This is a genomic window from Nocardia abscessus NBRC 100374 (assembly GCF_000308455.1).
Taxonomy (GTDB): Bacteria; Actinomycetota; Actinomycetes; order Mycobacteriales; family Mycobacteriaceae; genus Nocardia; species Nocardia abscessus.
The window spans coordinates 1-43,027 of record NZ_BAFP01000057.1 but is presented as its reverse complement, the minus strand read 5'-3'; the positions used below and the strand labels follow the sequence as shown (position 1 = coordinate 43,027).

The 43,027-nt window shown below is 69.0% G+C and carries 42 protein-coding genes and 1 pseudogene; 11 read left to right on the top strand and 32 right to left on the bottom strand.

What is annotated here, in order from left to right:
* From ON19_RS11325 to ON19_RS11305, 5 genes are all read right to left on the bottom strand, one after another.
* Window positions 1–1,482 (bottom strand): AMP-binding protein (locus ON19_RS11325; RefSeq protein WP_043689900.1); only part of this gene is annotated, 1,482 nt, incomplete at its 3' end.
* Between the two features lie 25 nt (window positions 1,483–1,507).
* Window positions 1,508–2,758 (bottom strand): hypothetical protein, encoded by a 1,251-nt coding sequence (locus ON19_RS11320; RefSeq protein ID WP_043689923.1) that lies wholly within the window; start codon window positions 2,756–2,758, stop codon window positions 1,508–1,510.
* 5 nt (window positions 2,759–2,763) lie between these two features.
* Window positions 2,764–3,315 (bottom strand): Cif family virulence factor, encoded by a 552-nt coding sequence (locus ON19_RS11315; RefSeq protein WP_043689897.1) that lies wholly within the window; start codon window positions 3,313–3,315, stop codon window positions 2,764–2,766.
* Complete coding sequence (locus ON19_RS11310) at window positions 3,315–3,542, bottom strand: ferredoxin (RefSeq protein ID WP_043689895.1); 228 nt, start codon at window positions 3,540–3,542, stop codon at window positions 3,315–3,317. Before ON19_RS11310 ends, ON19_RS11315 begins: the two co-directional genes overlap by 1 nt.
* A 61-nt stretch (window positions 3,543–3,603) precedes the next feature.
* Window positions 3,604–4,806, bottom strand: a complete 1,203-nt coding sequence (locus ON19_RS11305) for a cytochrome P450 (RefSeq protein WP_043689892.1) — start codon at window positions 4,804–4,806, stop codon at window positions 3,604–3,606.
* A 367-nt stretch (window positions 4,807–5,173) separates the two neighbouring features.
* On the opposite strand from ON19_RS11305, the gene ON19_RS11300 reads away from it, so the two are divergent.
* Together ON19_RS11300 and ON19_RS11295 are read left to right on the top strand one after the other, a co-directional pair.
* Entirely contained in the window at window positions 5,174–6,049 is an 876-nt protein-coding gene (locus tag ON19_RS11300) for an LLM class F420-dependent oxidoreductase (protein WP_043689890.1), read from the top strand.
* Between the two features lie 101 nt (window positions 6,050–6,150).
* Complete coding sequence (locus tag ON19_RS11295) at window positions 6,151–6,729, top strand: TetR/AcrR family transcriptional regulator (RefSeq protein ID WP_043689887.1); 579 nt, start codon at window positions 6,151–6,153, stop codon at window positions 6,727–6,729.
* A gap of 16 nt (window positions 6,730–6,745) precedes the next feature.
* On the opposite strand, the gene ON19_RS11290 is transcribed toward ON19_RS11295, so the two are convergent.
* Entirely contained in the window at window positions 6,746–7,612 is an 867-nt protein-coding gene (locus tag ON19_RS11290) for a mycofactocin-coupled SDR family oxidoreductase (RefSeq protein WP_043689884.1), read from the bottom strand.
* A 173-nt stretch (window positions 7,613–7,785) separates the two neighbouring features.
* On the opposite strand from ON19_RS11290, the gene ON19_RS11285 reads away from it, so the two are divergent.
* The 3 genes from ON19_RS11285 (at window position 7,786) to ON19_RS11275 (ending at window position 9,755) form a co-directional block, all read left to right on the top strand.
* On the top strand, window positions 7,786–8,271 hold the full coding sequence (locus ON19_RS11285) for a nitroreductase family deazaflavin-dependent oxidoreductase (protein WP_043689880.1): 486 nt from the start codon (window positions 7,786–7,788) through the stop codon (window positions 8,269–8,271).
* 136 nt (window positions 8,272–8,407) lie between these two features.
* Entirely contained in the window at window positions 8,408–8,794 is a 387-nt protein-coding gene (locus ON19_RS38830; RefSeq protein ID WP_157229657.1) for a helix-turn-helix domain-containing protein, read from the top strand.
* A 196-nt stretch (window positions 8,795–8,990) separates the two neighbouring features.
* Window positions 8,991–9,755 (top strand): DUF8020 domain-containing protein, encoded by a 765-nt coding sequence (locus ON19_RS11275; RefSeq protein ID WP_043689873.1) that lies wholly within the window; start codon window positions 8,991–8,993, stop codon window positions 9,753–9,755.
* A 51-nt stretch (window positions 9,756–9,806) separates the two neighbouring features.
* On the opposite strand, the gene ON19_RS11270 is transcribed toward ON19_RS11275, so the two are convergent.
* Window positions 9,807–10,319: a hypothetical protein gene (locus tag ON19_RS11270; RefSeq protein WP_043689870.1), complete on the bottom strand. Its 513-nt coding sequence runs from the start codon at window positions 10,317–10,319 to the stop codon at window positions 9,807–9,809.
* 339 nt (window positions 10,320–10,658) lie between these two features.
* Here ON19_RS11270 and ON19_RS11265 point away from each other — a divergent pair, with 339 nt between their 5' ends.
* Together ON19_RS11265 and ON19_RS11260 are read left to right on the top strand one after the other, a co-directional pair.
* Complete coding sequence (locus ON19_RS11265; RefSeq protein ID WP_157229656.1) at window positions 10,659–11,309, top strand: DUF6968 family protein; 651 nt, start codon at window positions 10,659–10,661, stop codon at window positions 11,307–11,309.
* Between the two features lie 181 nt (window positions 11,310–11,490).
* Window positions 11,491–12,855, top strand: coding sequence for a WS/DGAT/MGAT family O-acyltransferase (locus ON19_RS11260; protein WP_043689864.1), 1,365 nt, complete (start codon window positions 11,491–11,493; stop codon window positions 12,853–12,855).
* 66 nt (window positions 12,856–12,921) lie between these two features.
* Here the strand turns inward: ON19_RS11260 and ON19_RS11255 are convergent, their stop codons facing one another.
* On the bottom strand, window positions 12,922–15,033 hold the full coding sequence (locus ON19_RS11255) for an AMP-binding protein (protein WP_051168742.1): 2,112 nt from the start codon (window positions 15,031–15,033) through the stop codon (window positions 12,922–12,924).
* A gap of 293 nt (window positions 15,034–15,326) precedes the next feature.
* Here ON19_RS11255 and ON19_RS11250 point away from each other — a divergent pair, with 293 nt between their 5' ends.
* Window positions 15,327–15,560 carry a hypothetical protein gene (locus tag ON19_RS11250; RefSeq protein WP_043689863.1) on the top strand — a complete coding sequence of 78 codons (234 nt, stop codon included), beginning with the start codon at window positions 15,327–15,329 and terminating at the stop codon, window positions 15,558–15,560.
* A 6-nt stretch (window positions 15,561–15,566) separates the two neighbouring features.
* On the opposite strand, the gene ON19_RS11245 is transcribed toward ON19_RS11250, so the two are convergent.
* From ON19_RS11245 to ON19_RS11235, 3 genes are all read right to left on the bottom strand, one after another.
* Window positions 15,567–16,406 (bottom strand): RNA polymerase sigma factor SigF, encoded by an 840-nt coding sequence (locus tag ON19_RS11245; protein ID WP_043689861.1) that lies wholly within the window; start codon window positions 16,404–16,406, stop codon window positions 15,567–15,569.
* Entirely contained in the window at window positions 16,396–16,734 is a 339-nt protein-coding gene (locus tag ON19_RS11240; RefSeq protein WP_157229655.1) for an anti-sigma factor, read from the bottom strand. The genes ON19_RS11245 and ON19_RS11240 overlap by 11 nt, the downstream gene beginning before the upstream one ends.
* 101 nt (window positions 16,735–16,835) lie before the next feature.
* Entirely contained in the window at window positions 16,836–17,315 is a 480-nt protein-coding gene (locus tag ON19_RS11235; protein WP_043689858.1) for a Dps family protein, read from the bottom strand.
* A gap of 267 nt (window positions 17,316–17,582) precedes the next feature.
* Between ON19_RS11235 and ON19_RS11230 the strand changes: the two genes are divergently transcribed.
* Together ON19_RS11230 and ON19_RS11225 are read left to right on the top strand one after the other, a co-directional pair.
* Complete coding sequence (locus ON19_RS11230; RefSeq protein WP_043689856.1) at window positions 17,583–18,611, top strand: NAD(P)/FAD-dependent oxidoreductase; 1,029 nt, start codon at window positions 17,583–17,585, stop codon at window positions 18,609–18,611.
* A 63-nt stretch (window positions 18,612–18,674) separates the two neighbouring features.
* A complete protein-coding gene (locus tag ON19_RS11225) occupies window positions 18,675–20,162 on the top strand; it encodes a mannitol dehydrogenase family protein (RefSeq protein WP_083899288.1) in 1,488 nt (495 codons plus the stop codon).
* Here the strand turns inward: ON19_RS11225 and ON19_RS11220 are convergent.
* The 15 genes from ON19_RS11220 to ON19_RS11150 all read right to left on the bottom strand — a co-directional run bounded on the left by ON19_RS11220 (window position 20,159) and on the right by ON19_RS11150 (window position 34,770).
* A complete protein-coding gene (locus tag ON19_RS11220; protein WP_043689853.1) occupies window positions 20,159–20,917 on the bottom strand; it encodes an acyl-[acyl-carrier-protein] thioesterase in 759 nt (252 codons plus the stop codon). The genes ON19_RS11225 and ON19_RS11220 overlap by 4 nt on opposite strands.
* Before the next feature lie 206 nt (window positions 20,918–21,123).
* Window positions 21,124–22,542 (bottom strand): ribosome biogenesis GTPase Der, encoded by a 1,419-nt coding sequence (gene der / locus ON19_RS11215; protein ID WP_043689852.1) that lies wholly within the window; start codon window positions 22,540–22,542, stop codon window positions 21,124–21,126.
* Window positions 22,539–23,216 carry a (d)CMP kinase gene (gene cmk, locus ON19_RS11210; RefSeq protein ID WP_043689915.1) on the bottom strand — a complete coding sequence of 226 codons (678 nt, stop codon included), beginning with the start codon at window positions 23,214–23,216 and terminating at the stop codon, window positions 22,539–22,541. Before cmk ends, der begins: the two co-directional genes overlap by 4 nt.
* A 65-nt stretch (window positions 23,217–23,281) precedes the next feature.
* Window positions 23,282–24,361, bottom strand: a complete 1,080-nt coding sequence (locus ON19_RS11205; protein WP_083899287.1) for a pseudouridine synthase — start codon at window positions 24,359–24,361, stop codon at window positions 23,282–23,284.
* 9 nt (window positions 24,362–24,370) lie between these two features.
* Window positions 24,371–25,030, bottom strand: a complete 660-nt coding sequence (gene scpB, locus ON19_RS11200) for an SMC-Scp complex subunit ScpB (RefSeq protein WP_043689851.1) — start codon at window positions 25,028–25,030, stop codon at window positions 24,371–24,373.
* A gap of 76 nt (window positions 25,031–25,106) precedes the next feature.
* Complete coding sequence (locus ON19_RS11195; protein WP_051168741.1) at window positions 25,107–25,928, bottom strand: segregation and condensation protein A; 822 nt, start codon at window positions 25,926–25,928, stop codon at window positions 25,107–25,109.
* Window positions 25,904–26,182, bottom strand: coding sequence for a hypothetical protein (locus ON19_RS41760; protein ID WP_157229654.1), 279 nt, complete (start codon window positions 26,180–26,182; stop codon window positions 25,904–25,906). Before ON19_RS41760 ends, ON19_RS11195 begins: the two co-directional genes overlap by 25 nt.
* 438 nt (window positions 26,183–26,620) lie before the next feature.
* On the bottom strand, window positions 26,621–27,565 hold the full coding sequence (locus tag ON19_RS11185; protein WP_043689848.1) for a ParA family protein: 945 nt from the start codon (window positions 27,563–27,565) through the stop codon (window positions 26,621–26,623).
* Window positions 27,566–27,755: 190 nt separating this feature from the next.
* Window positions 27,756–28,220, bottom strand: coding sequence for a cupin domain-containing protein (locus ON19_RS11180; protein ID WP_043689845.1), 465 nt, complete (start codon window positions 28,218–28,220; stop codon window positions 27,756–27,758).
* A 137-nt stretch (window positions 28,221–28,357) separates the two neighbouring features.
* The gene (xerD, locus tag ON19_RS11175) at window positions 28,358–29,302 is read right to left on the bottom strand and encodes a site-specific tyrosine recombinase XerD (RefSeq protein ID WP_043689841.1); all 945 of its coding nucleotides are present in this window, start codon (window positions 29,300–29,302) and stop codon (window positions 28,358–28,360) included.
* Window positions 29,303–29,308: 6 nt separating this feature from the next.
* A complete protein-coding gene (locus tag ON19_RS11170) occupies window positions 29,309–29,968 on the bottom strand; it encodes an NUDIX domain-containing protein (RefSeq protein WP_043689838.1) in 660 nt (219 codons plus the stop codon).
* Between the two features lie 4 nt (window positions 29,969–29,972).
* Window positions 29,973–31,694, bottom strand: a complete 1,722-nt coding sequence (gene pyrG, locus ON19_RS11165; protein ID WP_043689835.1) for a CTP synthase — start codon at window positions 31,692–31,694, stop codon at window positions 29,973–29,975.
* Between the two features lie 224 nt (window positions 31,695–31,918).
* A complete protein-coding gene (locus tag ON19_RS11160) occupies window positions 31,919–32,863 on the bottom strand; it encodes a copper transporter (protein ID WP_043689833.1) in 945 nt (314 codons plus the stop codon).
* A 10-nt stretch (window positions 32,864–32,873) separates the two neighbouring features.
* Window positions 32,874–34,088, bottom strand: coding sequence for a putative cytokinetic ring protein SteA (gene steA / locus ON19_RS11155; protein ID WP_043689830.1), 1,215 nt, complete (start codon window positions 34,086–34,088; stop codon window positions 32,874–32,876).
* 337 nt (window positions 34,089–34,425) lie between these two features.
* Window positions 34,426–34,770 carry a hypothetical protein gene (locus tag ON19_RS11150; RefSeq protein ID WP_043689827.1) on the bottom strand — a complete coding sequence of 115 codons (345 nt, stop codon included), beginning with the start codon at window positions 34,768–34,770 and terminating at the stop codon, window positions 34,426–34,428.
* 525 nt (window positions 34,771–35,295) lie between these two features.
* On the opposite strand from ON19_RS11150, the gene ON19_RS11145 reads away from it, so the two are divergent.
* Window positions 35,296–35,715: an SRPBCC family protein gene (locus ON19_RS11145; RefSeq protein WP_043689825.1), complete on the top strand. Its 420-nt coding sequence runs from the start codon at window positions 35,296–35,298 to the stop codon at window positions 35,713–35,715.
* 9 nt (window positions 35,716–35,724) lie between these two features.
* Here ON19_RS11145 and recN read toward each other — a convergent pair whose 3' ends face one another.
* From recN to ON19_RS11115, 6 genes and pseudogenes are all read right to left on the bottom strand, one after another.
* Window positions 35,725–37,509 (bottom strand): DNA repair protein RecN, encoded by a 1,785-nt coding sequence (gene recN / locus ON19_RS11140; RefSeq protein ID WP_043689824.1) that lies wholly within the window; start codon window positions 37,507–37,509, stop codon window positions 35,725–35,727.
* Entirely contained in the window at window positions 37,487–38,446 is a 960-nt protein-coding gene (locus tag ON19_RS11135; protein ID WP_043689907.1) for an NAD kinase, read from the bottom strand. Before ON19_RS11135 ends, recN begins: the two co-directional genes overlap by 23 nt.
* Complete coding sequence (locus tag ON19_RS11130; protein WP_043689822.1) at window positions 38,443–39,264, bottom strand: TlyA family RNA methyltransferase; 822 nt, start codon at window positions 39,262–39,264, stop codon at window positions 38,443–38,445. Before ON19_RS11130 ends, ON19_RS11135 begins: the two co-directional genes overlap by 4 nt.
* Before the next feature lies 1 nt (window position 39,265).
* Complete coding sequence (locus tag ON19_RS11125; RefSeq protein WP_227954904.1) at window positions 39,266–39,574, bottom strand: hypothetical protein; 309 nt, start codon at window positions 39,572–39,574, stop codon at window positions 39,266–39,268.
* Window positions 39,575–39,587: 13 nt separating this feature from the next.
* A complete protein-coding gene (locus ON19_RS11120) occupies window positions 39,588–40,478 on the bottom strand; it encodes an HAD-IIA family hydrolase (RefSeq protein WP_051168738.1) in 891 nt (296 codons plus the stop codon).
* A gap of 701 nt (window positions 40,479–41,179) precedes the next feature.
* A pseudogene (locus tag ON19_RS11115) lies at window positions 41,180–42,172 on the bottom strand (tetratricopeptide repeat protein); the annotation flags it as partial.
* Between the last annotated feature and the right edge of the window lie 855 nt (window positions 42,173–43,027).

Sequence of the window (43,027 nt, the reverse complement as noted above, 5' to 3'; positions counted from 1 at the left end):
CAGGTACCGGCGAACGTGCGCGTGCAGGTCGGTGAACTCCACCGGCTCCGGCCCCGACAGCGACACCACCGCGGCGACCTGATGTCCCCAGCGTTCGTGCGGCACCCCGATCACCACCGCGTCGGCGATCGCGTCGTGCGCCTTCACGACGCTTTCGACCTCTTCGACGAACACCTTCTCGCCACCGGTGTTGATCACCATGTTGCCGCGGCCGATCAGGGTGATCGACCCGTCGGTCTCGGCGCGGGCGCGGTCGTCGGTGACGACCATGCGCAGGCCGTCCACGGTCTTGAACAGCTTCTCGGTCTTGCCGGGATCCTTGTAGTAGCCGATCGGCACGTTGCCGGTCTTGGCCAGCCAGCCCTCCGCACCGGGCGGAACCCGGCGGCCGTCGTCGTCCACCACGACCGCGCCGCGGCCGGTCTGCACCCGCGGTCCGCGCGCGGGATCGTCGTGCTTCTGCGCGAATCCGATACCGCCGAAACCGGTCTCCGACGATCCGATGGAGTCCGAGACGACCGCCCACGGAAACAGCTCCAGCAGCGTGTTCTTCACCGATTGCGACAGCAGCGCGGCGCCGGAGGCGATCGCCAGCAATGACGACGCGTCCACCGGGTCGCGCCGGTACGCCTCGATCAGCGGGCGGGCCATGGCGTCACCGGTGATCACCATGACCTGAGGTCGCTGCTGCGCGACGGTCCGCCAGATGCGTCCCGCGTCGAAACGGGACTCGAAGATCACGGTGTTTCCCGACCACAGCGCGGTGAAGGTGGGCATCATGGCGGCGGCGTGGATCAGCGGCGGCAGCACCAGCCACTGGCTCGGATCGGTCTGGGCGCCGGTGCGGGACTGCTGGAACTCGTCGGCGACCGGCTCGCCGGTGTAGAAGTCGATGCCGCCGCCGAGGACCCGCCACATGTCCTCTTGCCGCCACATCACGCCTTTCGGCATACCGGTGGTTCCCCCGGTGTACATCATGAACAGGTCATCGGGGCCGCGCCGGACCATCGGGCGGTCCGCCGGCCGGGCCGCAAGCGCCGACTCGTATGCCGCGTCCGCGAACTCCGCTGTGCCGGTGCCGAATTCGTCTTCGACGCAGATCGTGTGCCGCAACATCGGCGTTTGCGCCCGGGCTTCCCGGACGGCTTCGGAGTAACAGGAGTGATGCACGAGCACTTCCAGATCCGCGTTGGCGTAGACATAGGCCAGTTCGCCGACGCCGTACCGGTAATTGATGTTGATCGGGACGGCGGCGAGTTTGAAACACGCGATCAGTGTCTCCATCGTCTCGATGCCGTTGTGCATCTGGAACCCCACGTGGGTTCCCGGGCCGACGCCCACGGTCGCCAGATAATGCGCGAGCTGGTTGGCCCGGGCGTCGAGTTCACGGAAGGTCACCCGGCGTCCGGACTCGATCAGCGCCGCCCGCTCGGGCATGGCGTCCACGGAGTGCTCGAAGAGGTCGGCGAAATTGTTTGCCATGTCGTTCCATCTCTGGGTGGGGCTGTCACACGACGGTGAGCGGCAGGGGTATCCCCCGGTCGGTGAAGGTGAAGGCGGCGCCGGTGCTGAACCGCGTGATCGCGACCTCCGACGCCTCCCGGAACGGTTTGTCGCCGAGCGTGATGCCTGCGCACCATCCGTGCTCGCCCGCGGTGCGGACCTCGAGGGAAAAACGCGGATTCACGCCGCGGACCAGGGCGTTGAGGGGCTCCAGGTGCTCCGGTCCGAGCATCGACGGCCAGGTTCCGTCGGTGTGCGCGCCGCTCGCGGACGGAAATGTCACCGTGACCGTCTCGCCGGAGTCGTCGATCTCGATCCCGGTGTAGGGCAGCGGGTTAAGAGCGGGATGTAGCCGCAGCACCGTCGCGAGCGCGGCGGCGTCGTCACCGAGACCGAGGCAGTTGCGCAGGCGTTCACTGGTGATCCCGGCGATCCCGGCGAACTGTTTGCGCCCGATCTCCAGCGCCGCCGCGGCGTCCGTGCGGGCGCGCACCGCGATCATGAAACCCAGGGTGAGCAGATGCTGCTGCAAGCAGACTTCGTCGGCGATGCGCACCAGCGCGGAGCGGGAGAAGTCGGCGAAGCGTACGTCGCTGAGCAACGGTCCGGAGTAGTCGGGCCGCCCTTCGTCGTCGCGGTCGATCTCGCCCAGCTCCAGTACGGCCGCCGCCGACTCGGCGACCAGCTCGGCGTTGGGCGGCACCGACGGCGGCGTGTGAGCGGGATCGATGACCACCGTCCACGCGCACACCGGCGTCCGTCCGGCCGGATTGCGCGGTGGCCGGTGGATCGGCCGGACCTGGGCGTGCGGGTTGGTGGCCAGGGCGGTCGCGTCGAACGTCGGGTCCTCGATGTCGTGGCACATCGACACGACGAAGTCCTCGCCCATCGGTTCCACGTCGGCGAGCGCGCCGCAGTGGTCGAGCCAGAACTCGCCGTGGTGATGATCGTCGACCCGGAAGCGGAAGTCCATGAACTGCGGTGGCGCGCCGATTTCCAGTTGCATGCCTTTGAAGATGGTCTCCACGCCGTCGCCTGCGAAGCCGAGTGCGCGCTGCATGCGGCGGGTGTAGACCGGGCTGGCCACCTGCCACTCCTCGATGGCGATCTCGGTCATGCCCTCGCGGCCGAACGCGGTGATCGAGTGCGCCATGCCGGAGCGGTCGATGAGGTGCCCGCACAGCAGCAGTTCGGGCACCAGCGCGGCCAGGGTGTTCCGATCCAGGCCGGCGAATCGGCTGTGTGGTGCGGTCATGTCGGTCACCACAGCGCGACGGGGGATTCGCCGATGCGGTACCAGCCCGGCAGCGGCTTGCCGGAGACGGAGCGCTCGATGCGCTTCTGCATGCCCGGCGTGAGCGCGTTGTTCGTGATCATCTCGACGAACAGCGCCGAGACGTTGCCGAAGTCGAAGAAATCGCGCTGCCAGGACCACTGGAAGTCGCCCCCGTAGCGGAACCAGCTGCCGCCGATGCCCTCGGGCGAGTAGTTGCGCCCATCGGGACGCTTGGCCTCGCTGATCTGCTTCCACAATCCGATGACGTTGCCGCTGCGTTCGTCGACCACGAATTCCTGGTACGGGTAGGTCCAGCCCTCCAGCCCGGCCATCTCCTGGCCGAGGGCGATATCGCGGATCTCGTCGCGCCCGACGGCCATGAATTCCTGGGTGGGACCGTAATTCCAGCCATAGGTGGCGTCTTCGGTGTACATCTGTGCGAGCGGCTTCCAGTCGCCCTTCTCCTCGCAGCGCTGGTTCTCCACGATCCAGCGCTGGATCATCTCGTCGAGTTCGGCGCGGTCGAAACTTGCCATCAGTCGGTACCTTTCGGAGAGGAGTCGGTCGCGCCTTCGTCGGCGATCGACAGGGCTTGGGTGGGGCAGTATCGAATCGCGTTCGCCACGGCGGGCTCGAGCTCGCCGGTCGGTGCGTCGTCGAGGATCTCGACCCGGCCGCGTTTGGGCACCGTGAACACCTCCGGCGCCTCGGCCTGGCAGACCGCGTGTCCTTGGCACAGATCCAGGTCGGCCCGGATTCTCATGGCCGGCTCCTCGCGGCCCGGCGGAGCGATCCCGGCACACGTACCCGATGGGGACGACGGCTCATCGGGTCTCCACGGTGACGGGCAAGTGCGCGAAACCACGCACGTTGGACGAATGAACACGTGCGATCCCGGACTCGACGACGTCATAGGAACGCACTCGGGAAGCGAACTCCTGCAGCGCGACCGTCGCTTCCAGCCGCGCCAGGTGCGCCCCCAGGCAGAAGTGCACCCCCGCACCGAAACTGGCCAATCCCGACTTGTCGGCGCGATCGATCCGGAAGCTGTCACCGTCCTCGAACACCGCGGGATCACGATTGGCCGAACCGATCAGCAACAACACCTTCGCACCCGCCGGAATCACACCGCCGTGGTAATCGAGATCCTGCGTCGCCGTACGTGCGATCACCTGGCTGGAGGTGTCATACCGCAATGTCTCCTCCACCCACTGCGGCACCAACTCCGCATCGGCGACGACTTTCGCGTACTCCGCCGGATTCCGCGCGGCCCAATACAAGGCGTTGCCGAGTAGTTTCGTGGTGGTCTCGTTACCGGCCACCACCATCAGAAACAAGAAACCGATGATCTCCTCATCGGACAACCGGTCACCCTCGATCTCGGCATCCAGCAGCGCCGAGGTCAGATCGTCCTTCCGCGCGCGCCGGCGCTCGGCCACCATCTCGGTGTAATAGCCCAGCAGCGTCATCGACGCCTCCGCCGCGGCCATCGGGATGTCGAGCACACCGTCCTCCCGATGCACCACCAGATCCGCCAACCGGCGGATCTCCACCCGGTCCGCGGCCGGTACCCCCATGAGTTCGGAGATGACGTCCATCGGCAGCTTGCCCGCGACCTCATCGATCCAGTCGAAGGCCCCACCGGCCAACGCGGGCTCCAGATACGACAGCGTCAGCTCCAGGATCCGGTCTTCCATCTCCGCGACCCGCTTCGGGGTGAACCCCTTGAACACCAACCGCCGCATCCGCACATGTCGCGGATCGTCCATCGCCAGAAACGACATCACCCGATGTGCGTGCGGCCCCCACGCCGCCGGATCCAGCGACACCCCATTCGCACTCGACAACCGCACACTGTCGCGGAAGCCCCCGATCACATCCGCATGCCGCGACAGCGCCCAGAACCCCAGGGCCGGGTTGTGATACAGCGGCGCCTCCTCCCGCAGCCGCCGATACGTCGGGTACGGGTCCTCGTGGAACCCGTAGTCATACGGATCGAACACCAGCGGCTCCACCGCAGCCGTCATCGCCCACACTCCGAATCCGAGAACAAGTTCTCAACGGGAAGCAGCCAAGCCCCACCGTGGAGAGACACATAGCTGGACATGTGTCTGGACGCTACCACTCACACATTTGCAGGACAATCCCGAACCACCGATCTCTTCGAAACCGGGGCCCCAGCGGTCGCGATCTGCCGGACCGCGCCGCGAAACGAGAACGCGTTCTTGTCCGACTCGACATGTCGGACTATATTCCGAACAGCTGTCCAGACACTACGTGCGATCCATGGCCCTGCGCGCTGCACCGGTGTTGCGCACACCAGCAGCGCAACGGGAAACCCGGCGGCGGTAGACCGATCGCCATATCGAACGACTCGACAAGGCAGGGATTTCCATGCGATTCGGCATCGTGCTGTTCACCAGCGATCGCGGCATCACCCCGGCCGCGGCCGCCCGCGCGACGGAGCAGGCGGGATTCGACGCCTTCTACGTCCCCGAGCACACCCACATCCCGGTCGCGCGCAACGCGGCGCACCCCCAGACCGGCGACGCTTCCCTCCCCGACGATCGGTACCTGCGCACGCTGGATCCCTGGGTGGCGCTGTCCATGGCGGCCGCCGTCACCGAACGCATCGAGCTGGCCACCGCCGTCGCGCTCCCGGTCGAGCACGATCCGATCACCCTGGCCAAGACGATCGCCTCCCTCGACCATCTCAGCGGCGGACGGGTCGTCCTCGGTGCCGGATTCGGCTGGAACACCGACGAATTGGCCGATCACGGTGTGCCGCCGAACAAACGGCGCACCGTGCTGCGCGAGTACCTGACGGCGATGCGGGCGCTGTGGAGCCAGGACGAGGCGAGCCACGAGGGCGAGTACGTGCGCTTCGGCCCGAGCTGGGCGTGGCCGAAACCGGTGCGGCGCTCGGTACCGGTGCTGATCGGCGCGGCGGGTACCGAACGCACCTTCCGATGGATCACCGAGTCCGCCGACGGCTGGATCACCACACCGGGGGAGATGGACATCTCGGATCGACTGGCACAGCTCCACGAGATCTGGCGGCAGGCGGGGCGGGACGGACGTCCACGCGTGGTGGCCCTCGACTTCAAACCGGACGCCGCACGCCTGGACGAGTGGGACCGCGCCGGCGTCACCGATGTCGTGTACGGCCTACCGGACAAGGACGAACCGGCGGTGCTCGACTACCTCGCGCGCCTGTCCGACAAGTTGGCGCGGATCGGCCGCCCACTCGGCGCGGTGGACAAGCCGTAGCTTCACCCCAACACCCAGCAATTCCGCCGTGGCCGGAAACACAACGGTTCCGGCAGCGTGAATGTTGCTCGAACAGAATATCGACACTACCATCTAGACACATGTCCGAAAGCGATTCCAGAACCGTCGAGGCGACGCGGCGGCGCTTGTCCGGAAAGCAGGCCGATACGGTCGACAAGCTCACCCGGTCGGCGCTGGAAGTGCTTTCGCGGGAGGGGTTCGCGGGCATGACCGTCCGCATGGTCGCCGCCAACGCCAAAGTCGGCACCGCGACCGCGTACACCTATTTCTCCTCCAAGGAACACCTGGTCGCGGAAATCTTCTGGCGCAGACTGCGGGCGACGCCCTCGCCCGTGAGCGAGGACCCGGACCCCACCGTGCGCGTGATCGCCGAACTGCGCGGTATCGCGCTGCTGGTCGCCGACGAGCCGGAATTGTCCGGCGCGGTCACCAACGCGCTGCTCGGCCGTGATCCCGACGTCGAGCATTTGCGAGCGCGCATCGGACTGGACATTCGCGCTCGTCTCGCGCGCGCCCTGTCCGAAGAAGCCGACGCGGACATTCTGGAATCGCTCGAATTGCTCTACGCGGGCGCGCTGGTGCACGCGGGCATGGGCTACGAATCGTATTCCGATATCGCGGACCGCATCGAACGGTGCGCGTTGCTCATATTGAAGTAGCACACCGCGTTTCGCCTCACTGGCCGGCCAGGCCCAGTTTCAGCGACGCCCCGCCGTCGACGAACATCTGCAGGCCGGTCACGTACCGTGACTCGTCGGAGGCCAGGAACGTGACCGCGTTCGAGATGTCCGAGGACTCGACGTACGGAATCGGCATGGCTTGCATGAAGGGGAAGGTGACCTCCGCGTCCTCGCGCGTCGGGTTCTGCACGTCGGGACGGAAAATCTGATACATACCCGGGTTGTGCAGCATGTCGGTGTCGACGTTGGTCGGGTGCACCGCGTTGATGCGGATCGAACTCGGCCCGAGCGTCAGCGCCAAAGTCTGAGTGTAGGAACGAATCATCTTCTTCGACAGACCGTAGCCGTCGCCGCCGGGGCCCTGCAGCGCCTGCTGGCCGTTGAAACCGGTTTGCGGCACCAGCCCCGCGACCGAACCGGTCACGATGATCGAGGCGCCCGCACCCAGATGCGGCAGGGCGGCGTGCACCGTGTTCACCACGCCCACGAAGTTGACGTCGAAGACGTCGACGAATCCCTGCAGCGGCACATGATGGCCGAGCGGGCAGATTCCGGCGTTCGCCACCACCACGTCCAAGCGCCCGAGCTCGGCGACGCTCCCCGCGATCTCCGCTTGCAGCGCGGGGCGATCACGCACGTCGACCTTCTTCGCCACGACCCGGCGCCCGGTCGCGGCCACCAGTTCCTCGGTCTCGGCGAGGTCCGCTTCGGTCGCCAGCGCGTAGTCGTTGCTGCCGATGTCGGCGCAGATGTCGAAGGCGATGATGTCGGCGCCCTCCTCCGCCAGCGCGAGCGCGTGGCTGCGGCCCTGGCCTCGCCCCGCACCGGTCACCAGGACGACTTTGCCGCTGACCCGATCCATGTTTCCTCCACCGCGCTCGTCACCGATTCCGCTGTCCGTGCACCACCGGGCATATCTATGGAATAGTTACCGGACAACTGTCTGGACGATACTACGGACAAAGGTATGGATCAATCACTCGCTACGCCGCTCGACGTCACCCCGGCACCCCCGCTCCCCCGGGAGGTGCGCTGATGCCGAACCGACCGCGCAATCTCGATTCCCCGCTCGTCACGACGCTCATCAAGTACATGTCCAAAGCGCAGGTCTGGGTCTTTCGTCGGACCCGGGGGCGCATCGGCGGGCGATGGCGCATCGGCGCCGGTTTTCGGAAGCCGGTACCGACCTTGCTGCTCGAGCACCGGGGCCGGAAATCGGGCAAGCTGTTCACCGTTCCGCTGCTGTATCTGGTCGACGACGCCGACCTGGTGGTCGTCGCTTCACAGGGCGGGCTGCCGAGCCATCCCCAGTGGTACTTCAACCTCCTGGCGCATCCGGCTACCCGGGTGCAGATCGGCGCCGAGCACCGCCGCGTCCGTGCCCGCGTGGCCACGCGGGAGGAGAGAGACCGGTTGTGGCCCTTGCTCGTAGCCCTCTACGCGGACTTCGACGCCTACCAGTCCTGGACGGAGCGCGAGATTCCGGTGCTGCTCCTCCAGCCGGAGGACGGGTCGCACTGAGCCGGCGCCCGGCGCGTCGAGCGGAGTCCGCGCCCCCGCTCCCCCATGATGTTCAGCGTTCCCCGCGCGGTGGACGCCGCCCGCCGCCGGAGCAGTGCGACGCAATCGATCGACTCGACAGAGGATGGGAGAGCGTGTGGCGAAAATGGGTAGGCGGAAACGGTCCAGGCTGATCACCAACGGCTTGCTGCGGGAAAAACATCGGACGGACGAGCCCAGCGTTCCGGCGCTGCCTGCCGAGCCCGAGCCCGAACTCGCGGACGTGGCCGAGACGGCTCTCGATCTCGACGCGCTCGCCGCGCGCGTGCGTTCGCGGCGGCGGGAGATGAAGTGGACCCAGGCGGACGTGGCGGGCAACGGCGGCCCACCGGCCAAAGTGGTCAGCGAGATCGAGCGGTCTCGCAACCCGGAGCCCAGCGCCGAGGTGCTCGACCGGCTCGACGCGGGCCTCGACTGGCCACCCGGCACCAGCGCGACGATCCTGCGGGCCGAGCCGGCAAGCGAACTCGCGGTGGCGCGCTGAGGCGACGGATTCGGAAAACGGCCGGTCGGAGAAATTTCTGGACATCTCCGACCGGTCGAGCCGGAACGCTCATCGGTTGCTGCGGGCGCTGCTAGGCTGCTCAGCGACCTTGGACGACTGCTCTTGCGCCGCCGGAGTGCGCGGGTCCGGCCGTGCGGGACGCAGCTGCGAAACCTGATGAAGGAATGGACGAATCATGCAACTCCGCGGCATCACTGCGGCAGCGATACTCGCCATCGGCTCGTTGACCATCGGCGCAGGCGTCGCTCACGCCGAACCCGCTCCCGACATCACCTACTCGGCCAGGCTCGTCGACCACATGGTCGTCGCCGCGCTGCGGGGCGGAACCTTCGAATTGTCCAAAGCGCTGCGGGACAAGCCCGCGGGTGAGGAGAGCGCCCGACTAACCGAGCGGGACGGCGTGCTCGTCGACCGCACCGGCGCCCCCGCCGACGTCGCGCAGGTGATCGACGTGGTCGATGTCCGTGACCGCGACGGCCACGTCGCCATGACGTTGCCCCTCGACTTCCGGATCGCGGGCACCAGCATTCCGGTCCGTCCGGAGCTGAAGAAGGACAGCACGGTCCTGGAGCTTCGACCGACCAGGCCGGAGGGCATCGCGGTCAGCGAAACGCTCGTCGCGACACCGGTCGCATCGATGACCGAAAACCAGCGCGCCCGTGACGAATTCGCCAGCCAGTTCGGACTCGCCACCGCGATCGGCGGTTTCGTCGGCACCGCCATCGGCGCCACGATCGGCTGTCTGGTCACCATCGCCGTCGGCTGCGTGGCCGGTCTGCTGACCGGCGCGAGCCTCGGCGGCATCCTCGGCACCGTCGCGGTCGGCGGTCCCACGCTCGTCGTGGCCGGTGTCGACCTGCTCACCACGCTGCAGGCCGCCGAGGGCACCACCCGCTTCGCGGACAAGCCCGCGCAAATCGCACCGGCACAACCCAAGTGACATTCTCCCGGCGGCGGTGCCGCCGGGACGAAGCCGTGGACGACCGCGTCGCTACAGCGGCGCGGTCGTCGTGTTCGAGCGACCCACGCGCTCGTCGTTGATCAGGTGATAGGCCCGCCCCAGGTCGTCGAGTGCCCGCTCCCATCTGGTGTCCGCGTCCTGGCCGCGAGGGTTGCGGCTGAGCAGTAGCAGCACCTCGGCCGCGTCCGTCGACCGCGCGGCGGCGTCCAGCAGCACCGGCACCGGGTCCACGGTGGTGCCCGCGGCCAACGCGCCGATGCGATCGTGCAGCCAGTGCGCGTCGAAACGGGCCTGTTCCGTGGGATTCTCACCGTTCACCGGCAAGGTGCTCATCGCGGCGGCTCGTGCGGCCTCGGTGTCGTCCATCATCGTGGTGACCACCTGGCGCAGCTCACTGCTCGCAATCCGGTGTAGCAAACCGACCAGTAGGACACGCTCGGCGTCCGGACCACGCAGACCCGTGTCACCCAGCTGTGCGCCGACCTCGTCCGGGTCGACGCGCAGAATCGACAGAACCGCTCGCAACTGCGCGATCGTTACCACTTCGTCCGCCCCTCCTCATCGTCGCGGCCCCACCATCACACTTCGGCGACAGCCTGCCAAACCCGAGGCAGGTTAACCATCGGGTAGCCATTTTGCCGATCCGGCGTGTCTTCGTCGGACTCCGTATTCGGCGAGCAACTCGCCGCGCCCGACCGTCTGCGCACATCCCGTTCCCGGGTGCGGGAGACGCCCTGTCGAAGCCGTTCAGGTCTGCCTGCCGGGCGGCCGAACTCCGCCGTTCCGACCCATCCTGCGGTCATCGACCCGATTTGCCGCTGCGGTCCAGGTCACCTCGAACGGCAGGATAAACCGGGCCGCAACTTGGGTACTCCACACGCTATGAGAGCGATACCGGCGCGGGTCACTGGTGACACGACCACGCCCGCAGTGCGCGAGTCCGAACACGGCGGTGCGATCGCGAGCACGAAATGGCGGCGCATCAGAGAGGTGATCGCCACCCGCACCGTCTCCGACGCGATGCGGGAAGTGTCGATCGAGGTGGGAAAACCGCAGATGGCACCGGGTGACACCGGCGTGGTGTGCGGATTCCGCATCCAGGGCATCGGCGAGCGCTGGGCGCACGGCGCCGATTCCATCGCCGCGCTCTACCGCGCCTTCCAGGAGATCGCACTGGAGCTGCGGCAGGCCAACAGCCATGGCGCGCACTTCGCCGTGACCGAACCGTCCGACCTCTGCTTCCCCGCCGCCCCCACCCGGCCCTCGCGCGCCGCCACGACGGCCGAGCAGGAACCGCAGGCCCTCATCGCGGCCCGCACACTGCGCGACGCCGACAGCTCGCTGTCGATCATCATCGGCAGGCCGTATCTGGCGGCCGACCGGCGCGCGCACCTGTGCCGGTTCCACATCAGCGAGCAGGGCGCGTCGGTGGCCAGCGGCGTAGACGAGATCCAGGCGCTGCACACCGCGATCCACATGATCAGCGAACGCCTCGCGCTGCCGCACGATTGGCCGGTCAGCCGCCTCTCCTGAGCCGCGGACGCACAATTCCGCGGCGAACCGCCCAGCCGGTCCGGATTCGGCATCGAATCATCGGTTGTGGATTGTCGTTCGACCGGCGCAGATAACCCGCGCCATGAGCAGTCCGGCACGCCCGTCGCCGACCGTCCCCGTGTCCTGAACCAGACCGTGGCGTCGCCAGGAGGAACTGCTTATGGAATTCATCTCGCCGGTGGACGCCCTGTTCCTCGTCGCGGAATCACGCGAGCACCCGATGCATGTCGGCTCGCTGTCGGTCTTCGACCCCGTGGACGGCTCCGGACCCGAGTTCGCCCGCCGCGCGTACGCGACGCTGGCAGCCGACCAGAACTTCCATCCCATGTTCCGCAAGCGTCCGTCTCGCCTGTTCGGCACACCCCAGCTGGCCTGGACGGTGGACAGCACGGTCGAACTCGATTACCACATCCAGCGGTGGGCCCTTCCGGAACCGGGCGGACTGGAAGCCATGACCAAGGTGGCCGCCGGACTGCACAGCACCCTGCTCGACCGGCACAAACCGTTGTGGGAAGCACATCTGATCGAAGGGCTCGCCGGCGACCGGGTCGGCCTGTACGCGAAGATGCATCACGCGCTCATCGATGGCGTCGGCGCTCAGCGGCTGTTGCAGCGCACGCTCACCACCGCCCCCGAGTCCGGCGAAGCGCTGGTGCCCTGGGACCTCCCGCCCTCGACCGCGCAGCGCGCCAATCCGCCGCGCAGGCACACCCTCGGCACGCGGGCGCGGACGCTGCTCGCCGCGGCGGGCTCGGCCCCGTCGGTACTGCGCCTGGCTCGCATCGCTCTGCTCGAGCAGCAACTGACGCTGCCCTTCGCCGCGCCGCGCACCATGTTCAACGTCCCGATCGGTGGGGCACGCCGCTGCGCCGCCCGCTCCTGGCCGCTGGATCGCATCCGCCAGGTCAAGAAGATGACCGGCACCACGCTCAACGATGTGGTGCTCGCCATGTCGGCGGGCGCGCTGCGCACCTACCTGCTCGAACACCTCGCTCTGCCGGACAAACCGCTGATCGCCATGGTCCCGGTGTCGCTGCGTCCGGAGTCCGACGACGGCGAGAGCGGGGGCAATGCCGTGGCGGCGCTGCTGTGCAATCTCGCGACCGATCTGCCCGATCCGGCGGCGCGGCTGGCGGCGATCAGCTCCTCGATGCACCGCGGCAAAGAGATCTACCGCGCGCTGTCCCCCGTGCAGGCGGTCTCGCTCTCGGCGCTGACGCTCAGTCCGCTCGCGCTGTCGCTGCTCCTGCCCGCCACCACCGCGCTGACCAGCCCGCCGTTCAACATCGTCATCTCCAACATCCCCGGACCGCGCGAACCGCAGTACTGGAACGGCGCCCGCGTCGCCGCCAGCTATCCGCTGTCGATCCCGCTCGACGGCCAGGCGGTGAACATCACCCTCACCAGCAACGCCGACAGCCTCGACATCGGCATCGTCGCCTGCCGCCGCAGCGTGCCGGACGTGGCCAGGTTGCTCGACCACCTGGAGTCCGCGTTGACCGAACTGGAGGACACCGTCTACTGACCGGGCGCTACCGCGGCAACGGGCCGGCCGTGCGCACTCCTGGCACGACGGCCCGCTGCGCGGAACTCAGGACGAGCCGGCCGTTCCGAGCCCGTTGATCGACGGCGGCAGATCCGGTTTCGCCGCACCCGGCCCGGCGAGCAGACGCTTGAGAATCTTGCCGGTGTCGCCGCGCGGCAGCGCCGAGAGGAAGGTGACGTCGCGGGGAACCGAGAAGCGGCTCAGGCGGTTGCGGATGTAGGTGCGGACCATGTCCGAATCGAGCCCGGCCCCTTCGCGTTTCACCACGAACGCCACGAGCCGCTGACCGAATTCGTGATCCGGCACCCCGACCACCGCGACGTCGCTGACCTGCGGCAGGTGTGCGAGAGCCTCCTCCACCGGGCGCGGGAAGACGTTCTCGCCTCCGGAGATGATCATCTCGTCGTCTCGTCCGGCGATGAACAACCGGCCCGCGGCGTCGAGATAGCCGAGGTCGCCGGTGTCCAGCATGCCGTGCGCCTCGTCCGGTGGCGCCGAGTTGACGTACCCGTCGAACAACATGTGGTTGCCGACGAAGATGTGCCCGGTGGCGCCGATCGGCAACCGGCGATGGTCCGGCCCCAGCACGGCGACCTTGGTGCCCAGTGGCGGCCGGCCCGCCGTGGTGGGCGAGGTGTGCAGGTCTTCGGGCGTCGCGATCGTCGCCCACGAGACCTCGGTGGAGCCGTACACGTTGTAGAGGACGTCGCCGTAGGAGTCCATGAACCGCTCGACGGTCGCCCCCGCGAGCGGCGCACCGCAACTGATCATGTGCCGCAGGCTGGAGGTGTCGTAGCGCCCGCGCACGTGCGCGGGCAGATCGAGGATGCGCTGCACCATGGTCGGCACCACGATCACCGTGTTGACCTCGTGCTCGGCAATGCGACGCAGGCAGTCCTCCGCGTCGAACCGTTCGGCGAGCACCACGGTCGCGCGCAGCGCGGTACTCAACTGCAGCCCGGCCAGACCCCAGGTGTGGAACAGCGGCGCCGGGATCAGCATGGTCTCGTCCATCTGCATCGGGATGCGCGACAACAGCGCCGCGATGGACCCGAAGCCCTTCGGATGCGGCCTGCGCGCCCCCTTCGGCGTGCCGCTGGTCCCGGAGGTGAGCACGATGAGCCGCCCAGGCTGGGCGGGCGTGCGGAAATCGGTGTGCCCCTGTGCCACGAGTTGATTCACGGTCGTCCGGTCCGGGGCAGGCGGCCGTTCGTCGGTGTTGTAGCGCGGGATATCGGCGTGCAAATAGCACACCAACTCCTCCAGGTCACCGTCGACGAACAGCGCCGACAACCGATCGCGCTGCACGATCTCCTCGATGGTGCGCCCCGCCAGCCCGGAATTCAGCAGGGCCACGTCCACGCCGAGTTTGCCCGCGGCGACCATGCATTCGACCATGCCCGCGTGGTTGCGCGCGAGCAGTCCGATCGCGTCGCCCGGGCCCAGACCGTGCGCGGCCATCGCCGCGGCCAGCGCGGTGGTCCGCTCGTCCATGTCGGCGAAGGACCGGGTGCCGCGGTCGTCGATGATCGCGGTCCGCTCCGGTGCGTACGCCGCGCCCGCGGCGTAGCCACCCGCCAGGTTGAACCCCCACTTCGCCAGCGAGCGCAGCTGTTTGAAGCTGCGATCGAGCCGCACCGGCAGCACGACGCCGGTGGCGACCATCTGCCGTGCGACGCCCGCGTTGCGCAGAATCGGCGAATCCTCGCCGTTGACCACCAACGAGGTCCGTGCGCCCTTGGCGACATCGGCCACCCGCTTCAGCCCGCTCTTGGTCCACTCCGCGATCGCCACATTGGACAGCTCCGCGACGCGCGGGTGCACCCGGCTCGGCGCGAAATAGGTGACCCTGACCTTGGTGCGCTCCTCGTCTCCGTGCAGCCGCACCGAGGCGAAGCTGCCGAGTGCGGCGTACTGCATTTCGAAGCTCTCGTACCACCGGCCCACGCTCAGCCGGATCTGGTGGGTGCGGATGCCGGTCCCGTGGGTGCCGACACGCATCTGCCAGACCACGTTGCCGTCGGCGGATTGGATCTGCTCGCACGCGCCGATACCGGTGAACATGCGCGGATACGTCTGCGGTTCGAGCAGCAGATCCCAGATGGTCTTGCGGGCGATCGCGAATTCCGCGACCACATCGATGACATCGGTAACCAACTTGTGCACTTCTCGTCGGCCGGTTCGAAGAACTTCGGGTCGGCGGGTAGCTCCTTTGTAACGTCAGTCACAGATAAGGTCAAGTAGCCCCTGCCTCGCCGCCACTACCAGCGATACGCAGGAAATACGCTGCGATTGCCCAGCATTCACCTGAACCTGGGAACCGGCCCAATCCACCCGCGCGGCGCCTGTGAATCAACCCAACGATCAGCGAAAGCCCCGCCGGGCGCCGAGGGCCGATCCTAACGTCGCAGATGCCTGCTCGGCAGGACCGCACGCCGGCTGGAGAGGTTATGGACGACAAGCCCGCACGACGAATCGCACACTCCCGCACCGAGGAGATCCTCGATTTCTTCGGCAAATGCCGAGCGTGTGGCTATCCCGCTTACGCGGAGACCACCACGCTGCGTTACGACAACGGCGAGCGGGAGACCAAGGTCATCGCCGGCTGCGCCCTGCCGTGCGGCTGGACGGGCGAGGTCTCCGCGACACCGATGACCGAGTCGGCCGGTCGCGCACGCTCCTGAGCCAAGTCAGGCCGCGCGCGCGGCGAAATCGTCGGAGCCGAGCGCGCGCTCGCGCAGATCCTCGAGAATCCGGGCGAGGATGCGCGACACCTGCATCTGGGAGACGCCCAGGTATTCCGCGATCTGGGTCTGTGTCTTGGACTCGAAGAAGCGCATGATCAGCACCTGGCGATCGCGCGCGGGCAGTTCCGCGATCAGCGGACGCACCGCCATCGCCTGCTCCAGCAGGTTGTAGCACGGCTCCTCGGCGCCGAGGGTGTCGGCGAGCGGTTGCGGTGCGCCGTCGCCGTCCTCGCGGCCCCCCGCGTCCAGGGAGTTGGTCTGGTAGGCGTTACCCGCGATGAGCGCCTGGGTGACCTCGCCGACCTCGACGTCCAATTCGGCGGCGATCTCCCGTGCCGTGGGCATTCGCCCGAGCCGATGCGACAGCGTCTCGGTGGCGGGACCGATGCGCAACTGGATCTCCTTGAGCCGTCGCGGCACTCGCAGGGACCAGGTGTTGTCCCGGAAATGCCTGCGCACCTCGCCCATGATGGTGGGGACCGCGAACCCGAGGAAGGCGCTGCCCCGGGAGACGTCGAAACGGTCCACCGCGAGTACCAGCCCCACCCGGGCGATCTGCAGCAGGTCGTCGTAGGACTCGCCGCGGCCGGAGAACTTGCGGGCGATGTGTTCGGCGAGCGGGAGACAACGCCGCGTCACCTCCTCGCGCAGCGCGGCGCGATGGGGATCGTCCTCGTCCATCGCGGCCATCTTCTCGAACCACGGCTCGATGTTGTCGTAGCTGTCGCCGGCACGCCTGCGGCCCGTCGCGCCGTTTCCGTCGGTCGTGAACTCACGTGTCATGAAATGGCCCTCGTTCCCAACTGAACTCGATAACGGTCTGATACCCGCCAATCTTCGAATCAAAAGGGTCACGAGAAATCGATAGGGAAGTGGTGAGCATGCGGACCAGTTCCCAGCTCAACGGATCGCCCTCGATCTCGTCGCCGGACGCGCCGACCGTGTCGACGCGCACGCTCATCCGGTCGGCGCCGTAGGTGAACTCACAGCCCAGCGTCGAACCGGGTACGCAGCCCACCAGCAGCATCGTGGCCGCCTCGTTGATCGCCAGGCGAATGTCGGCGGCTGCGGCGAGGGGAACGTCGGCGACCAGGCAAACGGTGTCGGCCATCCCGCGGATCAGGGCCAGGTGTCGCGCGTCGGCGGGGATCCGCACCGCGACCGTGGTGGTCTCGGTGGCGGGCGCGCCGAACGCGCACGTGATCACCCGCATCAGACCGTGGCGAGCTGCGCTTGCCACATCCAGTGCAACTGCTCCAGTCGCGCCGCGATGGCCAGGAACAGATCCTGGGTCACCGGATCGGCCTTCTCGGTCGCCGCGATCCGCTCCCGCAGCCGCTTGATCACGGCGGCGAGGTTGCCGACGATCGCGTCGATGATGTCGGTGTCCTGCTGCCAGCCCTCGCCGATACCGATCGCGCCGGAATCCCTGGCCACGGTCACGGCGCGCCCGTCCGGGCTGACCCCGACAGCGGTGGCGCGTTCCGCGGCGGCGTCGGTGAACTCCCGTGCCGCGGTGACCAATTCATCCAGCGCCAAGTGCACCGACCGGAAGTTGGAGCCGACCACATTCCAGTGCGCCTGCTTCGCGATCAGCGACAGGTCGATCAGGTCGACCACCGTCGCCTGCAGCGTCTCTCCCGCGATGCGCTGCTGCTCCGAGTCCAGGGTGCTGGTGATGGGTTGGGACATCGCTTCGAGCCTTTCTGCCGTCGATCCGGGTCATCGACGGTCTACCCAGCCCTGCGGCGATAAACCAGGCGGCGGCTTGCCCCGCTGGGTGAAACCGGGTGGACGCCCCGGCCGGAGACGCCTGCGTCCGTCGGCCGTACATGGGGCGGATCTACGGGGCGAACGCGTCCGGCACAGCCGCGCCGGATCGAGCGAACACGCCCGCGTGTGGTTGCCAGAATGGCAACAATGTTTGCCGAAATCAACGCTTGCTCTGCATGGTGGGGTATGGCTGAGGAAAAGCAAGTGGATGTGGTGGTGATCGGCGGCGGAGCAGCCGGTTTGTCGGCGGCGCTGACCTTGGCGAGGGCGCGCCGCACGGTCGTCGTGGTCGACGCGCGCGAGCCGCGAAACGCCCCCGCCGCGGGTGTGCACGGATGGCTGACCCGCGACGGCATCCCACCGGCGGCGTTGGTGACGATCGGCGCACGGGAAGTGGAACAGTACGGCGGGCGGATCAGGTACGCGCGGGCCGTGGCGGCGCGGCGAACGCCGGACGGGTTCGTGGTGGACACCGACCGCGGCGAGCCGTTGCAGGCTCGCCGACTGCTCGTCGCGACCGGCTTGACCGACGAACTGCCACCGATCGACGGCCTGCGCGAACGGTGGGGCCGCGACGTGGTGCACTGCCCGTACTGCCACGGCTGGGAGATCCGTGACCGCCCGGTCGGCGTGCTCGGCTCGGTACACCACGCCCTGCTGTTCCGGCAGTGGAGCGCCTCGGTGACGCTGTTGCGGCACACCTCTCCCGCGCCGGACGCACAAGAGGCCGAGCAGCTCGCGGCTCGCGGCATCGCGGTGGTGGAGGGTGTGGTGAGCGCACTGGAGGTGGCGGACGACCGCCTCGCCGGAGCACGGCTGGAATCCGGCCGCGTCGTGCCGATCGCCGCGCTCGCGCTCGCGCCGCTACTGGTCGCCCGCGACGCGCTGCTGCTCGGCCTCGGCGCCGAAACCGCCCGGCACCCTTCGGGAGCGGGCACCCACGTGGTGGCCGACACCGGTGGCCGCACCTCGGTCCCCGGCGTCTGGGTGGCGGGCAACGTCACCGACGTGGTCGCCGGGGTGGTGCAGTCCGCCGCCGGTGGCGTCACGGCCGCCGCCGCGATCAACGCGGACCTCGTCGCGGAGGACACCCGCCTGGCCGTCGATCGGCGGCGCGCCGAGCGATTCTCCGCCGACCTCGAGCGAGTGAACGCCGAGCGGGTACTCGGCGCTCGGCGCCACGGATTGGATTCGCTGCTGTCACCGCCGAGCTGACCGCCCGGTGAGGGCCCCGCACTGCACTATGGTGTGATCCACACGACACGGGGAGGTGCGGGGATGTCAGAACGGACGGCCACACCCTTGCGGGCGGCGACGATGACCGAGTTCGCCGATCGCGTCTCGACACCTGGTTACGACCGCTCCCGAATCTCCCCGGGCATAGTGCATTTCGGCGTCGGCGGGTTCCATCGCGCGCACCAGGCGATGTACGTCGACCGATTGCTCGAACGCGGCCTCGGAGACGAGTGGGGCATCTGCGGAGTCGGCGTCCTGCCCGGTGATCGCCGCATGCGCGACGTGCTCCGGGCGCAGGACTGCCTGTACACGCTGTCGACCGTCGCCCCCGACGGCACGTGGACCACCCGCACCATCGGCTCCCTCGTCGAATACCGGTACGCGCCGGACGATCCGGAGGCCGTCGTGGCCAAGCTCGCCGACCCGGCCACCCGGATCGTCTCGCTCACCATCACCGAGGGCGGGTACCACATCGCGCCCGCCACCGGGGAGTTCGACGCCGACGATCCCGCGATTCGCGCCGATCTCGCCGGGGACGCGCCGCCCGCCACTGTCTTCGGGCTCGTCGTCGAAGCCCTGGCCCGGCGCAGGTCGCGCGGCATCGCGCCGTTCACCGTGCTGTCCTGCGACAACATCGAGGGCAACGGGAACGTCGCGCGCCGGATGTTCGGCGCGTTCGCCGCGCTGCACGATGCCGAGCTCGGATCCTGGGTGGCGGAGCAGGTGCGTTTTCCGAATTCGATGGTGGACCGGATCACTCCGGTCACTCCGCCCGGAGCCACCGGCGAGATCGAGCGGCGCTATGGGCTCATCGACCGTTGGCCGGTCGTCACGGAGCCGTTCGCGCAGTGGGTGCTGGAGGAGTCCTTCGGACTCGGCCGCCCACCCTTCGAGCAGGTCGGCGTGCAGCTCGTCGACGATGTCACCCCGTACGAGCTGATGAAGCTGCGACTGCTGAACGCGAGCCACCAGGCGCTGTGCTACTTCGGATATCTCAGCGGCTACCGGCTGGTCCACGACGCCGCACAGAACCCGGCCTTCCGGCGATTCCTGTTGCGATACATGGACGCCGAGGCGACACCGACGTTGCGCGCGGTACCCGGTGTCGATCTGGACGCCTACAAGCGGACCCTGCTCGACCGGTTCGCCAACCCCGCGATCGGTGACACCATCGCCCGGCTGTGCGCGGAATCCTCCGACCGGATTCCGAAGTGGCTGCTGCCGGTGGTCCGGGCGCAGCTCGCCACCGGCGGCGAGATCGACTGCGCGGCGGCCGTCGTCGCGAGCTGGGCACGCTATGCCGAGGGCGTCGACGAGCGAGGGGAGCCGATCGAAATCGTGGACCGGCTACGCGACCGGCTCGCACCACTCGCACGGCGTCAGCGCGAGCAGCCCACCGCGTTCCTCGAGGAGCGTTCCCTGTTCGGGGATCTGATCGAGCACCCGCGCTTCGTGTCCGCGTATTTGGCGGCCCTGGACTCATTGAGCACCAGGGGCGCGCGTGCCACCGTCGAGAATCTGGCTCGCTAGCGCGGAGTGATGCGGGCGACCGCTCGACATTCCGCGCCGACCGCGAACCACACGTCGAGGCTCGTGTCGGTGCGGCGGGACACGAGTTCGACGTCCTCACCGGAGCGCACCGGCTTCCCGTACTCGACCACCACGCGGTGCGGGCCGGATTTCAGTTCGGCGTGATCGGCGAGAACCTCCTCCAGCGCGGTGAGGTAGACCGCGTTGTTCATATGGTCGAGCAGATCGATATCGGTGACTCGCAACGGGAAATTCCGGGTCTCGACGCCGGGCTCGCCCGCCGCGGGCATCGGGTCGGTGAGTTCGGCTTTCCAGCGCAGCCGATGCTCGGTCGTGCAGGCCAGCATCGGCGCGAGGAACCGGTCGCTCATCCGGGCCGGCACGCCCGACTCGGTGCCGAAGTGGATCAGGAAGCTCTCGGTCTCCACCAGACCGCCTGCGCTGCCGCAGACCTGGACACGCATCGTGCACCACCGGGTGGACGTCGCCGAGGGCCAGCGCCGCAGCGTAGCCCAATCGCCGAACGAAAGCGGTTTCAGCGCGTCGAAGACCGTCCTGCGGATCACCCACAGTCGATGGATGTCGCCGTCCTGCAGAACGTCGAGATGGTCGTAACCGACGTCCTGCAGATAGCGTGCCACCCCGTCGAGTCGCAAGCGCTGATCGCGGTCGGTGTCGGCCAGACGCACCGGCCACCCCGTCTCGAAGGGAGTCAAGACGGCTGGGGGTTCCGGCAGCACGCTGGGAATGACCATGACCGGATGATGCCAGCCATTTGCCACAATGGCGATGCATACACGCAGATCGTCATCTTCCCGAGAATATTTCGGGCATCATCAGGAATTTTGCTCGAACACTTGTCGACAAGAGTGGATCGCTAAAAGTTAGCCGCTACGTTGCGTAGTGGCGCAAACCCCGGCGTCGGTGGTGTACCAGCGGCGCCGGGGCTTCGTCTTGGCTCCTACTTCTTGCGGTCCCGCTTCTCCCGCACCCGCACCGAGATGCGGACCGGCGAGCCGTCGAAACCGAACTCCTCCCGCAGCCTGCGTTCCAGGAAGCGCCGGTAGCCCGCCTCCAGGAAGCCCGTGCTGAACAGCACGAACGTCGGTGGCCGGGTGGTCGCCTGGGTGGCGAACAGCACGCGCGGCAACCTGCCGCCGCGCATCGGCGGCGGGGTCGCGGCGATCACTTCCTTCAGCCAGGTGTTGAGCCTGCCCGTCGAGATGCGCTTGTCCCAGGACTCGAGCGCGGTCTCCATGGCGGGCACCAGCTTCTGCACAGCGCGGCCGGTGTGTGCGGAGATGTTCACCCGCTGCGCCCACGGCACCCGGATCAGATCCCGGTCGATCTCGCGTTCCAATTGCAGACGCCGGTCCTCGTCGACCAGATCCCACTTGTTGAACGCCAGCACCAGCGCGCGCCCCGAATCGGCGACCAGGCTGATCACCCGCAGGTCCTGTTCGGTGATCGGCTGCGAAGCGTCGATCAGCATGATCGCCACTTCCGATGCCTCCAGCGCCGACTTGGTGCGCAGCGAGGCGTAGAACTCCGTGCCACTGGCATTGGCGACCTTGCGGCGCAACCCGGCGGTGTCGACGAATTTCCAGACCTTGCCGCCCAATTCGACCAGCGAGTCGACCGGGTCGACCGTGGTGCCCGCGACATCGTGCACCACCGAGCGCTCGTCACCGGCCAGCTTGTTCAGCAAGCTCGACTTGCCGACATTCGGCTTGCCCACCAGCGCCACGCGACGCGGACCGCCTGCGCCGCCGGTCCCCTCGCGGGGTGTCTCCGGGAGCACCCCGAGGACGTCGTCGAGCAGGTCGCCGGTGCCACGGCCGTGCGCGGCGCTGACCATGCGCGGCTCGCCGAGTCCGAGCGACCACAGCGCCGCCGCCTCCGCTTCCACCCGCTGGTCGTCGACCTTGTTGGCGACCAGGATCACCGGGACGGCGGAGCGGCGCAGCTTCTTCACCGCCGCCTCGTCGGTGGCGGTCGCGCCGACCACGGCGTCGACCACGAGCAGAATCGCGTCGGCGGTCTGCATGGCCAGTTCGGCCTGCCGGGCCACCGATTGCTGGAGTCCCTTCGCGTCGGGCTCCCACCCGCCGGTGTCCTGGACGAGGAACCGGCGACCCGCCCAGTTCGCCTCGTAGGACACTCGATCGCGGGTCACTCCCGGGATGTCCTCCACGACCGCCTCACGGCGGCCCAGGATCCGGTTCACCAGCGTCGACTTGCCCACGTTCGGGCGGCCGACCACCGCCACCGTCGGCATCGCGACGTGTGCGGCGTCCTCGAATTCGGCCTCGAGATCGGCCAGCTCCCAGTCGGCTTCGTCGGTCCAGACGCCGTCGCCGGCCAGCACATCCTCGTTCACCGGCCACCTCCGGCCCTGACCGCCGAGATCTGCTGGGCGACAACGCGATACAGCTCGTCGATGACCTCGTCCATGGACAGTTCGCTGGTGTCGACGCGCACCGCGTCCTCGGCCGGTCGCAGCGGGGACACCTTGCGGGTCGAGTCGAGGGTGTCGCGGCGCTGCACGTCGGCGAGCACGCCCGCGTAGTCGTCGCCCCGGCCCTCGGCGATGTTCTGCTGATTGCGCCGGTGCGCCCGCGCCTCCGCGGAAGCGGTCAGGTAGATCTTGGCGTCCGCGTGGGGCAGCACGACGGTGCCGATGTCACGACCCTCCACCACGATCCGCCCCGAGACCGCCGTGATGTCGCGCTGCATGGCGACGAGCAGGTCACGCACCTCGGGCACCGCGGAGACCGCCGAAACCGCCTTGGTGACGGCGTCGCCACGGATCTCCGAGCGCACGTCCTCGCCGTCGAGTTCGATCACCTCGCGGCTGGGATCGGTGCCGATGAACAGCGGCAGCTCCTTGACCGCGGCGGCGATGGCCGCGGTGTCGGTCAGTTCGATGCCCGCGCGCAGCACGCGCAGCGTCGCCACCCGGTACATGGCGCCGGTGTCGAGGTAGCGGGCGCCGAGCCGGGTGGCCAGGCGGCGCGACACGCTCGACTTCCCGGTGCCCGACGGCCCGTCCATGGCGACCACGAGCGGGCTCGTACCGGCCGTTCGCCCCGGCGTCTGCACCGGGATCTCCACACCGTTCACAACGACACCGCCTCGTAGAGTTTGCCGATTTCATCGCGGCCGAGCACGCGCAGTGTGCCGGGCCGTTGGTCGCCCAGCGCGACCGGGCCGATATGGGTGCGAACCAGCCGGACGACCGGGTGGCCCACCGCGTCGAGCAGCCGGCGCACGATGTGCTTGCGCCCTTCGTGCAACACCAGCTTCACCAAAGAACGTCCCTCCCCCAGCTCGAGCACCTGGAAACGGTCGACTTTGGCGGGACCGTCCTCCAGCTCGACGCCTTCCCTCAGCTGCTTGCTGATCGCACGGTTGTTCACCTCGCCTTGCACCGTGGCCAGGTAGGTCTTGGAGACCTCGAAGGACGGGTGCATGAGCCGGTGCGCCAGATCGCCGTCATTGGTCAGCAGCAGCAGGCCCTCGGTCTCGGCGTCCAGCCTTCCGACATGGAAGAGGCGCTGACCGGCGGCGATCCGCTCGGCCACGATGTCGCCGACACAGGGGCGTCCCAGATCGTCGGACATCGTGGACTGCCAGCCCTTGGGCTTGTTCAACGCGACGTGCACCAGTTCCTCGCGCACCATCACGCGGGTTCCGTCGACGCGCACCACGGCGCGCTGCGGGTCGATGCGCAGGCCCTGCTCGCGCACGATCATGCCGTCGACTTCGACGCGGCCCTGCGCGATCATCTCCTCGGCGGCCCGGCGCGACGCCACACCCGCCTTGGCGAGGACCTTCTGCAGCCGCTCCCCCTCGCCCCAGGGGAGTTTGGTGTGGCCGCCGGACTCGGCGGGCTCCACATTCTGGTGGCGCGCGGGCTTGGCGTTGCTCAGCAGCGGCGGCTGCGCGACCTGCCGCTGTGGTTTGGGCTTCTTCTTGCCGGCGGGAGCCGTGTGCCGCTGCGGGCTCGGCGCCTGGGCCGATCCGCGCTGGGCCGATCCACGGCCCGTGCCGCCCTGCTGGGCGCCTCGGGCGGTGCTCCCCCGTTGGGCCGCACGCGCGTCGCGTGAGCCCGAGGTGCGGCCCGTGCCACCCCGTTCGGGTGTAGCGCCGCGTTTTCTACGATCCGGTGTGCCATCTCGGCGAGCGGGCGTATTCATCGTTTCCTGTCACTCTTCGGTGCCGAGATCCAAATCGGCCTCGGCGGGTTTCTTCAACCTGGTGTACCGGGGATCGGTGTCCAGGCTCTCGTGGATCTCATCGATCAGGTCGACGCCCGGAAGCAGGGGCGCCAGCGGCGGCAGGTCGCTCAGCGACGCGAGCCCGATCCGTTCCAGGAACAGCTCCGTCGTGCAGTACAGCGTCCCGTTGGTCTCCGGGTCGACGCCTGCCTCGGCGATCAAGCCCCTGGCCAGCAGCGTGCGCATCACCCCGTCGACGTTCACGCCGCGCACCGCGCTGACCCTGGTCCTGGTCACCGGCTGACGGTATGCCACCACCGCCAGCGTTTCCAACGCCGCCCGGGTCAGTTTCGATCGGGAGCCGTCGAGCAGCATCCGCTCCACATACGGCGCGTACTCGCTGCGAGTATAGAAGCGCCAGCCGTCACCTACGAAACGCAGATCCATCCCGCTGGACCGGGCCGACAGTTCGGCGGACATCGCGCGCAGGGTCTGCTCGACCCGCAGCGGGCTGTCGCCGAGGGCGGCCGCGAGCTGGTCAACCGGGGCCGGAGAGTCGACGACCAGCAGCATGGCCTCCAGCGCGGAACGGAAATCGGCGTCCGCGAGCGGCTCCGGGGTGAGTTCCACCACTGTCTCGCTCGTCACGACTGCGCCTCGCCGGAGCCGCGCTGTGTCGTACGTGACCGCACGCTGCGCTCCCCTGTACGGCGACCGGTTCGCCTCACCCGTAGTCCTCCTCGATTGTCATGGTGTCCACCTGTTGCGCGGCTTCGTCGCCGATCCAGCTGACCGACAAGGGACCGAGCGGATCGGGCTGATCGAACTCGATCGTCTTGCCGCGATACAGCTCGAGCAGCGCCAGGAAGCGGGCGACGATCTGGACCGGGACCTCGCAGTCGGCGACCAGCTCGCCGAAGGAGGTCCACGCACCCGCACCACGCTGTTTGAGCCGCTCCAGCACCAGTGCCGCCTGCTCTGCCACCGATATCGCGTGCGTGTGCAAGTGGTCGAGCCCGACCTTGGGTACCGGACGGGGCCGGAAGGCCGCCGCGGCGATCGCGGCGAACTCCGCCGCCCCGACACCCAGCGTAACCTCGGGCAGCAGCTCGGCGTAGCGCTCCTCCAGGCCGACCGCGCGCGGATAGCGGCGCAGCGCGGCCGCCTCCAGCTCCGCGAGCAGTTCGGCGACCTGCTTGAACGCGCGGTACTGCAGCAGCCGGGCGAACAGCAGGTCGCGCGCCTCGAGCAGTTCGAGGTCCTCGGCGTCGGTCATCTCCCCGGACGGCAGCAGGCGCGCCGCCTTCAGATCCAGCAGCGTGGCGGCGACGACGAGGAATTCGGTGGTCTGGTCCAGGATCTTGTCCGAGCGCAACGTGTTCTGCTGTGCCATGTTCGCGGTCAGCGCCTTCGTGTAGGCGATGAACTCGTCGGTGACCTTGTGCAACGCCACCTCGGTGACGTCCAGCTTGCGCGAGCTGATCAGAGTGAGCAGCAGGTCGAAAGGACCCTCGAAATTGCTCAGGCGCAGCCGGAATCCGGGCATCTGCGGGTCCGCAGCCTGCGCAGCTTCACCCGGCGGCGCGTCCGGTGCACTGGTGGCGGAAGCGTCCGGTGCACTGACGGAAGCGTCCGGCACAGCGGCAGCAGCGTCCCGCACAGCGGCAGCAGCATCCGGCACAGCGGAAGCAGCATCCGGCACAGCGGAAGCAGCATCCGGCACAGTAGCGGGGGCGTCGGGCGCGGCGGCGGGAGTATCCGGTACAGCGGCAGAAGCGTCGGGTACAGGGCTGGAAGCATCGGGAGTGTCCGGCGCGGCGGCGGGGATATCCGGCGCGGCCGCAGAAGCGTGCGAAGCATCGGCGGGCGGATCGGTTCGCGTCCGGCGGACATCGCCCGCGGCCGGCTCCACGCGCGGTGCGGGTGACCTCGTCGATGGCTCGTCCGCGTTCTTCCGCGACGCCGGGGCGGCGGCACCCGGCTCCGGTCCGGTCGGCGCGGCAGCGTCACCGACAACGGCCGGGTTCGGCCGCTTGGGCGCCGCGTCGCGGCCCGCGGCGATGAACGCGGCCGCCGCGTTCCCGAGCGCGGGAGTCTCCGCAGCGGCGGCTTGCGATAGCTCGTCCGGCCCACCGGCGCCGGGCGCGCGGTGGTCGGACGTGGGAGTCGATCCGGCTGCGGAAGACCCCTGGCCGGACGGGTCGTGGTGGGACGCAGACGAGGGGCCGGAGCGGCCGGTCACCGGCCCGAGCGGTGGATGACTTCCCGGGCCATCGACCGATAAGCTTCGGCGCCACCGGATTTCGGCGCCCACGTGGTGATGGGTTCGCCCGCCACGCTGGCGTCCGGGAATCGGACGGTGCGCGCGATCGCGGTGTCGTAGACCAGGTCACCGAACACCTCGACGACTCGCGCCATGACCTGGCGGGAATGCAGCAGTCGAGCGTCGAACATGGTGACCACTATCCCGTACAGGCTCAACCGCGGGTTCAGCCGGTCCCGCACCTTCTCGACGGTGTCGTTGAGCAGCGCCAGCCCACGCAGCGAGAAATACTCGCATTCCATCGGGATGATCACGCCGTCCGAGCAGGCCAGGGCGTTGACCGTGAGCAGGCCGAGCGAAGGCTGGCAGTCGATGAGGATGTAGTCGTAGCGGTTGCGCACCGGCTCCAGCGCACGGCCCAGCGACTGTTCCCGGCCGACCTCGTTGACCAGCTGTATCTCCGCGGCGGAGAGGTCGATGTTGCTCGGCAGCAGGTCCATGTTCGGGACGCGCGTCTGCATCAGCACGTCCTCGATGGACACCTTGGAACCGATGAGCAGGTTGTGCACGGTCGAGTCGAGATCGTGGTGGGCGACGCCGAGACCGGCCGACAGCGCGCCCTGCGGGTCCAGGTCCACGAGCAGCACGCGACGGCCGTATTCGGCCAGTGCCGCACCGAGATTGATGGTGGAGGTGGTCTTGCCGACCCCGCCTTTCTGGTTGCACATGGCCACGATCAGCGCGTCACCGTGCTGGCCGACCGGCGGCGGATCCGGCACCAGCCGCAGCGGCCGTCCGGTCGGGCCGAGCGTCGCGTCCTCCGGGACCGGCTCTACCCCGTGGCCCCACAGCGTTTCCGCCGCGGCGTCCGAGTACGGACCCGGTCGCGAGCCCGTAAGCGGCTCCGCCCCAGCACCCATCGGCGGCTCTGCCGCTCCGGCTGTCGTCACGATCCGCTGCTCCTTATACGTTCCTGCCCGTTGCCTCGCCGAGCGTAGCGAGGCCGATCAGGGCCGACCTCGCTTTCGTGCGGTCCAGCTCTCGTTAGACGCTACCGCTTGACGGCACTCGAGTGCCGCGCCTGCGCGCGGCGTGTTCGGCACGCGCTGGTCAGCGCCATCGCGGTCCGCCATCGAAATGAACGTCGAACCGGTCGTGCAACTCGTTCATGCTGTCCCAGTCCGCCTCCCCGCGCGCGATCCGGCCGAGTTGCCGGAAGTACTCGAAGCGGACGATACCGGGTGTGAGCACAGCCAGGAACTCCGCGGGCCCGTCCGCGGCGGCCCCGAAGGCGTGCACCGTGCCCGGCGCGACCACCACCAGGCCACCTTCGCCCACCGTGCTGCGGGCGCCGTCGACGAGAAACTCCATCGTGCCCCCCAGCACGTAGAAGATCTCGGTCGATTTCGTGTGATGGTGCGGCCGGGTGCCGTCCGCCCCCGCGGCGAGGGTCAGCCGATTCGCGCCGAACAGCCCTCCGGAGTTCTCGCTGTCCTCGAGCAGCCGGAAGGACCCCCCGCCGGGCAGCGGAACCGCCTCGACATCGGCCTCGTGAACGATGAAAGACTCTGTCATACACCTCACCTCGCGTCGTGTTCCCGAGTCGGGCGATCACAGCGCATACGCCCGGCGAATCAACACAACCGGACCTTAGTCCACTTTGTTCCGGCACAGCGCGACCTACCCTTGCGAAATCGCCCGTCGCGGAACGTCTATCGGGCTCGGGGGTGGGCGGTGGCCCAGACTTCGCGCAAGGTGTTGACCGTGACCAGGGTGTAGATCTGGGTCGTGGTCACCGACGCGTGGCCGAGCAACTCCTGCACCACCCTGACGTCCGCGCCGCCATCGAGCAAGTGGGTGGCGAACGAGTGGCGCAGCGTGTGCGGCGACACCGCCGCCGCGATACCCGCGCGTTCGGCCGCGGTGTGCAGGACCCGCCAGGCACTCTGCCGGGACAGGCGGGTGCCGCGAGCATTCAGGAACAGGGCTCCCCCGGTGCCCTTACCCCGCGCGGCGAACACCGGGCGTCCACGGACCAGATAGGCGTCCACGGCGGTGAGGGCCGGGCGTCCGATCGGCACCAGGCGCTGTTTCCCGCCCTTGCCGCGCAGCACGACCGCCCGCTCCTCGACATCGAGATCATCGAGGTCCAACCCGACCGTCTCCGAGATCCGGGCGCCGGTGGAATACAGCAATTCCAGCAGAGCACGGTCGCGCAGGCCGCGCGGTCCGCCGTCCGCGCCCGCCGCGGCGTCGGCGGGCCCACCCCCTGCCGCCTCCAGCACGCGCAGCACCTGGTCGTAGGGCAGCGCCTTGGGCAACCTGCGCCCCGGCGCCGGCGGCTTCACCGCGTGCGCCACGTCGGTGTCGGTCAGGCCCTCCGCCGCGGCGAAGCGATGCCAGCCGCGCACCGCGATCAGCGCGCGGGCCACCGAACTCGCCGCCAGCGCGGAGTGCCCGTCACCGCCCGAGCGCAGCGCCATGGTGAACTCCGCGACGTCGGATTCGGCGACCCGCTCCAGCGAGCCGATGCCGCGCCCGGCCAGGAAGTCCAGGTAACGACCGAGGTCGCGCCGATAGGCGCCCAGGGTGTTGGGCGCGACGCCGCGCTCGACGGCGAGATGGTCGAGATAGGCGTCGAGTTCGCGACCGAGCACCTCCGGTCAGTCTTCGGACTTCTGGGCCGCCTTGCGGCGGAGGAAGGCCGTCGGCTGCCCCTCCCACGGAGCGTCCGGCGGCCGCGGCTCGATGCCGCCCGCCCGCGCGGCCGCCAGTGCGAGCACGCCCGCGACAGCGGTCGCGTTGACGATCTCCCCGGCCAGCGCCGCGCGGACCGCCGCCTCGACCGGCATGCGGACCACTTCGAGATCCGCCTCTTCCAGTTCCGGCTCCGGGCGCTCGGTCTCGTACAGATCCCGGGCCAGGTAGATCCGCAGCGCTTCGTCGGTGAAACCGGGCGAGAGCGCCACGTCCACCAGAACCGCCCACTCCCGCGCGGCCAGCCCGGTCTCCTCGGCCAGCTCACGCCGGGCCGCGAGCAGCGGGTCCTCGCCGGGCAGGTCGAGCAGCCCAGCGGGCAGTTCGAGCAGCCGCCTGCCGATCGGGTGGCGGTACTGGTGGATCAGCACCACATTGTCGTCGTCGTCGATCGCGGCGACGGCGACGGCGCCGTGGTGCTCGATCACCTCGCGCTCGACGACCCGCCCGCCCGGCATTCGCACCTGGTCGAGCCGCAACGCCAGGATGGCGCCGCTGTAGACGGTGTCGCCGGAAACGATCTCGAAATCGTGGCTGCCCGGTTCGGCAGCGCCACCGTTGGTCATGCCGTTACGCCTGTTCCGTCGCGCTCGCGAGTTCCTCGCCCGGAATGTCCACCGGCAGCCGCTCGGCCGCCTTGTATTTCAGCGCCGCCGAGATGAGCGCCGCGAACAGCGGATGCGGGCGGGTCGGGCGGCTCTTCAACTCCGGATGCGCCTGGGTGGCGACGAAGAACGGATGCACATCGGCGGGCAACTCGACGAACTCGACCAGGTGCCCGTCCGGCGAGGTGCCGCTGAACTTCAGTCCGCTCTCGGCGATCTTGTCGCGGTAGGCGTTGTTGACCTCGTAGCGGTGGCGATGACGCTCGGAGACCTGCTCGCTGCCGTAGGCATGGGCGACCACCGAGCCCTTCTCCAGCATGGCCGGGTAGGCGCCGAGGCGCATGGTGCCGCCGAGATCGGCCTCACCGGCCACGGCCTGCTCCTGGTCGGCCATGGTGGAGATGACGGGATGCGGTGTGTCCGGCTCGAATTCGGCCGAGTTCGCCTCCGCCAGTCCCACCCTGCGAGCCGCCTCGATCACGACGCACTGCAGGCCGAGGCACAGGCCCAGCAGCGGGATGCCGCGGGTGCGCGCGTAGTGGATCGCGCCGACCTTGCCCTCGATGCCGCGGATACCGAATCCGCCGGGAATCAGCACGGCGTCCACGTCGCGCAGCGCGTGCTGCGCCCCGGAGGCGGTCTCGCACTCGTCGGAGGGCACCCAGCGGATGTTCACCTTGGCGCGCGAGGCGAACCCGCCCGCCCGCAGCGCCTCGGTGACCGAGAGGTAGGCATCGGGCAGGTCGACGTACTTGCCGACCAGCGCGACCTCCACCGTCTCGCGCGGGGAGTGCACCCGGTCGAGCAGATCGCCCCACACGGTCCAGTCCACGTCGCGGAACGGCAGGCCCAGCCTGCGCACCACGTAGGCGTCCAGCCCCTCCCGGTGCAGCACGCGGGGGATGTCGTAGATCGACGGCGCGTCCGGGGTGGAGATGCAGGCGTCCACCTCGACGTCGCACATCAGCGCGATCTTGCTCTTCAGCGCCTGCGGGACCTCGCGGTCGCAACGCAGGATCAGCGCGTCGGGCTGGATGCCGATATTGCGCAGCGCGGCCACCGAGTGCTGGGTCGGCTTGGTCTTCAGTTCACCCGAGGGCGCGAGGTAGGGCACCAGCGACACGTGCAGGAAGAAGACGTTGTCGCGTCCGACGTCGTGGCGGATCTGGCGGGCGGCCTCCAGGAACGGCTGCGACTCGATGTCGCCGACGGTGCCGCCGATCTCGGTGATCACCACGTCCGGGGTGTGACCCTGCAGATCCGGGCCGCGCATGGCGAGGATCCGGTTCTTGATCTCGTCGGTGATGTGCGGGATCACCTGCACCGTGTCACCGAGATACTCGCCGCGGCGTTCCTTGGCGATCACCGACGAATAGATTTGCCCGGTGGTCACATTCGCGTCCCGGGACAGGTCCCGGTCGAGGAAGCGCTCGTAGTGGCCGACGTCCAGGTCGGTTTCCGCGCCGTCCTCCGTCACGAACACCTCGCCGTGCTGGAAGGGGTTCATCGTGCCGGGATCGACGTTCAAGTACGGGTCGAGTTTCTGCATCGTGACGCGCAGCCCACGCGCCGTCAGCAGCTGACCGAGGCTGGAGGCGGTAAGACCTTTACCCAATGAGGAGGCGACACCACCGCTGACGAAGATGTGCTTCGTGGCCGTTCGCGCCTGAATCCGTGTTTGACCCACGGGTCTTCACGGTAACACGGATCCGCCCGTCCGTTCGAATGCCACGCTCGTTTGCCGGTCGATCGCCAGGCGCCGGTCAGAGCATCCGCGGCCCGACTGTGAGGTGGGTCGCGTCCCGGGCGGCAGCCGTCGCCGGGAACCGGTGCCGCGAAGACCGCGCAGGCGGCGGGCCGACGCCCGACCCGGCCCAATACGAGCTGCGGGTACCCGGCGATTTCGGCAGGTCAGCCCGGGAGCGCGGCCAAGGTGAGCGACGCGGCTTTGGCACCGGTGCCATAGCGGCCCGCACCACCGTTGAGCTGTTCGCCGAGCGCGAGCACCGTGGTGACGCGGCCGAGTTCTCGTTCGAGATTGTCGACGGTGCTCACCTGCGCCGCGAGCGCGGCGTCGGTGCGGACCACGGCGATCGGCCCTTGCGCGTCCGCGGCTCCCGTGCGGCCCGCGAGCACCACCCCCGCCCCACGACCGCGCAGGGCTCCGGCGAAGCGGGCGGTGTTCGAGCCGGCACCGTCCCGGGCGGCATCGACGCCGTTGCCGGTGACAACGACCGCGAGCTGCGCGGGGTGCACCGGCGTGTCGCCATAGGCGAGGAAACCGCCGCCGCGCAGGGTCTCCAGCACCAACCCGAGTTCCTGCGGAGTGCCGCGGGTTTGCCCGCTGGCCGGGTCCAGCAGCAGCACCAGGCCGAGCAGGTCACCGGCCATGCTGCCCTGGTCCACCGCGCCGGTACGCAGCTGCGCCCCGGCCGGGATGACGTTCGTGACGGCCGTGCGCATCCGGTCACCCTCGGCGGCGTCGATGAAGGCCTCGGTGAGCGCGATCCGGCCGGTGACGCCCGCGCCGGAGATCTCGAGTGCCCGCGTCACCGCGTCGACGTCCCCGGGATCGGCGTCCGGGGTCGTGAACACCACGACGCTGCGGTCGGCGAGCGTACCGCCGAGGATGCGGCCCGATGACCCGGCGACGAACCGGTCGGCGGCCATGGCCTGGTCGTCGAGCTGCCGGTTCTGTTCGGTCAGGGCGTCGACCTGCTGCCGCAGCTCGGTCTTGTCCGCCCGCAGGCCCGACAGCAGGTCCGCCGCGAGTGTCTGGGATCCGAGCACCACGCCGATCGCGAGCGCGAGGAAGATCGCGACGATCGAGATGGCATGCTGGCGCATCGAAATCATTGTTCTCCCTTTAGAGTTCCCAGGATCCGAGCTGCCCTTGCGCCCACCGCGCGAAGCGGTTCCAGATGTCCACACCCCAGTCGGCGAACTCGCCGCCGCTGTTGGACGCCAGCAGTACGACGATCACCGCGACCAGCGCGGCGAGCACCACCAGCGCGACCGCGATCCCGGACACCCGGGTGCGGTACAGGGTGGCCACGGCCTTCGCGTCCATCAGCTTCGTGCCGACCTTGAGCCGGGTGAGGAACGTGGCCGGATTGCTGTCGCGCCGGCCGCGATCGAAGAAATCGTCGAGCGAGGCAGGCGCCCCCGCGGTGACGATCAGCGCCGCGCCGTGATGATCCGCGAGCAGCAGTGCCAGATCGGCGGCCGAACCGGAGGAGGGGAACGTCGTCGCGCCGATGCCGAGGTCCTGGATGCGTTCCAGCCCCTTGGCGTGACCGTCGGTGTCGGCGGGCAGGATGACCTCCGCGCCACATTTCATGGTCGCGGAGGTGATCTCGTCGGGGTCGCCGACGATGACGTCGGGCCGGTAGCCCCGCCTGCGCAGCGTGTCGGCGCCACGGCCGACGCCGATCAGAATCGGGGCGTATTCCTTGATGAACGGCTTGAGCCGCTGCAGATCCTCGGCATGATCCGGGCCGTCGGCGACGACGACCACGTGCCGGTGCTTCATCGCCAGGTCCAGTCCCGGAACGCCGAAGCCGTCGATGAGCAGGGCGCTCTCGGTCCGGATGAACTCGATGGTATTGCCCGCGAAGGCCTCCAGGTGATCGGCCAGCCCGTTGCGCGCCTCAATCATCCGTTCCGCGATGGCGGACTCGGTGAGCTCGATGCCCTCGACGAGGACCTCCGGCTCCTTCTTGATCAGCTTGTCGGCATAGACCACGCCGCCATCGATGCGGACCTTCACACCGTCCTTGATCCTCTTGAACGCGTCCGAGCTCACCGTGTCCAGCAGCAGGATCCCGTTGGTCACCAGCGCCTCGGGGCCGAGGTTCGGGTAGCGGCCGGAAATGGACGGCGAAGTGTTGATCACCGCGCCGACGCGCGCCTCGACCAGGCGGTCGGCGGTCATCCGGTCGAGGTCCATCTCGTCGAGGACGACGATGTCACCCGGCCCGATCCGCCCGAGCAGCCGCCGGGTGTTGCGATCCACCCGGGCCGTCCCGATCAGACCCGGAAGCGTTTCGGTGTTTCTCGACAACAGCGCCGGCATCCTCATACGCCGATGATTGCGGCAAACCCTCAACCATTAGTGGAGGCGCGCCGTTTCACGCCCCGCATTCGCGTGCCGGAACCTCTTCCATCACCGGCGCGGCAAGTGCGGCACACGCCTGGAACTCGAAGTCCCGAACAGGTGAAGTTGGCCTATCTGTGCTGTTAAAACGGTTACAGCGAACAGATGAGGCAACGCGAGCCGACCGTGACAGTTGCGCGCCCGCCCCTTTACCCAGCCGCACGAACCACAGCGACGCGGCCGGACCCCGCCCGTAAGCGAACGCTGCCCCGCAGTCGGCAGACAGGGCAGCGAATGGGCCGCTACCGCACGTGCGCACCGATCAGCACCACTTCGCATGCGGGCGGCACACGGTCCAACCGCTGCCGTCGGGACGCTGCGTCCGAGTCCAAGCCGAGTCGCCCGCGCCATCGCTCGCACCGCTCTCGCCGGACTCCGGCCCGTTGCGCCGGTGATAGTCACGCAGGGCATCCCGGTGCTCGTTCTGCCGCAGGGGATTCGGGTCGGAGTGCTGGTATCCGAACGGGTCTATCGCATGCCAGCCCGTCGAGTCGCCGTGCGAACCCGAGCGACCGGAGTGATCGGAACCGGACAAGGACTCCGCCGCGGCGCCGCCCGCCGCCGAGACCGACCCCGCGGCCAGGCCGGCGACGATCAGCGCGAGCACCCGCTTCCTCGACGTGCCCCGCCTTCGCCGGGTCGCCGTGACAGAACGGCGCGATCCGCCCGCCTCGGTCGTCGCTGGAAGAACGCTGCGCATCATGGCCCCTTTGCCTCGGTGCTGCCCGATGTCCGGCGGAATTCATCCGCCGTTCATCTACTGATTTCCATAGTAGATGAGAAAACGGACATTGCGGACAGCATTTGCGCGCGCCGCCGTCTCGTTGGCGAAAGTTGTTGTTCCCAGCCGCTTTGCAGTCGCGCAACCGCGCACTCCCCACAGGTTCCCTGTCGCCGCACCAGTAAGCAGTCCGACACTTCAGGGTTTCACACGTATTTCTTCAGTAGATCGAGGCGGTGGCAGGCGAAGAACCGCTTCTGCGTTGCGTCGACTTCGTCGCCTGGGCACGCGCAAGCGACCGCCGGCAACCCGACAGCTCCGCGCCGATTGTGATGCGGACAACACGATCACCGAGCCGTACCCGCTGTAGCTATATGCTGCCGGTCACACGTAACTCGAAGAGGAGATTTCATGGCCAGCACTACCGTCGACGCCGTCATCGCCGCACCGCGTGAGGTCGTGTACCGGCTCTTCGCCGACCGCGAGAGCATCAGCCCCTACGTGCCGGTCCAGGTCAAGCTGGTCAAGCCCGGCCTGACCGAGCGGGAGGGCGTCGGCGCCCAGCACCTGATCGGACTCGGCCCGGTGGGCGTCACCGAAGAGATCACCAAGCTCGTGCCCGGCGAGCGGATGGAATACAAGATCGTCAAGGGCGCACCGGTGAAGCGCCACGTCGGCATCGTCACCTTCACCGACGCCGACAACGGCACCCTGGTCTCCTACACCATGGAATCCGACCCGTCGTTGCCGGTGCCCGCCAAGGTGCTGGAGTTCGGGCTGAAGAACCTGATCGGCCAGTTCATCAAGGGCGCGCAGAAGGCCGTGCGCTGACCGACGCGCTCAGCGCGTCGCCGCCTCGGCGCCCGCTTTCTCGGCGCGCGCCGTCGCCAGCAGTTCCTCCGCGTGTGCCCGGCCGGTCTCGGTGTCGTCGAGACCGGCCAGCATGCGCGCCAGCTCGACGACCCGCTCATCGTTGGTGAGCGCACGGACACCACTGTTGACCGCGCCCTTGCCGTCGTCGGACTTGTCGACCACCAGATGGGTGTCGGCGAACGCCGCCACCTGCGGCAGATGGGTCACCACGATCACCTGATGGGTGCGCGCCAACCGGGCCAGCCTACGACCGATCTCCACCGCGGCGCGTCCGCCGACACCGGCGTCGACCTCGTCGAACACCATGGTCGCTCCGTGATCGGAGCTGGCGAGCACCACTTCCAGCGCCAGCATTACGCGCGACAGTTCACCACCTGACGCGCTCTTGCTCAACGGCAACGACTGCGCGCCCGAATGCGCCGACAGCCGGAACTCGGCCTCATCGATACCCGTGTGCCCGGCGTGCAATTCCTGTCCGTCGACGGTGAGCGGCGCCGTGTCCTGCGCTCCCGCGAGCAACGGCCGCACCTCGACTTCCAGACGCGCCTTGCCCATCGCCAGGCCGCCCAGCTCGGCGCTCACCGCCGCCGCCAGCTTGCCTGCCGCCTTGGCCCGCACGCCGCTCAGCTTCTTCGCCGCCTCCCGCACCCGATCGGCCGCGGTGTCCACCTCGGCGGCCAGCTTGGCCAGCGCCTCCTCCGAGACGTCGAGCGAACCGAGCCGGGTACGCGCTTCCTGCGCCCAGGCCAGCACACCGTCGATGTCGGGTGCGTATTTGCGGGTCAGCGTCTTCAATTCGGCCTGCCGGGTGAGCAGCGAATCCAGCGCGCCCGGATCCGAAGGCAGGTCGGAGAGGTACCCGCTCAACTCGGTGGTCACGTCGATCACGACGGCGATGGCGTCGGCCAGGCGCGGCGCGAGCGCGACCAGCGCCGGGTCGTCGGCGGCCTCGATCCGGGCGCGTGCGGTGCCGAGCGCCTCCAGCGCGCCGGATCCGTCTTCGGGTGTGTCGGCCGGTCCGGCCAGCGCGCCGTGCGCGGTGGCCGCCGCGTCGCGCAGCGAATCCAGATCGCTGAGCCTGCGCACCTCGTCGACGATGCGCACGTCCTCGCCGGGTTCGGGTGCGATGGCGTCGATTTCGTTCAGCGAGTGCTTGAGCCGATCGGCCTCGAGCGCCAATTCCCTGCTGCGCGCGGTCCGTTCGAGCAATTCGGTGCGGGCATCGAGCCACGATCGCCGCAGCACCTGGTACTTCCGCAGCGCAGTGCCCACCGCGTCGCCCGCGAACTGATCCAGCGCCGACAACTGCTGATCGGGACGCTGCAAACGCAGCTGGTCGTTCTGGCCGTGCACGGTCAGCAGAGACGCGGTGAAATCGGCCAGCACCGAGGCGGGTACGCCGCGGCCGCCGAGGTGCGCACGGGAGCGGCCGTCGCTGCCGACCGTGCGGATCGCGATGACGCTGCCGTCGTCGTCCGGCTCGGCGGCGGCCGCTTCCAGCACCTGCGCGACCTCGGCGCGGGCGGCGTCGTTGACGTCGTCGACGGTGAACCGGCCCTCCACCACGGCTCGAGGCGCGCCGAGCCGGACTCGGCCCGCGTCCGCGCGCGCACCGCTGAGCAGATGCAGGCTGGTCACCACCATGGTCTTGCCCGCTCCGGTCTCACCGGTCAGGCAGGTCAGTCCCGCATGGAATTGCGCGGTCGCGGTGGCAATGACGCCAAGCCCGTCAATCCTGATCTCTGTCAGCACTTGTGCTCTCCGTTCGCCGTCGGCCACGCCAGCCTGTCACGGGCAATTGGAACTTGCGCACCATCCGGTCGGCGAACGGTGCGGAGTCCAGCCGCACCCAGCGCACCGGTTGAGCGCCGCGAACCGCCTCGACCCGGCCGCCACTGGGCAGTGCGAGCGTGCGCCTGCCGTCCAGGAAAACTATCGCATCGTGTCCGGACGCCACGGACTCGACCGCGATCCGGGACTCCGGGCTGGTCACCAGCGGCCGCGCGAACAGGGCATGGGCATTGCTCGGGATCACCAGCAACGCCTCGAGTTCCGGCCACACCACCGGACCGCCCGCGGAGAAGGCGTAGGCGGTCGATCCGGTCGGCGTCGCGATGAGGATGCCGTCGCAGCCGAACGACGACACCGGACGGCCGTCCACCTCCAGCACCACTTCCAGCACGCCCATGCGCGAAGCGTTTTCGATGCTCGCCTCGTTCAGCGCCCACCCGCTCTCGACGACCTCGTCGTCGATCCGGACCATGACGTCGATGGTCATCCGGTGCTCGATCGTGTAATCGCGCCGGACCACCTGCGCGAGCGCCTCGTCCAGGTGTTCGGCCTCGGCCTCGGTGAGAAAACCGATGCGGCCGAGATTGATTCCGAGCACCGGCACCCCGGCTGAGCGGGCCAGCTCGGCCGCGCGCAGGAACGTTCCGTCGCCACCGAGCACGAGCACCATCTCGCAGCCGACCGCCGCCTGCGGGCTGTGCTCGACCACGCGCACCGGAAAGCCTCCCGGCTCGGCCTCGAATCGCGTGCTGTCCGCCTCGTCGGCCAGCACGCGCAGGCAGATGCCCGCGTCCCCGAAGATCTTCGCCACCCGGTGGGCGGTCTCGATGATCTCCGCGCGGCCCGGATGGGACACCAGCAAGATCTCCCGGCCGCAGGGCTGGGCCAGCGCGTTCACTGTGGACCCTCCTCAACCGCACGTTCGACCAGCGCCGCGACCTGCTCGTCGTCGTATTCGAACGGTCCGTCGTTGCGCAGCCACAAGAAGTATTCGACATTGCCGGACGGCCCGGGCAGCGGGCTGGCCACCGCACCGAGCGTGCGCATGCCCAGCCCCGCGGCCGCCGCCGCCACCGTACGCACCGCGTCGGCGCGCAGCGCGGGATCGCGCACCACGCCACCGGAGCCGACCCGCTCCTTGCCGACCTCGAACTGCGGTTTCACCATGGGCAACAGATCGGCGCCGGGTGCCGCGCAGGCCGCCAGCGCGGGCAGCACCAGGGTCAGCGAGATGAACGACAGGTCGCCCACCACCAGCTCGACCGGGCCACCTATGGTCTCGGGCGTCAGACTGCGCACATTGGTGCGATCGAACACCCGGACCCGCTCGTCGGTGCGCAGGCGCCAGACCAGCTGTCCGTAGCCCACGTCGACCGCGACGACCTCCCGCGCTTCCCGGCTGAGCAGCACATCGGTGAAACCGCCGGTCGACGCGCCCGCGTCCAGGCAGCGCTTGCCCGGCACGGACAGACCGTCCGGCTCGAACCGCTCCAGCGCGCCGAGCAGTTTGTGCGCGCCGCGCGAGGCCCAGGACACCTCATCGGGCTCCTCGCGCACCACCAGTGGCGTGCCCGTCTCGACGGCGGTCGCCGGCTTCACCGCGACGGTTCCGGCTATCAGGACGCGGCCGGCGCCGATCAGCTCGACCGCGTGTTCCCGCGATCTCGCCAATCCGCGGCGAACCAGTTCCGCGTCCACCCGTGCGCGTCTGGCCACCTCAGATCTTGTCCACCGTGGCCAAGGCCTGTACCAGCACGTCATGTGCCTGCTCCAGGATGCGCGCGCGACGAGTGATGTCGACTCCGGCCTCCGCGCTCTCGGGGGCGGGCGCGGCCCCGCTCCAGCCGGGCCGGTCGAGTTCGGCGAGCAGGCTGTCGACCTCGCCGCGGATTCGCTCCGGATCGGCAGGCTCCGCATGCCCAGCAGCGCCAGGCAGATGCTGACCGGGCAACGGAATTCCCGGGCGGGGGCCTTGTGCACCGGCGGCCGTGCCGGGACCGTTCGGACGGGGCGTAGGAGTAGTCATCGTGGCGTCAACGCTATCGGATTTCCGAATCGGACGCGCGTACCGTCACAGCTCTTCCCGGGTTGCGCTGCAGCATCTCGCCGAGGTCGGCTTCCGGTTCGGCGGCTACCGGCGGGTGAGCGAGGGCGTCGAGCGAGTCGGCGACGAAAGTCGGGATCTGCCCGTCCGGAGCCTTGCGCAGTTCGTCCAGGGTGCTGACTCCGGTGAACACCAGCAACGAGTCGAGGCCGACCCGGTTGGCCCCCTCGATATCGGTGTCGAGGCGGTCGCCCACCACCAAGGCATTGCGGGAGCCGGCCCGGAGGATCGCGTCCTCCAACAGGGGCGCGTACGGTTTACCCGCCACGATCGGCTCCCGATCGGAGGCGGCGCGCAGCGCGGCGACCATCGCGCCGTTGCCCGGCGCCAGACCGCGTTCGTTCGGCAACGTCTTGTCGGTGTTGGCCGCGACCCACAGCGCGCCCGACCGCAGAGCGTAAGCGGCTTCGGCGAGGTCCGGCCAAGCGGTTTGGGGCGAATGCCCTTGCACCACAGCGGCGGGCGCCTCCCCGTCGAAGCGCCGGATCGGCCGCAGCCCGGCCGCGTCCACTTCGGCGGCCAGGTCGTCGGTCCCGACGACCAGCACCCGAGCCCCTCGATCGAGCCGCTCGGCCAGCAACCGCGCCGCCGCCTGGGCGCTGGTGACCACATCGTCACAGGACGCGGGGAAGCCGAGTTCGGACAGATGCGCGGCGACGACGTCCGGTCCGCGACTGGCATTGTTCGTGACGTACACCAGCCGCTGCTCCGCCTGCCTCTGCGCTGCCAGCGCCTCCGGCGCCCCCGCGATGACCTCGTGACCGCGGTACAGCGTGCCGTCCAGATCCAGCAGCAGGGCTAGATAGCGATCTCGTAGCCGCTTCACACCACTCTCACTCCGTGTCACCGATCGGCGCTGTGCCGACTCGCATACCACCGGCCCCTCCAGCAGCACAGCCGCTCGGCGAGTCCGAGACACTCGAACACTACGCCAGCGAGCGAACCGGAAAGACGTGGCGTCGACCACTGCGACTACCCCGGATTACAAGCGCCACAGGGCAGTTTCGCAGATCACGGGCGGAAGTTCCGGTCATCAGAATCTCACCGATCGACGTTGGGCCGGAGGCATCGCCTGCACGGGTGCCACAACTCGTGCACAAGCCGCCTGATGCCCTGGGTTCTTTCTGTCGATGCCGCCCTTCGCGCAGCGACGACGGCCACGCGTGGACTGCCACGCCACGCGACAAGCGCTGCCGGGCCGCCGGGATCGGCAGGACGGACGGTCACAAGTCAGGAGCCCTTCCGGCGCGGCGCTCCAGACTCCGGGTCCGGCGGGCGAGGTGACCAGCAGGACGGCGGCCGACGCCGCGGTGGCTTTACCCGCCGTGGCGATCGAAGGGCGAAGGGCCGCGCCTGGAAAGGTACGAATCACCGATCCGGTCGCCGACGAGCGGAAACCCCCTCGGCGCGACCGCCACCAGCCAGCCGACCTGCCCGTTTCTGTCCTCAGAACGTCATCGATCGGATTTGTGCAGCCGGCATCGCCATCTCGGCAGGCAACAGACCGTATCGGTCGCCGGGGCAGATTCAGATCTCGCTGTCGCCCGTGAGTTCGGCGGCGCGCTCTTCGGCGTCCGTGTCTCCGTCGAGGTCGGCCGAGGCGGCGTTGAGGAACCAGGTGAGGCCCTCGTCGGTGCGGCCCGCGGCGACGAGTGCGTCGGCGTACGCGTAGAAGAGGCGGGCGGCGGCGGAGCCGGTCCGCGACGGGTCGAGATCCGAGGTCTGCAATGTCACGACCGCTTGGTCGTACTGGCCGAGGTCCATTCGCGCCCCCGCGACGACGATGCGCAGCTCGGCGGCCTCGTCTCCCTGTAGGGCGCGGGCCTCGTCACTGCGGCCGAGTTCGATCGCGCGCTCCGGTCTGCCCAGCCCGCGCTCGCAGTCGGCCATGACGGCCAGCAGTCCGGAGCCACCGGACATCCGGCGCGCGGTACGCAACTCCGACAGGGCTTCCGCCCATTCGCCCGCGTGGTAGGCCACCACACCCGCTGTCTCCCGCACCACAGCGATCCTGCCCGCCCGCTGCCGCGCGGCCCGCGCGTGTGCGAGAGCGAGCCCGGGATCGTCGTCGAGCAGGCGCACCGCCATCACCAAGTGCCGGGCAACCGTCTCCGCGTTGCTTTTGTCCAAGCTCAGCAGGTCCCGCCGCACGGCGGAGTCGAGATCGGCCGGCTGCACTTCCTCAGGCAGATCGGGTTCCTCCGGACGCGGCGGGCGGCGTTCCAGGGAACGGTTCCCACCGGCACGGGCCCCTTCGCCGCCCCTGCGACGGTCCTGCGACGCGTCGCCGCGCGGCGCGCGATCCTCGCGATCCGGACCCGGATGCCGGCGATCGTCATCGCGGCGCTGGAAACCGGAGTCACCGCGCCGCCCCGCGTCACCGCGCTCATCGGAATCACCACGACGCTTGAATCCACCGCGCTCGCCCGACTCACTACGCCAGGCATCGCCCCGGTCACCGGAATCGTCACGGCGACGGTTGAACCCACCGCGCTCGCCCGACTCACTACGCCGGGCATCGCCTCGATCACCGGAATCGTCACGGCGACGGTTGAACCCACCGCGCTCGCCCGACTCACTACGCCGGGCATCGCCTCGATCACCGGAATCATCACGGCGACGGTTGAACCCACCGCGGGTATCGCTGCGATCGAACCCGCCGCGGGCACCGGAGTCACCGCCAGGACGGGACCCGCCCCGCGAATCGTCGCGGCGCTCGCCGGAGTCACTCCGGCGTTTGAAGCCGCCGCGGTCGCCGGAATCCTGATTGCGCTGGAATCCGCTTCGCTCCCCGGACCCGCCTCTGCCGGCGGAACCGCCACGGCCTGCGGACTCCTCCCGGCGCTGGAAACCACCGCGCTGGGGTGCGTCGCCCCCGCGACGGAAGCCACCGGCGTCACCACCCCGGTCGCTGGACTCCTGACGTTTGAACCCACCGCGCTCGCTCGAACCGCCGCGCTGGTCGTGACCGCCGCTGTCGCCGCGACGGTTGAACCCGGCGGAATTGTCGCGGCGCTGGAAACCACCCCGGTCGGAGGAACCTTCCCGTCGACCGGAACCACCCGATTCCCCGCGGCGCGGAGAGTCGCCTCGCTCACCGGAATCGCCTCGACGGTTGAAGCCACCGCCGCGTCGGCCACCGTCCTGCTGGTCACCTCGCCCGCCGGACCCGGAGTCTGGAGCGCCGCGCCGGAAGGGCTTCCGATCGTCGTTTTGGTCCGGCACGGTGCTCCCTTTCTTGGTTTCGCGAAAAGTCGTTATACCCACAAATTCAATCACGTACCTGCGGTGGGGCGCGGGGCACGGCAAGGTTCGTCGGAGCCTGTGGGGTGCTCAAACGCGGATAGGGGACCCAGAATCTGGGTCCCCTATCGC

Coding starts and splice junctions, on each gene's coding strand:
- ON19_RS11320 (WP_043689923.1), bottom strand. CDS start 2,758: ATGACCGCACCACACAGCCGATTCGCCGGCCTGGATCGGAACACCCTG.
- ON19_RS11315 (WP_043689897.1), bottom strand. CDS start 3,315: ATGGCAAGTTTCGACCGCGCCGAACTCGACGAGATGATCCAGCGCTGG.
- ON19_RS11310 (WP_043689895.1), bottom strand. CDS start 3,542: ATGAGAATCCGGGCCGACCTGGATCTGTGCCAAGGACACGCGGTCTGC.
- ON19_RS11305 (WP_043689892.1), bottom strand. CDS start 4,806: ATGACGGCTGCGGTGGAGCCGCTGGTGTTCGATCCGTATGACTACGGG.
- ON19_RS11300 (WP_043689890.1), top strand. CDS start 5,174: ATGCGATTCGGCATCGTGCTGTTCACCAGCGATCGCGGCATCACCCCG.
- ON19_RS11295 (WP_043689887.1), top strand. CDS start 6,151: ATGTCCGAAAGCGATTCCAGAACCGTCGAGGCGACGCGGCGGCGCTTG.
- ON19_RS11290 (WP_043689884.1), bottom strand. CDS start 7,612: ATGGATCGGGTCAGCGGCAAAGTCGTCCTGGTGACCGGTGCGGGGCGA.
- ON19_RS11285 (WP_043689880.1), top strand. CDS start 7,786: ATGCCGAACCGACCGCGCAATCTCGATTCCCCGCTCGTCACGACGCTC.
- ON19_RS11275 (WP_043689873.1), top strand. CDS start 8,991: ATGCAACTCCGCGGCATCACTGCGGCAGCGATACTCGCCATCGGCTCG.
- ON19_RS11265 (WP_157229656.1), top strand. CDS start 10,659: ATGAGAGCGATACCGGCGCGGGTCACTGGTGACACGACCACGCCCGCA.
- ON19_RS11260 (WP_043689864.1), top strand. CDS start 11,491: ATGGAATTCATCTCGCCGGTGGACGCCCTGTTCCTCGTCGCGGAATCA.
- ON19_RS11250 (WP_043689863.1), top strand. CDS start 15,327: ATGGACGACAAGCCCGCACGACGAATCGCACACTCCCGCACCGAGGAG.
- ON19_RS11245 (WP_043689861.1), bottom strand. CDS start 16,406: ATGACACGTGAGTTCACGACCGACGGAAACGGCGCGACGGGCCGCAGG.
- ON19_RS11240 (WP_157229655.1), bottom strand. CDS start 16,734: ATGGCCGACACCGTTTGCCTGGTCGCCGACGTTCCCCTCGCCGCAGCC.
- ON19_RS11235 (WP_043689858.1), bottom strand. CDS start 17,315: ATGTCCCAACCCATCACCAGCACCCTGGACTCGGAGCAGCAGCGCATC.
- ON19_RS11230 (WP_043689856.1), top strand. CDS start 17,583: ATGGCTGAGGAAAAGCAAGTGGATGTGGTGGTGATCGGCGGCGGAGCA.
- ON19_RS11225 (WP_083899288.1), top strand. CDS start 18,675: ATGTCAGAACGGACGGCCACACCCTTGCGGGCGGCGACGATGACCGAG.
- ON19_RS11220 (WP_043689853.1), bottom strand. CDS start 20,917: ATGGTCATTCCCAGCGTGCTGCCGGAACCCCCAGCCGTCTTGACTCCC.
- cmk (WP_043689915.1), bottom strand. CDS start 23,216: ATGGACGGGCCGTCGGGCACCGGGAAGTCGAGCGTGTCGCGCCGCCTG.
- ON19_RS11205 (WP_083899287.1), bottom strand. CDS start 24,361: ATGAATACGCCCGCTCGCCGAGATGGCACACCGGATCGTAGAAAACGC.
- ON19_RS11195 (WP_051168741.1), bottom strand. CDS start 25,928: ATGCCCGGATTCCGGCTGCGCCTGAGCAATTTCGAGGGTCCTTTCGAC.
- ON19_RS41760 (WP_157229654.1), bottom strand. CDS start 26,182: ATGCTTCCAGCCCTGTACCCGACGCTTCTGCCGCTGTACCGGATACTC.
- ON19_RS11185 (WP_043689848.1), bottom strand. CDS start 27,565: ATGGGTGCTGGGGCGGAGCCGCTTACGGGCTCGCGACCGGGTCCGTAC.
- ON19_RS11180 (WP_043689845.1), bottom strand. CDS start 28,220: ATGACAGAGTCTTTCATCGTTCACGAGGCCGATGTCGAGGCGGTTCCG.
- ON19_RS11170 (WP_043689838.1), bottom strand. CDS start 29,968: ATGACCAACGGTGGCGCTGCCGAACCGGGCAGCCACGATTTCGAGATC.
- ON19_RS11160 (WP_043689833.1), bottom strand. CDS start 32,863: ATGATTTCGATGCGCCAGCATGCCATCTCGATCGTCGCGATCTTCCTC.
- steA (WP_043689830.1), bottom strand. CDS start 34,088: ATGAGGATGCCGGCGCTGTTGTCGAGAAACACCGAAACGCTTCCGGGT.
- ON19_RS11145 (WP_043689825.1), top strand. CDS start 35,296: ATGGCCAGCACTACCGTCGACGCCGTCATCGCCGCACCGCGTGAGGTC.
- ON19_RS11125 (WP_227954904.1), bottom strand. CDS start 39,574: ATGACTACTCCTACGCCCCGTCCGAACGGTCCCGGCACGGCCGCCGGT.